Here is a 53257-nt window from a genome sequence, read left to right on the forward strand (position 1 = left end):
GAAATCATGTACTTATTGTTGCCGATTTCTCTGTATCCTTATTTTCCATTTTCTCTGCACTTGTATTTACCGATTACAGCTTTTAAATCGTCCGATGTCATTCGGGGATGAAATTGGTCTTTGTCCAGGTGCATCAAATCCACTTTGTGACCGGATTTTTGAAGTCCCTTGCTGACCGATTCTAAAATGGCGTTGCAATAACTTCCTTCATAAGGATGGTTGAATACAATGATGGTTCTCATTTTTGACTGTTTAATTACAATGCAAAATTGAGCAGCAAAGCAGGTGTGGGACGATAACAATTGTTAATAAATCCGTTTTATCGTCTGTTTCGGATTCGGCTCAGGGAAACGGAAGTAATGCCCAGATACGAGGCAATGTAATGTTGCGGTACGCGCTGCACGATGTGCGGATATTGCGCCAACAGCTCTTCGTAACGTTGTTGCGGTGAATTTTTGAGGTAGGAAAAAAACAGTTGCTGAGCCTGGAAAAGGCGTTTAAACAAATGCTCTTCAAACTGCTTTTTGATGTCGGGCGATTGCTCTACAATCATTTGAAATTCCTTTTGCGTGATGGTTTGCAAAACGCAAGGTTCAATGGTTTCGATGCTGTACAGGCTCGGCTGGTTGGTTCGGAAACTTTCGATGGAAGAAACGCTGTCGCCCTCAAAGAAAAATTGCGTCGTGATTTCTTTGCCGTCGTTGTTCACCCAGGTACGCAGGCAACCTTTTTCAATGAAGTACATTGTTTTGGAAATTTTCCCTTCCTGCAACAGGATGGTTCTCGCCGGAGCTTCCACCTGTTTAAAAAAAGGGGAGAAGATGTTCCAAGGGATTCTATTTTTTGTTTTTTGCTTCACTGTGCGGTATCGTTTTTGGATTTGCGGATAGCTATTTGGCTGTTTGCAGAGTAACAGAAAAAGAAGGGTGAACTTTCAATTCCATACAACAGTATCATAAGCCATTTCCCATTTCCTAAATTAAAAAAAGAAAATTATTACGACTTGTGCGGTGATAAAATTACAGACAACTCAACTGTATGAAGTACAATCCATCAAATCCCGAGTTCTTAAGTGGAATAATATTTAATCGCCTTGTCCATGATTACTTACAGCTTTTGGAAATTTGTCGGCAACTAAATTCAGTTTGATATTGTGTTCTAAATATGCTTTCAGCCCATCTAAAACTGTAGTAAAACCACCAGTATTGTCTTTAATGGCTTGAATTAAATCGTCTCCTGTTTCTTTAAAGCCGTAATTTTTGATTACAACATACGTTGTATCGTCTGTCAATGCTGTAAACTCGTAATCAACTGTCGTTGCCGGGTCACCCCATTCTGTTGAAATAAGTTTGTTCGGAATAATTTCCTTTGTCAAAACGTTGATGCTAACACCATACATTTCCCACTCCCATTTCACAATTTTTCCTACTTCTAACTGTCCGCTTGATTTTGTAAACCAAAAGTTGGTTGTAATAGCCGGGTCAATAAATGCCTGAAACACTTGTGAAACAGGTTTTCTGATCAGCATTTGTGTTTCTACTGTCGGTGTTTTTACTTGTTCCATTTTATTTATTTTTTTTGTGTTACCTTTTCCAAAAAGCCTTTGAGCGAAACATTGATAAAGTCACTCCAACCTGCTTCAAAATTGTGAATGGCGAAATCAGGAATGGCAGGGAAAGTTTCAAATCCTGTATGAGTTAGTTTTAAACGTGTTTTTTCCTCCACCTCCTCAAACAACTCAAATGTAACATAAGTGATCCCCTCGTAGCCCTCGTATCTCCAACTGTAAGTAAGTTTTTGTTGGGGTATTACTTCAGTAACTTCGCACAAATGTTTGTATTGAGTTCCGTCCTTGGTAGTGCCAATAAATTCAAACTTAAATCCTACCTCAGCTTTAAATTCATCAAGGTCAAAATACCATTGTTTCATTTGGTCTTTGTTCGTAAGAGCTTCCCAAACTTTTTCAATCGGAGCTTCGTAAGTATATTCGACTACCACTATTTTCTTGTCCATTATTTTAATTTTTCATTGTTCTTGAGAAATTTGTCCAAAGCATCCAATTTTGTGTTCCAAAATTGTTTATACTGTGATATCCATTCGTTTACTTCATTCAGTTTTTCCAATTTTGCTTCGCAAATCCGTTCACGCCCTTGTTGCTTCATACTCAACAAACCACATTCCGCCAATATTTTTAAATGTAGTGATATGGCTTGCCGGCTTACATCAAACTGTTCCGCAATGGTATTGACATTAACAGGTTCTTTAGCAATCATACCAATAATCGCTCTTCGTGTCGGATCTGCAATAGCTTGAAAAACATCTCTTCGTGCCCCCATAATACGCAAGTATTTGTTTGCAAATATAAGAGCAAGTGTTTGCTTGCACAAGTTTTTAACAAACAAATTTCTGAGTGTTATAATTGGGTAGTGATTTCTTCACCATCGTTGTTCACCCAGGGTACGCAGGCGGCCTTTTCTAAGAAGAACATCGTTTTGGAAATTTTTCCTTCCTGCAACAGGATGGTTCTTGCCGGAGCTTCCACCTGCTTAAAAAAAGGCGAGAAGATTGTCCAGGGGTCTTTACTTTTTAATTCCAAATCCCATTCATTTCGGTCAGTATGATTGGTTTTCCATCTGTAACAACGATTGTATGTTCGTGTTGCGCCATAAAACCGCCTTTGTTTCCCACCATGGTCCAACCATCATTTAACTCTGTTGCATAGGTTGAAGTTGTGGTGATAAACGTTTCAATGGCAACCACTGAATTTTTTCTAAACCGCCTTTGGTCAAATCGGTTTTTGTAGTTCATTATTTCATCGGGTTGTTCATGTAAACTCCTTCCGATGCCGTGTCCACCCAAATTTTTAACAACCTTGAAGCCTCTTTTTTTGGCTTCGGTTTCCATGATGTGTCCGACTTCTGAAATTTTTACGCCACCCTTAATATTACGGATGGCTTTTTGCAGGATTTCTTTGGATGCATCCACCAATTTTTGATGTTGGTTGACGTCTTCTCCAAGTACGAATGAGCCTCCGTTGTCCGACCAAAAGCCGTCGAGTTCGGCGGAAACGTCAATGTTCACCAAATCGCCCTCTTTCAGTATTCTTTTCTCGGACGGAATGCCGTGGCAAAACTCATTGTCCACACTGATACAAGTCCAACCTGGAAAACCATAAGTCAGATACGGTGCGGATTTTGCTCCGAAGCCTGAAAATATTTTTGCCCCGAAGTCGTCTAATTCTTTGGTTGTCATTCCCGGTTTTGCATAGTTGCGCATTTCCTTCAAGGTGTAAGCAACCGCTTTGCTTACTTTTTGCATCCCGATTAATTCTTCGTGTTTGGTTATGGACATCTTTCTTTCAATTATTTTCTTAGTAATGAGCAAAATTACTAAAAATACTATGTAGTATGTTGTTGGTTGGTGGAAATTATTTCAAACTATCTAAATAGATTTTAAGTTGCTTTAAATAAGAAACGTACACTTTTTTACTATTCTCTAATTTTCCCAAATTCCGAATGCCCCAATAGCCCGACATGACGAAGATGGTTACCTGTTTCGCATTTACGTCCTTGCGGATGGTGCCGTTTTTCTTGCCTCTTTCAATGGTGGTGGTTATTGCCTTTGTCCATTCCTGGGTTAATTCATTCAAAGCCTTATTAAATTCCGAATTCCACGGGGTCATTTCTTGCGTAAAATTGGATGCCGGGCAACCGTATTCCACCTTCAAAAATTCATTTTTCATCAATAGATTATCCATTAGGTTGTAAATGGCTTCCAGTGGATTTTCTTCGGTTTGAAGCGGCTCAATAAAACTATTTGTAAGTGTGGGTTTTAGAATTTCGTTTATGATGGCGAGCCCCATTTCGTCTTTGGTTTTGAAATGGTAGTAAAAGGCTCCTTTCGTTACTTTTGTCGTGGCGATAATATCGTCAATGCTTGTCGTTTGGTACCCCTTAACGTAGATCAGCTCAAACGCTTTCTGTAAAATCATCAACCGTGTTGCTTCCGCCTTTTTCATCTGTTATCTTCTATTTATTTATGGTCAGATGGAATTGTTCAAATTTCATAAAAATACCATTTAGTACTTTACAAAGAAACGAAAAAACTTCGGATAGTTGTCCGTAATCAGAAAGCAGCTTGCGACAAGAAATGTACAAGCGCTCGATTTAGGGTTAGCAAGTGTTATCGTTAGAAAATTAGGTTTACTCTTCAAAAGGGAGTAATGGTTACGACTATGGACAAATTTATGATTGTTCGATAGATGAATAGTAAATCAATTCGCTCTGAGATGACGGCTGTTACGTTTCTTCTTTTTCTTCATACGGTTGGCAAATTCCTGTTCCTCGTAGTCTTCGCCCTGTGCTTCCGGCAGTAGCCCACCCAATCCGTCTATCAACAAATCATCGGTCTGCTGTTCTTTATTAAGGAAGTTAAAAAGTGAATGGGCTTCCTCTTTCTCTACGGTGTTGTCTGTGGTCGATGACTGATTTTGTGCGGTTGCATTTTCAGCTTCTTGGCGTTGCCCGACCGCCTGCCCGTTCCACCAATCGTTAAAGACATTAGCCGATAGGTTTTTGCCCAAAGCTGAACCGTTCCAAACGGTACGGCTTTCGTGGTCGATAAAGGTCATACCGTAGATACGCCCCTCATCGTTGCGCCGTACCACGGCATTGGTGCCTTGCTCCAACAGTTGCTTTTTAAAATCGGCTTCATTAGTGGCGGTGTGCATCGCTACTTCAATGGTGCTTTTGAGTAAGGCTCTTACAGGGTCGGCTTTCATTTTCCCCTTAGCCTTTGCAAATTGGTTTTGCAGTTCGTCCAGTCCTGCCTGTTTACTGAAAAGGGATGCCTTAAAAGGATTGCTCGCTTTTTCTCCCTGTTCGTTCAGCGCAAAATAGACAAGACCGTTTTTAGGCTGTCCGTGCAGTTCCCCTTTGACTTCCTCTGCCGTAATATTGAAAAGCGAAAGCAAGGCATTGTACGCACCGAGGCTTGCGTACCCGTAATACTTCGGCAGGTGTCGCACCACCGATGCGATTTGGCTCTTAACGTCTCCGGCTCTGTAATCCACCGGACGGAATACCTGCTCATTTCCGGTGCGCTGTTTTTCCGTTGCAGGTATAAGATTGTACGTTTGTTCCAAATCCCGACAGATTGCCATTGACCGGGGATGGTCGTAACTGTCCGGTAGCTTCTTGCCGTCCAAACCCACACAGACCGTTACGATGTGGATATGGGTGCGTTCAATATCGGTATGCTTAAAAACGATATAAGGTTGGTTGACATACCCCATGCGCTCCATATACTCCTGCGCCATTTTTACGAACTGCCCATCGCTGACCCTATCCGCAGGATCAGGGTTCAGCGATATGTGGCGCACAGGCTTTTCCGTTTTGATATTTGCGGACAGATACGGCTCAAAACACTGGTGCAGGTAAGCGGTCGAATAGGTATTATCCAACGTTTCGGGTATTCTGTTCAACAACAAGAGACGCTATGAAAACGGCGATATTGAGGAAAAAAGGCTTATAGTGAGTTCGATGTTCCCCGAATTTTTGGAATTTGACGGAACACAACATCGAACTCCGAGGCTAAATTCTGCGATTGCTCTTATCTATCAGAATAACAACAAGTTACAAGGCAAAAAAAATGGGACAAGTCTTTCTTTTTTAGACTTGTCCCAAGAGGTGATCCCGCTGGGATTCGAACCCAGGACCCATACATTAAAAGTGTATTGCTCTACCAGCTGAGCTACGGAATCAAACTTTTTAAGAACGTTTCCTTTTTTGGAAAGTGGTGCAAAGATAGGATTATCGCTTGTATCGTCCAAAATAAATTTCAGATAATTTTTGGGTGCTAATAATCCCTTTTAATTCAATGGTTAATGTTTTCTCAGAAAGCAGGATAGCGGCTGAACGAATGAGTCGGGTCGTTTAATAGTTTCTTCAAACGACGTACCTTCGGTAAGTTTGCCTAACCGGCGAACAGTTCAAAGCACAAAGGGTGGAATAGCTTTTGATTAGGGTTCCTTAAAAACTATCCCTTTTCTGAGCCTGCACAATACGGTCGGCTCCCTGCATATCCTGACGCAGCTGTACATTTGAAAATCCCTTTTTCTGTAGTAAATCACATACATCGGCGCCATATTGACGATTGATTTCAAAATATAGATTTCCTCCTGCCCGAAGGTGTTTCCAAGCGAACGCTGCAATATGTTCATAAAACAATAAGGGAGCGCTTCCTTCTACAAAAAGTGCCAAATGTGGCTCGTGGATCAATACATTTGGATGCATATCACCCCGTTCTTGTTCCGTAATGTAAGGAGGATTGCTTACCACCACGTCAAATAGCTGGTCAGTTTGGAAAATAATATCCCAATCCAGCATATCAGCCTGGATCCATTCAATGGATAAAGAATGACGATTCGCATTTTGCTTAGCGATATGAAGCGCATCATTCGAAATATCCAATGCGTGGACGGATGCATGAGGGAATGCGCTTTTGAGGGAAATGGCAATACAGCCACTTCCTGTGCCGATATCGATGATACGCAGATTGCCGTTATGTGCTTGTAGTTGTTGTTCGATGATGAGCTGTACCAACTCTTCGGTTTCCGGCCGTGGAATCAATACTGACCGATCAACTTTCAGTTTCATTCCACTGAACCAGGCATATCCCAAAATGTACTGTATGGGTTCCGCCTCTTTCAAACGGGATAGTGCTTTGAGCAATCTGTCGGCGATATAGTGATCAATGAGTTCTTGCTTCCGCATGAGGTACGTAGGCCTTGACCATCCAAATTGATCTTCCAGCAGCAAGAAATAAAGTTCCCTGGCTTCACCCGCACCGTACAATTCTTTCAGTTCGTCTACAAATTGCTGTTCTATACTTGATAGATGCTGCATTGGACAAAAGTACAGGATACTTTCGGATCTCCCAAGTGGCGGCAACAATAGCTATGACGTATACATTCCCTACCCTAAGTTTACTTAAAACTGTAAATAAACTCTTTAAAACATCGTATTTTACTTTTAGTTTATTCGGTTAATTAGCAAATAAACTCCGAATGAACTCCGAATAAAACCCAATTAAATACAAAGTTTATTATATGTTTTTTGTAAAGTAAAGGTACGACAGAATCAAGTGGATAACCAAGCACAGTTAAGTTGGACTAACCGCGGTAGTATCGGAAACAAGACATTTTATTTATGTTTGCAACATGCAAGAGCACGAAGCTTATATGCGCCGCTGCCTGGAATTGGCACAATTGGGGATGGGGTCGGTAAGTCCAAACCCCATGGTGGGAGCAGTGCTGGTTCACGGAGGACGCATTGTTGCGGAAGATTTCCATCGAAAGTTTGGTGGTCCGCACGCCGAGGCGCTGGTTATGGTGGATGTGCAGCGACGGTATGGTGAACGCGCTGCCGACTTATTCCGCTCGGCGACGATGTATGTCAGTTTAGAGCCCTGCGCTCACTATGGGAAGACACCTCCCTGTGCGAAATTGTTGGCCGATCATCAGGTAGCCCGAGTGGTTATTGCGTGCCGTGATCCGTTTGATAAGGTAAATGGGCTGGGGGTCAGTATACTGAAAGAGGCTGGCGTTGAAGTTATTGAGGGCGTTTTGGAAAGGGAGGCTAGTTGGATCAACCGCAGGTTCATGACCCGGGTTCGACATCAGCGGCCCTATATTATTCTTAAATGGGCGCAAACGGCAGATGGTTACATGGCTCCATCGGATAGGACACAACGATGGATTACCGGAGAGGTGGCTCAGCAGTTGGTACACCGGTGGCGAAGCGAAGAAGATGCGGTGCTTGTGGGAACCAAAACGGCATTGATGGATCATCCGCAACTCACGGTACGGAAATGGCAGGGAAAGAACCCCAAACGGATCCTCGTTGACAAGTACCTTGCTGTGTCCCCTCATACCGCGCTGTTTGATGGAAGTGCAGAAACCATTGTTTTTAATGCGTCACGGTCTGACTGGACAGAAAATGTGAAGTATATAGAACTAGAAGACATGGATTGGTACCTGCCGCAAAAGATTGCGTATCAATTGTACTTGATGGATATCCAATCGCTCATTGTAGAAGGGGGGAGGAATACGCTTGACCTGTTCATAGACGCCGGATTGTGGGATGAAGCTCGTGTATTTACATCACGCGATATGTGGGGGGCTGGAATCTCCTCGCCAGCATTACACGCTGCACCCGGAGAAAGCCATCCTATCGGCCCAGATCGTTTGGATATTTACTACAGAAATCGTTATCAGACCGTATAATGGATTTTTACTTGGCAGCAATCATTCAGGCGATGTGTTTCGGGCCCTTGGTAATCGGCCTTTTTCTTTCCATGAAGATATTTAACATCCCTGACATTACGACAGATGGGAGTTACACATTGGGTGCGGTGATTATGGCCGTAGGATTGTCAAACGGTTATCCTGTAATGGTAACATTCTTCTTGGCGATGGCTGGGGGTGCACTGGCAGGGAGTTGCACCGCCTTAATCCATACCCGTCTCCGTATTCACGCGCTGTTGGCTGGTATTTTGATGATGACCGCACTGTATTCAGTCAATTTGGTGTTGCTGGGCCGATCGAATGTGCCGTTGCTCGGCTATGTGGATCTATTTAAAACGTTTAGCGTATTTGCAGGTGCGGATTATAACACGTTGGCTATATTACTTATAATTTTGATGGTTTTACTGGCAACCATGAGTTACCTGTTGCGGAGTGACTTCGGTATTGCGATGCGGGCGACGGGTGACAGTGAGTTAATGATACGAGCGCAGGGAGTTAACACTTCGCGAATGAAAGGCTATGGGTTGGCCATCGCCAATGCTCTGGTTGCGGCAAGTGGTGCATTGATGGCACAATTTCAGGGATTTGCAGACATCAATATGGGGATAGGTATTGTCATCAGCGGATTGGGTGCGGTGATTATCGGAGATACTGTAATTAACTTCTTGAAAATCAGCGCAGTTTCTATCATGTTGATTTGTGTACTCTTTGGGGTGATTGTTTTCCAATTGATTCTGGCAACGGCGCTCGGGGTAGGGGTGGATGCCAACCTGTTGAAACTAACGACGTCGCTGTTGGTATTGTTTATTGTGGCATTGCCACGGGTAGGGAGTGCCCTGCAGTTGAGTAAACGTTCGTAATAAAGGATATCAATGCTGGATCTTCAACATATCACCAAAGTATATAATGCCGGCAAGGCAACTGAGGTGGCTGCAGTGTGGGATGTGACGCTCCACCTGGAGCCTGCGAGTTATACGGTTCTTGTTGGGGCGAATGGCTCAGGGAAAAGTACGCTGCTCAGTCTGATTGCGGGCAATACATATGTGGATAAAGGCAGCATTCGGCTGCATAACAAGGAAATACAACGACTGCCGGATTACCGGCGAAGCCGTTGGGTAGCCCGTGTTTTCCAAAATCCGTTGCTTGGTACGGCGGCATCGTTAACCGTACTGGACAATTTCAGAATGGCATCGTTGCGCGGATCGCCCAAATGGATGAAATTGGGGATGGATCGGGCATTTGTGCAGGCTGTACGGGATAAAATAGCCACATTGGGAATGGGACTGGAAGATAAGCTGGCCCAGCCCATGGGGACATTGAGTGGTGGGCAACGACAAGCTCTCACCCTGCTGATGACAGTGATGACGGATGTGGATGTGCTGTTGCTTGACGAACCGTCTGCCGCGTTGGATCCCCGGTCGGCACGTCAGGTAATGGAGATTGCTGACAGAATTATCTCAGAAAATAAGTTAACTGCTTTGCTGGTAACCCACAACATTAGCGAGGCATTGCGTTATGGGACACGTCTTATTCAGATGGAAAACGGAAGGATTGTGCGTGATTATGACCAAAAAGCCAAATCTAAACTAGATCAAACGGAAGTAATTTCATGGTTTGATTATTACTAACGTTGACGTATTAAACGCCAGTTACAGGGTGTCTAGGTCTTGACGGTTACAGAGGGAATGCCTACCTTTGTTAGATACCTATGAGCCGGATATATGACTTTGCCAGAAGATCTATTTCATTTTATTTGGAAGTATCGCCTATTCCAGACTACACAATTAGTTACTGTATCAAAAAAAGCGTTGACGATATTGGATACAGGATGCCATAATCGCGATGCCGGGCCGGATTTTATTGCTGCCCGGCTACGAATCGGAGAAACGGAATGGGCCGGAAACATTGAGATTCACGTACGTGCATCTGAATGGGACATACACAAACATGACCGTGACAGGGCGTATAACAACGTAATATTGCATGTTGTATATGAATACGACAAAATAATTTGTCGGGAAGACGGTACCTTCCCTGAAACCCTTGTCTTGAAACCGTTAATTCCCAGTTACATTTTGTCAAAATATCGTGAATTGATGAGTGGCATGTATTGGATTCCCTGTGAAAAATTAATTCATCGTGTTCCGGATATTCATCGATCGCAGTGGTTATCACGTCTACTGATTGAGCGCCTGGAGCAAAAGGTGTCTGCGATTTATGCGTTGTTGACTCAGCAACGGGGAAGCTGGGAGGATACCTGCTATCTTTGGGCTGCCCGAAGTTTCGGATTCAAAGTTAATACACAGGCATTCGAACAGTTAGCCCGCATTTTGCCACAGACCATTTTGGCGAAGCATAAACAGGATCCGCAGGCTATTGAATCGCTGTTTTTCGGGCAAGCCGGCTTACTGGAAGAAACTGAATTTTCCGATGTATACCCCCGCAAACTACAGCAGGAATATCGTTATCTCCGCCAGCTTTATTCGCTGATTCCGATGGATGCGTCGATCTGGAAATTTCTGCGTACCCGTCCAAGCAATTTCCCTTCCATCCGTATTGCACAATTCGCAGCACTTTGTTTACGGTCAGCCCATTTATTTTCTGAATTGATTGATGCTCATGATATTTCCAAAATTAAATCGCTATTTACGGAGTTGCCGGTTAACCCCTATTGGAAGCGGCACTATCGCTTTGACGGCCTGTCTTCGGAGCATGGTTGTCAACTGGGATCGGAATCTGTCAATAACCTACTTATCAATATGGTATCTGGTATTTTATTTGCTTATGGTAAATATATTGGTAAAGAAACGTATCTTTACCGGGCTATAATGCTTTTAGAAAGCCTCGGAGTGGAAAAAAATGCAGTTTTGACGCGATTTTCCGCAATAGGCATTAAGGCATCGCAAGCGGCAGAATCGCAGGCCTTATTGCAGATGAAATCATTTTACTGCGACAAAAAGCGATGTTTGGAATGTGGAATGGGGCTGCAATTGATCAAATACAAGGAGTGATGATAAAGCGGATTCTTTTGTTTTTTGAACAGCGTTCTTTTGGAGTGTGTACATACATCGGCGAGCGTCTAGGTATATCTATTTCAAAACTCCGACTTTTCTTTATATACACATCGTTTCTGGCTGTCGGTTTCCCAATTATCTTCTATTTCTTGGCAGGCATTGTGTTGGATTTCCGGAATTATATCAAACGTATGCGGCATCGTCTTTGGGATTTTTGATAGTTACACTTTCAAAATCTCCGCAATTTCAATATATCCTTTTTCTGCGGCCAGATCAGATGCGGTTTTACCCATGTCGTTTTTGATTTCTACCCGTGCGCCATTTTCCAATAGTAAAATAATAAGATCTATATTTCCATGTTGCGCAGCAAGGTGCAACGGGCTTATTCGCGAAGTCTGTAATACATTTACCTCGGCACCTGCTTCAATCAACATTTTAGCTATACCGTCAAAGTTTGATCCGATGGCGGCGTGAAGCGGATAAACATTGTATCCATTTTGAGATTGAATATTGGGATCAGCGTGTTTCGACAACAGGTATCGGACCACGTCTTCATTACCAAAATGGGTAGCCATTCCCAGCGGAGTAAATCCATGATCTGAAACAACATCCAATAAGTCGGCCTGGTCCTCGATCATGGCCTGAACCTGTTCCAACTGGCCGGCGGCTGCCGCTTCGTGGATCGTTAATTCATCAAGATGCCTTAACAATACCTTGACAATTTGTGGCTTATTATAATAACATGCTAATAATAAGGGGGATATATCGTGACTGGTTTTTTGTTTACTTAAGCTTGGGTTGCCGTTTAACAAATCATCAATGGCGCGGCTGTTACCTGTTTCTATATATTCTTCCAGTTGACTAAGGCTCATTTTTTCAATCTGTCTAAATCAATAACTAAAATTACGCAGGACGAATTAACTAAAAAAATATCAAACCCGTATGAGTATAACCTACAAAAAGGAGTATGCTGCGAAAAAGGGGCCTTTTTCTTGTAGTATTACATCTACAAAAACTTTTTTTGAGCGAATAAATGTTTTGTATCCTCAATCTTAGGTGTACTTTTGTAATGCCCTCCCAAAGGGCATGTTTTTCATAGGTAGATGTAGGGTCGAATATTCAGTTATTCGGCCCTTTTTTTATTGCCTGTTTTCTGGAATGACAAACCAATTGTTAAAAAATGTAAAATCATTTTTGGAATTTTGTTGAATAACTAAATTTGCGTCCGTACTGTTTATCATTTCTAAATTAATTCGATTTTTTTATGTTAGCACGTGCCCAAACTTTGCCTAAAATTTCGTTTTTGTTATGTTGTTTATGTGGAGTTGTTCCAATAAAATTTGGATATAATAACTCTGTAGCACAAGGTGTTACACTGTATACTCCCTACACGAAAATTTCGGTTCCCCCCGGGGAATCCATTGATTACTCCGTTGATGTGATCAATAATGGTGGCGGTGTGAGAACCGCGGAAATTGCTGTTGTGGGACTGCCGGAGGGTTGGTCCTATGAGCTCAAATCGGGCGGTTGGACGGTTGGACAGATCGCTGTATTGCCCAAGGAGAAAAAAAACTTTTCTTTTAAGGTCCAGGTACCGTACCGGGTAGAAAAAGGCACCTATCATTTTCAATTGGTAGCTAAGGGAATGAGCCAGTTGCCGTTGACGGTCGAAATATCCGAACAGGGTACGTTTAAATCGGAATTCAATACCGACCAGGCGAACATGGAAGGGGCAGCCAATTCAACGTTTACCTTTAATTCGACGCTACGGAATCCTTCCAGTGAGGAACAGGTTTACGGACTCCGGGCACAGGTACCACAAGGGTGGAATGCGTTATTCCGGGCAAACGGAAAACAGGTGTCGTCCGTGAATGTAGGGCCCAATCAAACACAGAATATTACCATTGAATTGGACCCACCCGACCACCTGGGGGCTGGCAGTTATAAAATACCGGTGGTGGCCTCCACGAGTGGAATGTCATCCAATTTGGAGTTGGAGGTCGTCATTACGGGTTCGTACAACCTGGAGCTGACTACACCCACGGGAAAGCTGAGTACATCCATCACGGCTGGCAGCGATGAAAAAGTGGAACTGATGGTGAAAAATACCGGGTCTGCACCGCTGAAAAATGTGGAAATGAAATCTTCTGCACCTGTGGATTGGACCGTGTCATTTGAGCCCAGTAAAATAGATGTAATCGCCCCGGGTCAGCATGCGCAGGTATTCGCCACCATCAAAGCAAGCAGAAAATCCGTGGCCGGAGATTATGTGGCGAATCTGGAAGCGAAAGCACCAGAAAAATCGGCCACCGCTTCTTTCAGGTTGTCGGTCCGCACTCCTTTGCTGTGGGGGTGGCTGGGTATCCTGATCATTATCGGGGCCTTGGGCGGTGTATACTATCTGTTCCGCAAATATGGAAGGAGGTAATCCGTGGATGAATTCATCATTGAACTGGAGGGCCTCACCAAGAAATACGGTGATTTTGTGGCGGTGGATCACCTTGATCTTTCAATTCACAAGGGAGAAATATTTGGATTGCTGGGGCCAAACGGTGCCGGCAAATCGACTACCATCCTGATGATGCTTGGGCTTACCGAGCCTACTTCAGGCAATGTGAGCGTGTGCGGAATCAGCTCCACGGTTCATCCCATTGAAGTCAAGCGAAGGGTAGGATATTTGCCCGATGATGTCGGATTTTACGATCAGTTGAGCGGTCGGGAAAACCTGCTGTACACGGCAAGGCTCAATCGTCTTTCTTGGAAAGAGGCTGAAAGGCGTGTGGATGATTTGTTGGCACGTGTGGGACTTCAGGAAGCATCCGGAAAGAAAGCCGGTAAATATTCAAGGGGCATGCGCCAACGCTTGGGACTGGCTGATGTACTGGTAAAAAATCCCGAAGTCATTATCCTGGATGAACCGACACTGGGAATCGATCCGATCGGTGTAAAGGAGTTTCTCGAGTTAATTGTGGCCCTCAGCCGCGAAGAGCAGATTACGGTGCTACTTTCATCACATCACCTGCATCAGGTACAACAGGTGTGTGATCGGGTAGGAATATTTGTCGCCGGAAAGCTGCTTGCCCAGGGAAATATCTCCGAGCTGTCCAGAACCCTGTTTTCTGACAAGGAACCCTATGTGATTGAAGTAGGTCTCGACTTTTCTACTGCCGAAGGGATGAATGCAATGGAAGCCGTCAAATCCCACTTGCTCGGTTTAGAGGGCATTGCCTCCGTTCGCGTTGACAAGGGGCGGCTTTCCATTGGTAGTACGTCGGATATGACGGCTGAAGTAGCACGTATCCTTGTAAATGCAGGTTTCGGACTGAAATACCTGAATACAAAGGAGTATGGCTTAGATGATATCTATACAAAGTATTTTGAGGGAGGTGAAGTCTATGGAAAAACTGCATAATGCTGTGCGCCGCCTCCGGGAAATTCCGTGGATAGCGAAGGTAAGCGGAACGATACACCGCTTTACCCAGCACATGGAAGAGCGACGTGCATTGGCAATCAGTCATCCGTTTTGGGTGATTGTACAGAAGGAAGTAACGGATCATGTGCGTAGTTGGCGTTTTAATATATTGTTGTTTCTTATATTGTTGACGTGCTTTGGTTCGTTGTATACCTCAATAACCAACTTAGTGGAAGAAACCCGGAAGGCAAATGATGCCGACGATCCGTTTTTCTTTCTGAAACTGTTTACATTATCCGATGGCTCACTACCACCGTTTCACGTCTTTATCGGATTTCTGGGTCCCTTGCTTGGCATAGGCCTTGGGTTTGATGCCATCAATTCCGAGCAGAATTCGGGCACGTTAAGCCGCATTATGGCCCAGCCGATCCATCGTGATTATTTGATTAATGCTAAGTTTACGGCAGCACTTTTGGTCATCGGCGTGATGTTTTTTGCATTAGGTTTTTGGGTGATGGGATTTGGGATGTTCATCATCGGCATACCACCCACAGTGGAAGAATTTTTCCGCATTATATGCTTTTTGTTATTAAGCGTACTCTATGTGGCGTTTTGGTTGAATCTGTCAGTGTTTTTATCCATCCGTTTCAGACAAGCTGCTACATCGGCACTTACCGCCATTGCTGTCTGGCTATTCTTTACGGTCTTTTACCAGATCATTGTAAACCTGGTTGCCCGGGCGATGCTGCCATCCGAAGCGGCATCACCGCAACAACTCATCGGGTACCAGCAGTTTATTCTTAACTTGATGCGTGTGGTGCCCAGCCAGCTGTATACCGATGCGACAACGACGTTACTGGTACCTTCCGTCAGGAGTCTGGGACCGCTTACGATGGAGCAAGCCTATGGAGCGATACCCAGCCCATTACCGCTGGGACAAAGTTTATTGATCGTATGGCCACAGCTGACCGGCTTGGTAGCGGCTACCGTGGTCTGCTTTGCATTGTCTTACGTTTCTTTCATGCGTAAGGAAATCCGCTCAAGGTAGTAAGCTTGAAATACACCATAATATCACCGAAAGCCCGCGGATTATGCCGCGGGCTATTTGCATTTAAAATGCGAGTTGCCTAAGTTTGGCGAATATTCTTCGTTATGATACCAAAGAAAATCGTGGTAGCCATTACAGGTGCAAGCGGCTCGATCTATGCCAAAGTATTACTTGATAAGTTATTGGCTTGCCAGCACCAATTAGCGTCTGTGGGTGTAGTGATGTCTGATAATGCCAAGGATGTGTGGAAATTTGAGCTGGGAAATGACGATTACACAAAATACCCCTTTGCATTTTACGAAAGGAATGATTTTTACGCTCCGTTTGCTTCAGGATCTGCCAAATTCGACACCATGATTGTGTGTCCCTGTTCAATGGGAACACTGGCAAGAATCGCGGGGGGGACTTCATCCGACTTGACCACCCGCGCTGCGGACGTGATGTTGAAAGAACGCCGAAGACTTATTTTAGTGCCGAGAGAAACCCCAATGAGTCTTATCCATCTGCGCAATATGCAGGTAGTTACCGAAGCGGGCGGTATCATCTGCCCCGCGAGTCCATCGTTTTATAGCTTGCCGAAAAATTTCGAGGAATTGGCCGCTACCGTAATTGATCGGGTAATGGAATTGACAGGGCTCGAATCGGGCGGATATGAATGGGGAAGTACACAATTTCAAAAATAAATAGTTGCATTGCTGCTGATTTTGTACTTTTGTTCTTTAATGAATGCATACGCTACCGTATTTCCATTAAAAATCAACTTTCCGGTCTTATTAGAACCTTTTTCGTCGTATTACATCCATGGATAACTTACTCATCAAATCCGCTCGTATTTTCTTCCCCAATACTCCCTTTCACGGTAAAGAGTTAGATGTTTTGGTAAAGAAAGGGGTAATTACCAAGATCGCAGGGCAAATTAAAGAAGATGTTACGAATCTGGACGTCTTTGATGCAAAAGGGCAGTACTTGGTGCCGGGATTTTTTGATATGAACGTCAATTTCGGCGAACCGGGTCTGGAAACAAAGGAAGATATTGTATCAGGTTGTGCAGCAGCATTGGCAGGAGGGGTAACGGGGGTGGCAGTCCATCCCAATACGCATCCGCCGGTACACAGCCGGTCTGAAGTAGCCTTGATTGTAAACCGTTCCAGACCGTTGCCTGTCGACGTACATCCGATCGGCACGATCAGCAAAAAGCGGCAGGGGGAAGAGCTGGCGGAGCTGTACGACATGAAACTAACAGGTGCAATCGCTTTCTGTGATGGAGATAAGCCGGTGCAACAGGCAGGATTGATGAGTCGGGCATTGCTATACAGTAAAGGGTTTGACGGGCTGATTATTTCATGTCCTGAAGATGCGTCGGTCGCTGCGGGAGGAAAGATGAACGAGGGAGTAACCAGCACTTACCTCGGAATGAAAGGAAATCCCAATCTTGCCGAGGCGCTGATGGTGGCGCGCGATCTATACCTTGCTGAATACAACGATGCGCCGATACACTTTACTACGATCAGCACCGCAGAAAGTGTTGAACTTATCCGCAAAGCCAAGGCAAAAGGTATAAAAGTGACCTGTGATGTAGCTGCCCATCATTTAGTGATGACGGATGACTTGATTGCCGGTTTTGACAGCAATTATAAAGTCAGTCCTCCGTTGCGGACCCAAACAGATATACGTGCGTTACGGAAAGGATTGAAAGATGGAACCATTGATGCCATTGTGTCACAACATACCCCGCATGAGATTGAATATAAAAATGTTGAATATCAAATTGCTGCAGAAGGTATCATCGGTTTACAGACGTTATTGCCTTTGGCACTGCAAGCGGGCCTGACGGTGGATCAGCTGGTCGACAAATTGGCTATGGGCCCGCGGCGTGTGCTGGGCATTCCTCTGCCGGAATTCCAGGAGCAAGCCTTGGCCAATTTCATTTTGCTGGATACGGAATTGAAATGGCAGTTTGACTCGCAGACAAATCGATCCAAATCAAGTAACAGTCCGCTGATGGGAAAAGAGTTGAAAGGGAAAGTAACATTGGCTGTCAATAAACGTCAAATTATAAACACACAGTAAGCCTATGGATACCTATGTAGTTCAGGCGCTCGAAAACAGCGTACAGGCATATGGCTCAATAGAGCAAAAGGATGGAAACGGTATGCTCCGTCAACTTACCGAAATATTTGCGGGGGATGGAGCTTTTTTGGACAAGGTTTCGTTGGTGGACCGGGTGTTTGATGATTTTCCGCAGTTTGAGGAATTACGGGAAATTACGTTCGACCTATTATTGTTGAATTTCTTCGCTGCCGATGTTAAAAAACTGGAGGAAGACTACTTGGAATCGGATGAGTGGGAGGAGATCGAAGATCGGACCATTGACCGGGGAACGGAGCTGTTGAATGTATTGCTTTACTTGCGGGAATGTGCGGATGAACAGATTGAACCCCAATTGGATGATTATCTCCGGGAATTTCTGCTGGTAGACGACGATGAATTTCAGGATGAACACCGTATTTATGAACCGGTAATCGCTCATCAGATTTTGGTGGATAGCTCCTATGCCGAAATTGCTAAAGTTGCCTCAAAGATTTCTGAAGATCACGAGCTGGCAGAGTTGTTTTATCCAATCATGGGATTCTTTTACGAACAGCATCCCGCGGCAGAAGATCTGAACCTTTATGTTCGTCACAGTGCAAATCCTGCCTTTGATGCGGCGGTATACCAACTGTTAGTTGCCTATAATCATTAATTAGAACACATAGCCATGACAACAACAAATCTGAACACCGTAAATGCCAGAAAAATTGCGATTAATAATGCACTGATCTGGGCACTTATCAACATCATCATTTTTCTGTTGGTGTATTACGCTTCCCCTTCGCTGATGGGTAATTTTGCATATGGATTCATTCAGTTAGCCATCGGCATCGGTCTGGCCATTTATTTTATACTTGATTTAAGAAAAAAGATAGGAGGGTATTGGTCATTCCGGGAAGCATTGGGCAATATTTTTCTGATGTTCATCGTACAGTTCGTTGTGGTAACGTTATTTACGACAGCTTTTGGCAAATGGATAGAACCCAATTATGCAGATACCATGCGCGAGATTTCGCTTAATGCCACCACACGCGTAGCGGAGACATTTAGTTCCGATCAGGAGCAAATTGATAAAATTATCGAAGAAGCGGAAAAAAATATCGAAAAACAGGTCAATCCCGGTTTTATGGACGTTGTAAAGGGATTGGCCCTGGGTGCCATTTTTTATTTTATTGGCGCACTTATTTTTGCCGCGATTTTCAAACGGAATCCTCCGGTATTTGCACCTGTGGCCGAAGAGTAACGCTCAATGGATATCTCGGTTGTCATTCCTTTGTATAACGAGGCCGAATCGTTGCCGGAGCTTACTGCGTGGATCAGGCAGGTGATGGATAATCACGGCTTCAGCTACGAGATTATTTTGGTAGACGACGGTAGCACGGATGAATCGTGGATGGTAATTGAGGGATTGAAAGCGATGAATCCTAAAATTGTTGCAATTAAATTCCGCCGGAATTACGGGAAGTCTGCTGCGCTTAATGTAGGGTTTGCCGCAGCTCAGGGTAACGTGGTCATTACCATGGACGCGGACCTGCAGGATAGTCCGGATGAAATTCCGGAATTATACAAGCGGATTGTTCGGGATGATTTTGATCTGGTGTCGGGATGGAAACGGCAACGCCACGATCCACCCAGCAAAACGATTCCGACCAAACTTTTTAATTCGGTAACCCGGGGCATGTCGGGTATCCATAACCTCCACGACTTCAACTGTGGGTTAAAAGCATACAAAAAGGAAGTAGTAAAAAGCATCGAAGTATACGGAGAGATGCACCGCTATATTCCCGTTATTGCCAAGTGGGCCGGTTTTAAGCGAATTGACGAACAGGTTGTGCAGCATTATCCACGCAAATATGGGAAGACCAAATTTGGCCCGGGTCGGTTTATTAAAGGCTTTTTGGATTTGTTATCGATCTTTTTTGTTGGTAAATTCGGGAAGCGTCCCATGCATTTTTTTGGCACCATGGGCGTGTTGAGCTTTTTCGCAGGGTTTGTCATCGCAGTATGGCTCATCGTCGAAAAACTCGTCAGTATAGCCAATCAGAGTCCGTATCGCAATGTTACCGAGCAGCCACTTTTTTTCTTTGCGTTGATTGCGATTGTTATCGGTACGCAGCTGTTTCTGACAGGTTTTGTTGCTGAACTGATTTCCCGGAGTAGTTCCGAGCGTAATAACTATCAGATTGAGAAGATCATTTGATGGGCATGCAACCGATTTTTTTTTCGCTGATTATTCCCTTGTACAACCGGCCTCAGGAGATCGATGAGTTACTGGAAAGTCTTACTCATCAACGTTACCGGCCGTTCGAAGTACTGGTTATTGAAGATGGTTCCGTGCACGATGCAAAGGCGATTGTTGAGGGGTACCGGGACCGGTTGGATGTTCATTATTACGTTAAACCCAATGAGGGGCAGGGGTTTACGCGGAATTTTGGGTTTGAGCGGGCAAAAGGTGACTACTTCGTCATTTTTGATTCGGATTGTTTGATTCCACCCGATTATCTGACCCACGTGGCTGCCTTTCTGGAACAGGTACCACTCGATGCATACGGTGGTCCGGATGCTGCCCACGAAACATTTACACCGGTGCAGCAGGCCATCAGCTATTCGATGACCTCACCCTTTACGACGGGGGGGATACGGGGAAATAAACGGCATATCGGTACCTTTCATCCGCGTAGTTTCAATATGGGCGTATCGCGGAATGTATGGGAACAGGTCGGCGGATTTAAACTTACCCGGCTGGGAGAAGATATTGAATATAGTATCCGGATACAGGCTTCTGGATTTAAAATCGGCCTGATTCCGGATGCCGTGGTTTATCACAAACGGCGTACGGATTTTTGGCAGTTTTATAAGCAGCTGCATTTTTTTGGAAGAGCACGTATCAATATTTATAAACATTTTCCGCAGGAACTGAAGCTTGTCCATTTTTTTCCGGCAGCATTTGTTTGTTTCTTATTGGCTTTGGTGTTATTGAATATCGGGTGGGCATTGGGCGTGTCCACGGGTAATTGCATTTCCATTTTGGCAAAAGGGTTTGATGGGTTGCTTGTCGTATACACTTTTCTTATTTTTTTTCATTCGCTGCTGAAAACCAGTCGTATCCGTGTGGCTTTGCTTAGCGTGGTTGCTGCATATGTCCAATTGATTGCTTACGGACTGGGGTTTATGCAGGATCTGTGGAAGTGCGTGCTTTTGAGAGCGGATTAGCTAGCAGCAAAGGTTACTGGCTGCGTTGTGGATAAAACAGTTTTGCGATTTCGTTGTATGAATTGTATTTTGGCACGTCAAAAATTGAACTTCGTTGCTAGCGAATACACAACATAGTCTGGAAAAACTGGAATCTCTGCTACGAGACCTCGGATACCGGGTGCGGTATGAAAAAGGCAATTTCAAAACCGGTGCATGTGTGTTGCAAAACAACAAAGTGGTGGTTGTCAATCGATTTTCGAACCTGGAAGTGAAGATTGGGGCACTGTTAGGTATATTGCGCGATATGCCGTTGGATGGAGCCGGATTGGATGAGAAGCAGCGGCAGTTTTTTCGAAGTATCAAACAAACTAAACTAGCGATTTGACCATAAAATTTTTAGGAACCGGAACATCACAGGGTATTCCTGTAATTGCGTGCGACTGCGAGGTATGTAGGTCGCCCGATATCCGGGATAAGCGCCTGCGCTCATCGGTATTGTTGCAACTGGGCGATAAAAATATCGTCATCGATACCGGACCGGATTTCCGGTATCAGATGTTGCGGGAACAGGTTGACCACCTGGATGCCATTCTCTTTACCCATTCACATAAAGATCACATAGCTGGGCTGGATGATGTGCGGGCATTTAACAGGCAACAGGGGAAAGCCATCGATATTTATGCGACAGATGAGGTACATGAGGCGCTGAAGCGTGAATTTTACTATGCATTTTCGGCAAAGAAATACCCGGGTGTTCCTCAGTTAGCGCTCCACGAAATAGATTCAACCCCGTTTTCCTTGTTTAGCACGGAAATCATTCCAATTGAAGTCATGCACTATATGATGCCTGTACTGGGTTTCCGGGTAGGTGATTTTACGTATATAACAGACGCCAAGACCGTAAGCGAAACAGAAATCAGAAAAATTGCCGGCACAAAGATATTGGTCGTTAATGCATTGCAGCGTGACCCCCATATTTCTCACTTTACCTTAGACGAAGCCATCACGTTTGCCCAACGTATCGGGGCTGAGCATACCTACTTTACGCACATCAGCCACCGGCTCGGGCGCCACGAGGAGGTACAGCGGGAACTGCCCAACGGAATTTCATTGGCGTATGATGGACTGGTGCTGAATATGGCGCACTAAACTTCACGCTGCCAAAAACCTTTTTACAAAAATGGTGTTGTTTATATTGATTGTTAATCAATGAATAATCAATTAATTAAAAACAATTAACCTCTGTAATCATGGGAAATTTGCTTTATGTTATCGCTGTTATTTTGGTTATCGCGTGGGCGATCAGTTATTTTGGTGGATATTACACCGGTGGAATCATCCATATTTTACTGGTGATTGCCATTATCGCCATTCTATTGCGTGTCATCCGGAGTGCAGCCTGAGTAAGTACCCGATAGGATTGCTGCGATACGTAAATCTTCCGGGAAGGTAATTTTGATATTACGGGTATCCCCATCAACCAATGTGATAGGATACCCTTTTTTTTCAACCACCGATGCATCGTCTGTAAATGCATTGTCTTCATCTAGCTTATACGATTCGGAAAGGATAACGCCGTTAAAAGTCTGGGGCGTTTGCATCAGGTAGACTTGTTGTCTCGGATATGCATTGTTTTTTAAGCCATTGCTGCTTTTCAACCGGACTGAGTTGGTGCTTTGGATAGCCAAGGCTGCGGCTCCGTAGCGTGCCGCCTGATCGAAGGTAGCGTCTATCAAAGTGGGTGCAATTAATGGCCTTGCTGCATCGTGAACAGCGATAAGGCTTTGTGAAAGATCGGTACACCTTAATTGCACGGCGGCCAAACCGTTTTTGACGCTTTCAAACCGACTTTTACCACCGCTAGCAACAACATGTGGAATGTCAAAGTTGTATTTTTCACAGAGCTCGGACCAATAGCCATGCTGGGCAGATGGGATGACAACAACGATTTGTGGCGAATATTTACTGTTATGAAACGCACGGATGGCGTGCATCGCTACCGGTATACCATTTAATGGCAAAAACTGCTTGGGTGTATCTGAACCCATCCGGGTACCCGTTCCGCCTCCAACGACGATTGCATAATGCTCCTGCATGTTATCCACCTTTGCCACCGATCACCGATCCCTAAATAATCAGCATAGCATCTCCATAGCTATAAAACCGGTATTTTTCTTTCACAGCAATTTCGTAAGCATTCATCACATTTTCGTATCCACCAAATGCAGCGATCATAACCAATAAGGTAGATTCAGGTGTATGAAAATTGGTAATCATGCTGTTAGCAATACTGAAGTCATAGGGCGGATAGATGAATTTACTGGTCCATTCGTTTGCTGGCTTCAGGTGCTTATCGGCGGAGACGGATGACTCGATTGCCCGCATTGAGGTGGTGCCTACAGCACATACCCGCCGCTTGGCGTCAATTGCCTTATTCACGGTCCTGGCTGCCTCTTCCGGGATGATGAATTGTTCCGAATCCATCTTGTGTTTAGTGAGGTCTTCTACCTCGACCTGCCGGAAAGTACCCAAGCCGACGTGGAGGGTGATTTCTGCAAACTCCACACCCTTTAGCTCCAACCGTTTCATGAGTTCGCGGCTAAAGTGCAAGCCGGCGGTAGGGGCGGCGACGGCGCCTTCGTGCTTTGCAAATATAGTTTGGTACCGGAATTTGTCTTCTGGCGTAGCCTTGCGTTTGATGTATTTCGGCAGCGGGGTTTCACCCAGGATTTCAATGTTCCGGCGAAATTCCTCATCGGTTCCATCAAACAGGAAACGGATGGTGCGGCCACGTGATGTGGTGTTGTCCACTACCTCGGCTACCAATAAATCGTCATCGCCAAAGTATAACTTGTTACCTACGCGGATTTTACGTGCGGGATCTACCAGCACATCCCACAGGCGTAGTTCCTTATTCAGCTCGCGGAGCAGAAACACCTCAATGGTGGCACCTGTTTTTTCCTTATTGCCGTACATACGGGCCGGAAATACCTTTGTGTTGTTAAGGATCATTACATCCTTATCATCAAAATAATTCAGGATGTCTTTGAATATTTTATGTTCGATTTTACCGGTTTTGCGGTCGAGCACCATCAATCGGGATTCATCGCGGCTTTCGGTTGGCTCATAGGCAATCAGGGATTCGGGCAAATTGAACTTAAACTGTGATAGCTTCATTGTTGATGTGAAATTTTAAGATAGGGCACCACGTATGCCCAACGTATAAATTAGCGTGCAAAGTTATGAAATTATTTATTATTATAATGTTGTTTCTGTCGCTTTATTGTATATACAAAAACTTTACGTTAGTTTGTAACTAATAACGGAACTATCCGTCTAAACATTATATGTTATTATTCCTGAGATTGATCGGCGAGAGTTTCGGTTTTGCGTTTTCAGCACTCCGTGAAAACCGTACCCGGACATTATTGTCGCTGTTGGGGGTGACCATTGGTATCCTGATTATTATCGGGGTGTTTTCTGCGGTTGACACGTTGAGAGCAAACCTGGAAAGCAGCGTCGAAAAACTCGGTAGTAAAACAATCTACGTAATGAAATGGCCTTGGGACGGCGGGCCTGATTTCCCCTGGTGGAAGTACGTGAACCGTCCAGAGCCGACTCTCCGCGACTATGAATCGCTGAAGTCCAGAATGACCACGGCGGAAGCCATTTCTTTTTCCATAGACATCGGAAACCGGACGGCCCAATACCTTAATAACAACGTTTCTGGAGTTACCGTTACGGCTACGTCACATGAGCTCTATAATATCCGGGATCTTGAGATTGTAGAAGGAAGGTATTTCACGGAATCAGAATCCAACAGGGGAAGCAATGTCGCCGTCATCGGAGCCACAATAGCCGAGGGATTATTTCCAAATACGGATCCGATCGGTAAATCCTTGAAAGTATTAGGTAGAAAGATCACCGTTATCGGTGTATTCAAGGAAGAAGGTGAGGGAATGATTTTCGATGTTTCGATGGATAATGTCATTATGATTCCGTTGAATCTGGGACGTAACCTCATTAATATCAGGCGCTATGGGCCTGTTATCATGGTAAGTGCCGCTCCCAATGTTTCGCTGGAAGAAACCGAAAGCGAACTGCGGGGTGTAATGCGGTCCATCCATCGGCTAGGACCGCAGCAGGAAGATGATTTTTCGTTAAACAAGACCACCATCATTACCGCGCAGTTGGATGCGATGTTTAAGGTCATCAATATTGCAGGTGGCATTATCGGTGCCTTTTCCATACTGGTCGGCGGTTTCGGGATTGCGAATATTATGTTTGTGTCGGTCAAAGAACGCACACACATCATCGGTATCCAGAAATCACTGGGTGCTAAGAACTATTTTATATTATCCCAGTTTCTTATTGAGGCCATTGCCCTTTGTCTCATCGGAGGCCTGATGGGGCTTTCCTTTGTCTTTCTACTCACGTTGCTGGTCAAATTGATATTTGACCTGGCAATTGTGGTCAATGTGTCCATGGTCATCCTTACAGTATTTCTTTCCACCCTCATAGGGCTTATAGCCGGTATTATTCCTGCGGCTATGGCAGCGCGCATGGATCCGGTGGAGGCCATACGAAGCAAATAAACTAGAAAGCAGATTTTAATTCGGGGCTATTTCAGCTTACCCAGCGCTTCTTTTATCCTTCGCAAAGCTTCTGTAAGGCTTTCATCCGAAGCAGCATACGACAACCGTATGTAGTTGTTATTACCAAAAGAATCGCCTCCGACTGTAGCTACATGGGCCTCGTTCAGCAAGTACAATGCAAGGTCTGCGGAATCTCTGATAACGTTGCCCTGCGTGTCTTGTTTCCCGAAGAAAGAGCTGATATCCGGGAAGAAGTAAAAAGCACCTTTGGGAAGGTTGGTTTTTACACCCGGGATGTCTTTCAGTAAATTATACACCAGTTCACGGCGGCGTTCGAACGCATTCTTCATTTCCAAGACGGTGTCCAACCCTTGTTCAAGTGCGGCAATGCCCGCGCGTTGTGCGATGGAACATGTGCCAGACGTGGTCTGTCCCTGTAATTTGTCGTTGGCGGCAGCGATTTCTTTGCTGGCAGCGAGGTAGCCGAGCCGCCAACCCGTCATAGCGAATGCTTTCGAGAACCCATTGATGAGAATTACCCGGTCTTTGATGCTGTCAAATTGCGCGATGGATTCGTGCTTGCCGATGAAATTTATATGCTCATAGATTTCGTCGGAAATGATGTAAATATTCGGATGCTTTTCAAATACCCGTACCAATCCTTCCAGCTCTTCTTTGGTATATACGCTGCCCGTGGGATTGCAGGGCGAAGAAAACATAAATAGTTTGCTTTTGGGCGTAATAACAGCTTCCAATTCTTCCGGCGTGATTTTGAAGTCGCTGTCGATCGTAGCGTTAATGAATACCGACTTACCTTCCGCGAGTGTCACCATCTCGGAATAGGAAACCCAATAGGGGGTTGGAATGATCACCTCATCGCCTGGGTTAATCAGCGTTAAGATGGCATTGGAAAGCGATTGTTTCGCTCCCGTCGAAACGACAATTTGAGAGACATCGTAATCCAAGCCATTTTCATTTTTTAGCTTATTGACAATAGCCTTCCGCAGTTCCGGATAACCCGGTACCGGAGAATACCGCGTATAATTATCGTCAAGTGCCTGCTTGGCAGCTTGCTTTACGTGATCCGGTGTATTAAAATCAGGCTCGCCTACACTGAGGCTGATTACGTTAATGCCTTTAGCCGCCAGTTCGCGACCTAATTTGGTCATTTTCAAGGTTGCTGATTCGGAGAGATTGTTTATCCGTTTCGAAAGAATAGAAGATGTACTCATGGTGCGCAAACTTAGGTAAATTTGTAACATTCTCCAATTTTTTACGTAGAATCTGACAGATGAAAATAGAAGCAATCTTGGGTTTGAATCACACAACTATAATCCTAATTTTGATGCGGTTTGCATCTTGCATCCACTTACCGGATAAATTGCATAACGAACAGGGTTTACGATAACACCCCAGTAAATTGAACAAACAGAAAAATATCATCCGGTTGGCACTGGCTACAGGTGTTTTATTAATGCTTGTAAAATTCGCAGCCTATCTGCTGACCAACTCGAATGCTATATTGACCGATGCGATGGAAAGCATTGTCAATGTGGTAGCTTCCGGGTTTGCTTTCTACAGCATCCACCTTGCTGCCCGTCCGAGGGACCAAAACCATCCCTATGGGCATGGAAAAGTGGAGTTTTTTTCCGTGTTTTTGGAAGGAGGGCTGATTTTCATTGCGGGGGTTCTGATTCTTGGTAAAGCAGTATATAACCTGTTTTTCCCGGAAACGCTAGGCAACCTATTAGAGGGTATTGGACTGGTTGCTTTTACCGGTGTTGTCAATTTTGTGTTGGGTACCTATATGGTGAGGCGAAGCGGGGAGTTGAATTCCCTGACGCTGCACGCCGACGGAAAACACCTGCAAACGGACGCATACAGCACAGTGGGGTTGCTGGTTGGGCTTATCCTTATGTATTACACAGGGTGGACTTGGATTGATGCGGTATTATCCCTGGGGTTAGGTGCCTTCATCCTGTTCAGCGGTTACAAACTGCTCCGCAAGTCCATCGGAGGCTTGATGGATGAGTCGGACGTCGAACTGGTCGGAAAAGTAGCCGGTATTTTGCAGAAGTACCGGAGGGATGATTGGATTGATGTGCACAACCTACGGGTGCAACGTTACGGTCATGAACTACATATTGATTGCCATGTTACGTTACCCAATTACTATAATTTAAATAAAGTACATGATGAGGTGTCTGCTATTGATGGTTTGATTAATAGTCATTTACATGCAAATACTGAATTATTTATTCATGCAGATCCCTGTATACCGACCTGTTGCCACTATTGCCGGGTCAAGAACTGCCCGATTCGCAGTGAACCCCAACAGAAGGATATACGCTGGAATAAGGCAAACATCAGTGAAAACAAGAAACACTTTTAATTATAATCATTCTCTCTCTAGTTTCTCCTTGTAAGATTTCAATTTTTCTTTTTGATTTTCGGGTAGCTTTGGAAATTCAGGTTCCATTTGTTTCAATGTCTCTACGATAATTTTGCCAACTGCATATCGGGCAAACCATTTTTTATCTGCGGGAATGACATACCAGGGGGAAGCCGGAGTTGCGGTGGAAGCAATTGCAGTTTCGTATGCGCTCATATACGCGTCCCAATAGGCCCGTTCGTCGATATCAGACGCTGAGAACTTCCAGTTTTTATAGTTATCTTCGATCCGGTCAAGAAAGCGCTTCTTCTGTTCTTCTTTGGATACATGGAGAAAAAACTTAATGATTTTGGTGCCATTTCGATGCAAATGCGCTTCAAATTGGCGGATGCTTTCGTAACGATCTTCCCAAAATTCAGCATTAAAGTCTTTCACATTGCGGTAGCCCGGTATTCGTTCGGATAAGTTGTATTCAGGATGAACCCTGCATATCAGGACATATTCATAGTGTGACCGGTTATGAATACCTATGCGGCCTCTTTCAGGCAGTGCTTTATAGTGCCGCCAAAGGAAGTCGTGTTCGTAATCATTGCTGGTAGGTTGCTTGAAACTGAATACCTGGCATCCCTGCGGATTGACGCCGCTCATGACGTGTTCGATTGCTCCGTCTTTGCCGGCTGCATCCATGGCCTGAAGGATAACCAGCAAGCTTTGCGAATCTTCGGCATACAGCCGTTCCTGGTATTCCTTTAACTCCGTCTGGAAATCGACCAAATCTGCCAGCGCTTCTTTTTTTTCCATGGATCCCGGGTCGTCCGTTTTGTAATTTTTCAGTTTAAATGCTTTTCCGGACGTCACACCAAATTTTTCAATGACATTTGCCATATAATACGATTGAAGATAAAGTGGTTGCAAAATAGGATTTTATATAAATAAAGCAACAAAATTGTCGCACAATCTGTTGTGCAACCGTATGTTATATCAAAACATTTCGTCATATTTACCCGATGTTTAAGGAAATACGCAACCGCTATATACGTTATTTTGTGATTATTGTTTACCTCTTGGTAATGCTGGTATGTGCGGTGGAAGTGAATTTCTTAGGATTATTCGGCTATTCTCCGACGTCTAGGGATATCGGCAAGCCGATCCAACCTATTGCATCGGAAGTATATACAGCAGATAGTGTGCTTATTGGCCGGTATTTTAAAGAAGACCGGTCGCCAGTGCCATACGATAGCATTTCAACGGATGTTGTCAACGCGTTGGTCGCTACGGAAGATATCCGTTTTTTTAAGCATCATGGGGTAGATTTCTGGGCGCTCTTCTCCAGTATTGTGTCTACTGCACAGGGTGATAAAAGAGGAGGGAGCACGATTACCCAGCAGTTGGCAAAAAACCTATACCGGACCCGCTATAGCCAATCAGTTGGCCTATTGGGCAAGATACCGGGCATTAACATTTTAGTGGTCAAGTTTAAAGAATGGATGACCGCGTATAAGCTTGAAAGCCGATACGGTAAGAAGGAGATTATCACCATGTATCTCAATACCGTATCATTCAGCAACAATGCCTATGGCATCAAAACCGTAGCACGGCGTTATTTCAATAAAGAACCCGGAGATCTGACCGCAGCTGAAGCGGCTGTGCTCATTGGTATGTTGAAGGGGACGACGCTTTATAACCCAATTCGTAATCCTGACCGATCACTGGAACGGCGTAATGTTGTTTTAGCGCAAATGTACAAGGCCGGATTTCTTTCCGAAGCGGAATATACGCATGCGAAGGCTGCCGAATTGGGATTGCACCTGGGTGAAGTTGATGAATTGGGAGCCGGAGATTCTTACCTTCGGACGGCGGTTGAGCGTTGGTTGGTCTCTTGGTGCGAGGAAAACGGGTATGATATTTATGTCGATGGATTGAAAATTTATACCACTATAGACTCACGTATGCAGCGGCATGCCGAAGAAGCTGTGGCCGAGCAGATGAAACCCTTACAACAGCGGCTGGATAATGCGTGGCAGGGAGAGCTGCCCTGGCGGGATACAGAAGGCAATGTGATTGAAGATTTTTTAGAGAAATTGGCGGAGCGGACCCCGTATTACCAGCAACTGGCAGAAAAATACGAAGCTAATCTTGACAGCATCCGCTATTACCTGAATCTTCCGAAAACGATGGAAGTGTTTACTTGGGATGGGCCGAAGGAAGTCCGCTATTCGACATTGGATTCGTTGGCACATTACGCTAGGATGCTCAATGCGGGATTGATGACCATGGATCCATATAATGGCGAAATCAAAGCTTGGGTAGGTGGGATCAATTACCGCTACTACAAGTATGACCATGTCTTTCAAGCCAAGCGTCAAGCGGGTTCTACGTTCAAACCGTTTGCCTATTTGGCCGCATTAGAAGCGGGCAAGTCGCCCTGTGATAAATATGTCGATAAATACGTGCGCATTGCCTATACCGAAAACGGAGAAGATAAAACCTGGGAGCCTAAAAATGCAGATTGGGTGTTCAGCGGCCGCGAAATGTCCCTGCGTTGGGCTATGGGCCGATCGGTCAATTCGATCACTGCGCAGATTACCGAAGAAGTGGGGTGGGATAAAGTGGTTGACGCCGCCCACCGCTGTGGTATTAGCAGTCCCTTAGCCTCGGTTCCTTCGGTAAGTCTCGGATCCAACGATGTCAGTGTGTTTGAGATGGTAAATGCATATGCTACATTTATGAACAAAGGGCGGCGGGTTGAACCCGTGCTTGTATCGAAAATAGTTGATTACAACGGAAAAACAGTAGCTACATTTAAAACAACCGCAAAGCAGGCCATCAGTGAAGAAGTTGCCTGGTTAATGGGTTACATGCTGAGGGGAAGTATGGAAGAACCGGAAGGTACGTCACAGGGACTGTGGGAGTGGGACCTATGGAAAGGTAATAATCAAATTGGTGGTAAAACCGGAACTTCTTCAGATTATGTAGATGGATGGTACATGGGGGTAACGAAAGATTTGGTGACCGGCGTTTGGATCGGCTGCGACGAACGAAGCATTCATTTTAGAAACTCACAGACGGGGGAGGGATCTCGTACTGCGTTACCGGTATTTGGTAGGTTTATGGAAAAGGTTTATCACGATCATGCACTCGGTTATGAATACGGTCCTTTTGCCGAACCAACGGTAGAGATCACCCGGAAATATAATTGTCCCAGCCCCCGTATACCGCGGCCAGACAGCTTATTGATGGATAGCATTTCGCCGCTCCGGCTACCCGATACGCCGTTGGAGGTCCCTACGGACATCGAGGAAATCGGAAAACAACTGGAAAATGCCCCATCCCTGCCAAGTGAAAATGAAAATGACGAAAAATAATATGTTGCCAATAATTAAACTTTTTCACCGATATTCGTTCTAATTTTACATTGTTTTATACACCCGTTTTCCATGACTTACCTTAATCGATTTGTCCGGCTCGTTGCGCTGAATATCTTTGTTCTTACGATCATCGGCTTGACTGCAGTGAATGTTCAGGCTCAATATTTTGGTCAGAATAAAATGCGGTATAAGTCGCTTAAATTCAAGGTTTACGAAACCCCTCACTTTGACCTTCACTACTACTTGCAAAACGATACGGTGGTTAGGTGGTTGGCGAAAGAAGCGGAGGTTTGGTATGAATTACATCAACAGGTATTCAGGGATACGTTTTTGAGAAAGAATCCGGTTATTTTATACAGCAATCACCCGGAGTTTCAGCAAACCACTGCCATACAGGGAGAAATCAGTGTTGGAACCGGCGGGGTAACCGAAGCCTTCAAAAACCGGGTGGTGTTCCCGGTTATGCAGATCAATCATCAAACCCGGCACGTACTCGGACACGAATTGGTGCATGCTTTCCAATACCGGGTATTGATAGAGGGAGGAGATTCCACGCGTTTGGAAAATATCGGAAATATTCCTTTGTGGATGGTGGAGGGTATGGCAGAATACTTTTCCATTGGAAAAAAAGATGCCTTTACAGCCATGTGGATGCGTGATGCGTATCTGAACCATAACATCCCCTCGCTGCGTGCGATGACTGAAAATCCGAATCAGTATTTCCCATACCGGTATGGGCAGGCCTTTTGGGCTTATTTGGGATCTACCTATGGGGATACCGTGATTATGCCTTTATTCAAGGCCACAGCCATGTATGGGTATGAACTGGGTATCAGGCGTGTATTTGGTTACGATGCACAGACGCTATCCAACCTATGGAGGAACAGCATGGAAAATGCATACCGCAATCTGCCCGTTGATACTGCGGTGACGCCCGTAGGCCGATCGGTAGTCAATAGCAGCAATTCGGGGCGGATGAATGTTTCTCCTGCAATTTCGCCGGATGGAAAGCACATGGCGTTTTTATCGGAAAAAAACCTGTTCAGTATCGACCTGTTCCTGGCCGATGCACATACTGGCGGGAACATTAGGAAGCTAAGCAGTAAGCTGACGAATGAAGACATCGATGAGTATAGTTTTATCGAATCGTCAGGAGCGTTTTCGCCGGACAGCCGTAAATTTGCTTTCAGCGTGTTTAGCCGGGGCAAAAGTAAGTTGATGGTTGTGGATGTGGAAACCGGTAGGGAGTTGGTACTGGAGGCCATGGGTGACATTGCGGAGTTCGCCAACATCGCCTGGTCGCCGGATGGCGAAACCGTCGCTTTTTCAGGATTGAAAAATGGCTACAGTGATATTTATCTATATAATATTACGACAAAGAAGCTTACGCAATTAACAGACGATGGATATTCAGATTACCAGCCCAGTTTTTCGCGGGACGGGAAGCGGATCGTATTCAGTACCGACCGGGTATCCCTTCAATCGGATTCGAGAAGTGTAGACATTCCGATGAATATGGCGATAATCGATTTGGAAACGAAGGCCATCACCAACATCCATGTATTTCAGGGAGCCAACAACCTGAATCCACAGTTTTCGGCAGACGACAGTCAGATTTATTTCTTGTCGAACTGCGATGGTTTCCGAAATATGTACCGGTATACATTGGAAGGGGGGAAAGTGGAACGGTTAACCCAGTATTTTACAGGGATCAGTGGGATAACCGAATATTCGCCTGCACTAAGCCTGTCGGCAAACGGTGACGTTCTGTATTCCTACTTCCGCAACAATGCATATTCACTTTATTACGCGAAGGAAGATGAATTTAAAGCGGTTGAAGTGGATCCTTATACAGTCAATTTTGACGCAGCGATGCTTCCGCCGCCACAAAATCTAGGGGTGGACGTAGTTAATGCGAATCTGAATAATTTCAACTTGTTTCAGCGTATCGGTGACAGCCGGATTTCCAACATCCCGTATAAACCAAACTTTAAGCTGGATTACCTGGCAAATAGCGGTATGGGCTTGGCAGTTGGCAGCCGTTATGGCGCGGGGATTGCCAGTGGTATTCAGGGGATGTTTTCAGATATTTTGGGACATAACCAGATTTTTGCTGCGCTGTCCATCAACGGTGAAATTTATGATTTCGGTGGGCAGGTAGCTTATATTAACCAAAAGAGCCGGATAAATTGGGGCGGTGCGGTTTCCCATATTCCTTATATGTCGGGATACTCCTTCTATAGCAACCGTGATGTAGGAAATGGACCTGAAACAATAATTGATACCTACATTATTCGAACTTTCCAGCAACAGGCAGAGGCATTTGGTGCATATCCATTTTCCAGAAATCATCGATTTGAGGTAGGGGGGGCAATTGCCCGGTACAGCTATCGTGTGGACAGGTGGTGGCAAAGTTATTATTATGGCTATGGGGGAAGGGATAAAGTGCCGAACGAGGAAGCAAGTGAAATTTTTGGGGGCAATTTCAACGCATTTGTTATTCAGCAGGTGAACACGTCTTTTGTTGGAGATAATGCAGTATTCGGTATTGCTGCACCTTTGCAGGGGTATCGCTATAGGGTAGGAGCTGAACAGTATTTCGGCGACTATAACTTTACAGCTTATACATTTGATTTACGTAAGTACAACCGGTATCAGCCCATTACGATCGCTGCACGGGCTTATACGTATATGCGTGCGGGCCGGCATGAGAACGCGCTCTATCCCTTGTTTTTAGGGTATCCGCATCTGATACGCGGTTATGAAAGTTCATCATTTAGAAGTTCGCAAGATGAACGATTTAATTTCAACAGCTTAATGGGGACACGCATTGCAGTGTTTAATTTTGAAGTGAGGCTGCCATTTACAGGTCCCGAAAAATTGGCTGTTGTGCGGTCAGGCATGCTGTTTTCAGACTTGAACCTGTTCTTTGATGCGGGCTTGGCTTGGGATAGTAACTCAAAAGTTGCCTTCAGAAGTACACCGAGGTACGTCGAAACGGTACAGGGTCCCGGGGGGCAGTCCGTAGATGTCTATGAACGCATACCTGCATTAAGTGCCGGCCTGTCGTTGCGTGTTAACTTATTCGGAGCGATGATATTGGAGCCCTATTATGCCTTTCCTTTTCAGCGGACAGATGTCCGTTTTGGAACATTTGGACTTAATTTTGCTCCAGGTTGGTAGTGTGGGGTATCCTACTATACGTCTGCGTAATGCGTATTCTGATAGCTGTTGTGTACTATTAGGCAGCTACTTATATTAATAGGAAGCTAATTGCGATAATTTCATACGGAATGGTGTAATTGTGGGTAGCATAGATAAGCTGCCATTGGACATACGGCTGCCCAAATCAATCCAATTGGGGTTGTATCTACGGATAAGGCGTTCCTTTTGCATCCGCGTAAACTTACTCAACTCTTGGAATCTTTTGAGTGCCATCTCCTCGGTGGGGAGTGATTCGTGATATACTAACCGGGAAACTTTTGAACCGGCATCGAAACAAAAACCGGAAAGACATTCATAGCTATTCACGGCCTTATTAAGGTCGTCAGACAGTCCCACGTGTAGGCAGTTACGGTTGCAATCGGTAAGGATGTATATGTATGTATTCATCATGTGAGAAAATATTAACGATTATTTTTTGTACTTGTAAGATTAATTGCTAACTTTATTGGCACAATAATACTAATTTATTTAGTTAATACAAATTTATTTTAAATTTTATGTCTACGATTGCTAATAATCTTAAATACCTCCGCAAAAAAAAGAAACTTACCCAGCAACAGTTTGCGGATGAAATGGGTATTAAACGCGCGTCTGTCGGGGCTTATGAGGAGAGTCGTGCGGAACCTAAGTACGAATTGCTAAAGAAAATTGCCGATTTTTACGAATTGACGATGGACGAACTGGCAAACGAGACAATCAATGACAAGTGGAAACCTACCCCGCGTGGCAATGCAGCCAATGTGCGGGTGTTAAGCATTACGGTGGACGGCGATGACCGGGAAAACATTCAATTGGTACCGGTAAAGGCAAGCGCTGGTTATCTTAATGGATATGCAGACCCTGAATATATTGCAGAACTACCTAAATTCAGTCTGCCGATGTTCCGGCAAGGTACTTATCGAGCTTTTGAAATCAAAGGAGATTCCATGCTGCCGTTGCAACCGGGAAGTGTGGTGATTGCAGAATATGTTGAGAATTGGAGCGACATAAAGCCGGGGCAAACGTATGTGGTTATTTCCCGTAATGATGGCGTCGTATACAAACGGATCGCCTTTAAATACAAGGAGGAAAAGGGGCTGAAGCTGGTGTCAGATAATAAAACATATGAGCCCTATTGGGTTCCCGCTGCCGATATTTTGGAAATATGGAAAGCCAAAGCATATATCAGTACTCAGTTGCCGGAACCCAATCCCGAGCCCACGATGGAAACATTGACGGCCATGATGGCACAAATGCAGAAAACCATCAGCAATGTGGTGGATAAACGGGAATAAGAGGTTCCCGTGGATCACGCGAATGCATAGGCATAATGCAGGGGTTGGCTTGGAGATCGCTTCGGGTCTGCTTGGGTGATGAGACTGTAACGCAAATGGACTTGGTTTGGACTCCAATTGGCACGGCCAAACCAAGTCTGGTCTCAGTACATAGCAAGCGCGGTTCCATTCAGCATTGAGCACCGAAGCGGGACACAAGCAGGGGGCAAGCCCGTGCCAAGAGATACTGGCTTACGATTAGGTTCTGTAGATTTTTATTTTTCAAAGATTTTTACTTATCTTTGCATCATCTTGGAAGAGAGGGGACAGCTATCGTCCCCTTTTTTCATGGTTTTAATTGTAAAGGAATGACAACGTCCATAGAAGATCGGGTTAAGGTGCTGGTAGAGGCAAAAATTGCCGACCGGGAAGACCTGTTTTTGGTTGGGGTAAAAATGCATCCCGGCGGCCGGTTGGAAGTACTTGTGGATGGGGATGAAGGCATAGGCATACAGGAGTGTGCGGAAATCAGCCGTTATGTAGGATTTCAATTGGAAGAGGAAGATGCCATCGACCATGCCTATCGGTTGGAAGTTTCGTCGCCGGGTATCGATACACCGCTTGCTTCAATACGTCAATACAAAAAAAATACAGGCAGGAATGTGCAAGTTGTATTGAACGATGGAACAATAAAGGAAGGGACGTTGTTGGAAGTTACGGATGAGCACATTACCATAAGGGAAAAAATAAAGGAAAAGGGGAAGAAGGCTGTCGAACACCAAAGCACAATCCCATTTGGAAGTATTAAGACAACTAAGGTGTTAATTTCATTTAAATAAAATGAGCAATAATATTAATTTGATTGACTCTTTTCAGGAATTCAAAGAGTTCAAAAACATCGATCGGCCTACCGTTATCAGTGTGCTGGAAGAAGTTTTCCGCAGCATGATACGCAGAAAATACGGAACCGATGAAAATTGCGACGTCATCGTCAACCCAGATAATGGTGACTTGGAGATTTGGCGTACACGGGTTGTGGTAGAAGACGGCTTTTCGGAAGATGACGACCTGGAAATTGAGTTGGCTGATGCCCGTAAATACGATCCCGATCTGGAAGTAGGGGACGATTACATCGAAGAAATTACGCTGGAAAGCTTTGGTCGCCGGGCTATTTTAGCCGCGCGCCAAACCTTGGTCTCAAAGATCCTGGAATTGGAGAAAGATGAAGTATTCAAAAAGTATAAAGATCGGGAAGGGGAGCTGATTACCGGTGAGGTTTACCAGATTTGGAAAAAGGAGACGCTGGTATTGGACGATGACGGGAATGAGTTAATTCTACCTAAAACGGAACAGATCCCGGCGGATTATTTCAAAAAAGGAGATAGCATCCGGGCGGTAGTTCATAAAGTGGAAATGGTGAATGCCAACCCGCGGATTATTATATCACGCACAGCTCCTGAGTTTTTACAGCGTTTATTTGAATTGGAAGTTCCCGAAATATTTGACGGGTTGATTACCATCCGGAAAATCGTGCGGGAACCGGGTGAACGGGCAAAAGTAGCGGTGGAGTCATATGACGACCGCATTGATCCAGTAGGAGCGTGTGTGGGTATGAAGGGATCGCGTATCCACGGCATTGTCCGTGAGCTGAGAAATGAGAATATCGATGTGATCAATTATACAAATAATACCCAACTGTATATACAACGGGCGTTGAGCCCTGCCCGCATCGGTTCAATCAAATTGGACGAAGAACACAAAACGGCTGCGGTATACCTCAAATCTGATCAGGTTTCGCTGGCAATTGGCCGCGGAGGACATAACATTAAACTTGCAGGTAAGCTGACCGGTTATGAAATTGATGTGTACCGCGAAGCCGAGGAGGTGGAAGAAGACGTGGATATTGAAGAATTTGCAGATGAAATCGACGGCTGGATCATCGATGAATTGAAGCGCGTTGGTTTGGACACCGCTAAATCTGTATTGGCGCTCTCTGTAGACGATTTGGTGAGGCGTACGGATCTGGAGGAAAATACGATCCATGAGATCATTCAAGTCCTGCAAGCTGAATTTGAATAATAGGATGCTTTTTTAATTAATTGCCAATAAACGCATAAAAAAGTATACTTTTGTAATCGACACAATAAGGAGATAAATAAATTAGATGTCAGAAGGAAAGAGCATAACATTGCTGAAAGCAGCAAAAGAGTTGAACATTGGTATTGGTACGGCTGTTGATTTTCTGGTTAAAAACGGTTACGATGTTGAACCCAAACCCGGAACCAAGTTGGACAGCGATACTTACGATGTTCTTCTACGGGAATTTCAGGGGGATAAAATCGTGAAGGAAGAGGCCAACCAGATTATCATTGGCAAAATCCGCCGTGAGGAATCCCCTGCTGAGCCTGTTATGCCCAAACCGCAACGAGATAACGACACTGAGGAGATTTTGATTAAGAATACAGGTGCATTTACGCCGGATCTCCGTCAAGCGGCTGAACCGGAGAAACCCCGGGAAAAAGAGCCTGAAAAAACCGACGAGAAGCCACACGTATCCGGGATGAAAATTGTCGGTAAGATCGATTTAGATAACCTGCGGGGAGGAAGACCCCAAAAGGATACTCCAAAGGAAATTAAAGAAGAAGAAACGCCGCAGGAACCTGTTCAAAAAGCAGACGAGCCCGAGGTGAAAAAAGAGCCCGTAGCAGACCAACAATCACCGAAGGCACCCGAGGCTCCTCACGAAGAGAAAGAAGTGGAAGCCAGCAAACCTGTCGTAGAAGAAAAGCAAAGGGAGCCCGAAGTGTCGAAAGCGGCACCCCAAATAACCACTCCGCAGCCTGCAAAGGAGCAGACCCCCGAGCCACAGAACGAGGTAATCCGGGCACGTGCTCAGCGTTTGGCAGGACCGAACGTAGTGGGACGTATTGATTTGGCAGCTCATCAACCCAAAGAAAAGCCGGTTGCTTCTTCTTCGAGTTCATCGGGTGTTGCAGCGCATGACCACAAGCGTAAGCGTAAGCGCAAGGATAAAGCGAACATGCCCCAACGCCCGGGAACTAATGTGCCTGCACAAGGGGGTGGTAAGGGGCGCCCGGATTTCAAGGGCAAACCCAGGCATGCAACGGAAACGAGGGAAGAGCCATCTGAAAAGGAAATCCAAGATCAAATAAAAGCTACACTTGCGCGCCTTAGCGGAGCGGGTAAATCGGGTAAGTTTGCCCAACGTGCGAAACTACGCCGTCAAAAAAGGGACGACATTGCGCACTCAGCGGAAGAAGCTGCGTTGGAACAAGAGGCATTGTCCAAGATACTCAAGGTAACCGAGTTTGTGACGGCAAATGACCTGGCTAATATGATGGGGGTGCCTGTAACTCAGATCATTGCAACCTGTATGAGTTTAGGTCTGTTTGTATCCATCAATCAACGGTTGGATGCAGAAACCATTGCCATTGTAGCGGATGAATTTGGTTATGAAATCGAATTTGTTAAACCGGAAGATGAAGAAAATACAGAACTTGAAGAGCCCGATAATCTAGCTAACCTAATTCCCCGGGCACCGATCGTGACCGTTATGGGACACGTGGATCATGGTAAGACCTCGTTGCTTGACTATGTTCGGAAAGCCAATGTAATAGCCGGCGAAGCAGGTGGAATTACGCAACACATCGGAGCTTACGAAGTAACACTTGATGACGGGCGGAAGATTACCTTCTTGGATACACCTGGGCACGAAGCGTTTACTGCCATGCGAGCCCGCGGTGCACAGGTAACGGATATTGCCATTATCGTGATCGCAGCAGACGATGCTGTGATGCCGCAGACCCGGGAGGCAATTAACCATGCGCAAGCAGCCGGTGTTCCGATTGTGTTTGCATTTACGAAGATTGATAAGCCGGGTGCCAACGCCGATAGAATCCGCGAGCAGCTTTCAGCCATGAATATTTTGGTAGAAGATTGGGGAGGCAAGTACCAATGCCAGGAAATATCCGGTAAAACGGGTCAGAACGTAGACCTGCTGCTTGAAAAAGTACTGCTCGAGGCAGAATTGCTCGAATTGAAGGCAGATCCGAAGAAGCGTGCCGTAGGATCTGTTATCGAGGCCAGCCTTGATAAAGGGCGGGGTATCGTTACTACCGTATTGATTCTGTCGGGATCACTTCGGGTGGGAGCACCTATATTGGCAGGTTCTCACAGCGGGAAAGTGAAAGCTTTATATAACGAACGTGGACAGAAAGTAACGGAAGCAGGCCCATCAACTCCTGTGCAGATACTGGGTATGTCAGGCGCACCCACGGCAGGGGATAAGTTTTACGAGATGGAAAGCGAAGCAGAAGCACGGCAGGTTGCCAATAAGCGGCTGCAGCTGCAACGTGAGCAGGGATTGCGTACACAGAAGCATATTACACTAGATGAAATAGGTAGACGGTTGGCGATCGGAAACTTTAAGGAACTGAATGTAATTGTTAAGGGAGACGTGGACGGTTCCATCGAAGCGTTGTCTGACTCCCTACTCAAACTTTCGACCGAGGAAATCCAGGTGAATGTTATCCATAAGTCCGTGGGACAGATTTCGGAGTCCGATGTACTGTTGGCTTCTGCTTCCGATGCAATTATCATCGGCTTCCAGGTAAGACCTTCTACCGGTGCCCGCAAACTGGCCGAACACGAACAGATTGACATCCGCTTGTATTCGATTATCTACGATGCCATTGAAGAGGTGAAAGCGGCCATGGAAGGAATGTTAGAGCCGAAATATGAGGAAAAAATTGTGGCTAACGTGGAAATCCGTGAAACCTTCAAAATCAGTAAGGTGGGAACCATCGCTGGGTGTATGGTGTTGGATGGAAAAATTAACCGGAATCATAACATTCGGATTATCCGTGATGGAGTAGTGGTACACACCGGACAGCTGGCTTCACTGAAACGATTCAAAGATGATGTGAAAGAAGTATCCACAGGTTATGAATGCGGATTAAATATTCAGAATTTCAACGATATAAAAGTTGGAGATATCATAGAGGCTTACGAACAGGTTGAAGTAAAACGTAAGCTCTAAGGTAGCCTCCAATTTGCGGAGGAAATAGCATTGATTAGCGTTGCTCGTGCCAAACCCGGCGTCAAGAGCAACGCTTTTTTGTTGGAAGACGTGTGGATTTCCCAACGCAGATCAAAAAAAGTTTTCCACATGAAATTACCCTTCATAGTGTAATATTTACACGATATGTGTGTTTTTTAGGGATAGCGCAACTCCATCTTATGATGAATTGCCTATTGGAAACCGTCAAAAAACAGCCAAACATTTTGCATTTAAACAAAAAGGCACTAAATTCAGCCACCAATTTTTGATTGATTATAGCTGAAATGTCTGTTAAATCCTTATTTTTCGCTAGTCTGTTTTTGACAAGCAATGTAGTAGCTCAGGAAGATTTTAAACCGTATACGCAACAAGTTGAAGGCACTTCGCTTAGTTTTACCATGGAGGCAATTCCCGGAGGGGAATTCTCAATGGGCAGCCAGCAAGGAAATCCGGACGAGCAGCCGGTGCATCAGGTAAAGGTTTCCCCTTTTTGGATGGGAACGTATGAGGTTACATGGAACTTGTTTGAACCCTTTGTATATAAAGATTTCGAGCGGGTGCAGAGCGGAGGAAATGTTCCTTCGGAAGTTGATGCAGTTACCCGTCCCACCAAACCGTATTTGGATATGACATTTGGTATGGGAAAAGATGGGCATCCCGCATTGGCAATGACTCAATACAATGCGATCCAATTCTGTAAGTGGTTGTATGTACGTACCGGCGTGTTTTACCGGCTACCTACGGAAGCCGAATGGGAATATGCCTGCCGCGCAGGAACTAATACCGCGTATTATTTTGGTGATGACGCCTCACATTTGGATGAATATGCCTGGTATAAGGACAACAGCGGGGGTAAAACCCATGAGGTAGGACAAAAAAAACCGAATGCGTGGGGACTTTATGATATGCACGGAAATGTGGCTGAATGGACATACGATCAATACATTGAAGATTTTTACCGGCAATTTGATGGGAAAGTTGCAGACAATCCGGTTGCCATCCCTGAAAAACTGTACCCGCATACCATCCGGGGAGGCTCATTCGAAGATGGGGCTAAAGACCTACGGTCTGCATCGCGTCTGCCTTCCGACCCCTTTTGGAAGCAGTTAGATCCGCAAATTCCCAAGAGCAATTGGTGGTTTCCAGAGGCTCCTTTTATAGGCATCCGCCTGGTACGTCCGCTGAATCCACCGTCAGAAGCCGAAATCATGGCTTACTACGACAAGGCACCGATAGAAGATTATTGATTTTTAACCATAGATAAACGAAAACAGAGATGGATACAAAAACCGTAGGCGGGCAACGCCGGGAATTTCTAAAAACCTCGGCTGTATTGGCTGGTGGTGCAATGCTTAGTGGAATACCGTTCGTAGGGGCACATGCAAGTGTAGACGATACGATTAAAGTCGTACTTATAGGATGCGGGGGGCGCGGCACCGGTGCAGCGTTTGACGCCATTGCCTCTGGAGCTAATATCAAGATAGTTGCACTTGCAGACGCGTTCAGGGACCGGCTGGATGAAGCATACACGAAGCTATCGGAGCGCCACTCGGACAAACTGGACGTGCCGGAAGATCACAAATTCGTGGGTTTTGATGCGTATCAAAAGGCAATTCCATTGGCAGATGTGGTTATCCTGGCTACTTCTCCCGGATTCCGGCCCATTCATTTTGAAGAAGCGGTGCGGCAGGGAAAACATATTTTCATGGAAAAACCCGTCGCTACCGATATACCCGGTATACGGAGGGTGTTAAAAGCGGCAGAAGAAGCAAAACGTAAAAAACTTAATGTGGTAGTTGGGTTGCAACGCCGCTATCAGGCTAATTACCGCGAGGCGATAAAGCGCATACAGGATGGTGCCCTCGGCGATATTGTATCGGGGCAGGTTTACTGGAACAGCGGTGGGGTATGGGTACGTCCACGTACACCTCAGCAAACTGAAATGGAATACCAGATGCGTAATTGGTATTATTTCAACTGGCTTTGCGGAGATCATATCGTTGAGCAGCACGTGCATAATATTGATGTAGCCAATTGGGTCAAAGGAAGCTATCCGGTATCTATCCAAGGTACCGGTAGCAGGGCATGGCGGACGGGCAAAGACCATGGAGAAATTTACGATAATCATGCCGTTGAACTTACATATGCCGATGGTTCGGTTATATACAGCCAGTGCCGGCATTTTGAGGGGACATCCAACCGTGTGGATGAAACGTTCCAGGGCACCAAAGGGCGGATATACTTGTCGGCAGCAAACGATGCCATCCTGTGGGATGCAAAGGGCAATGAGCTGTATAACCATCCTAAACGAGGTAATGCAAATCCGTACCAACATGAACACGTTGAACTGTTTGATGCCATTACAAAGGGAGAATACAAATTTGACAACGCAGAATACGGTGCCTATAGCACACTTACGGGAATTATTGGCAGATTGGCTACTTATTCCGGTCAGGTTATCAAATGGGAGGATGCACTGAAATCCAATGTAGATTTAATGCCTGAACGTTTTGCTTGGGATGCGTTGCCAAAGGTGCTACCGGATGAAAATGGATTATATCCCTATGCAATACCTGGGCAAACAGTGGTATTGTAGTGAAAAGAAGGTGGCGAGGGCTGTTGGCAGGGGGTGCCTGTTATCTTTTTTTAGCGGGCACAACCACGGGGGAACTGTCAAAGTATACGATCCGGGGATATGCACAAGGCACAGATTACACGATCACGTATTATGCAGCTGATAGTTGCATCCGTAAAAATACGATAGATAGTGTGTTGCGTGTTATTGACACCTCAATGTCGCTGTATAAGCCCTATTCGCTTATCAATAAAATAAATGCCGGTGGAAAGGGACGTTTTGAATTAGATAGCCATTTTTATAACGTACTCAAAAAGTCTTTTGCCATATACCGGGATAGCCGTGGGATTTTTGACATTACGGTGGCACCATTGGTACAGCTTTGGGGGTTTGGGGTTAAGCCTGTCGATCATTTTCCCGATAGCAATGAAGTACGCCATGTAATGGATTGTGTCGGAATGGACAAGATACGGCTCAAACGATACCAATTGCGCAAGCAAAGTCCATGTGTACAAATTGATTTAAATGGAATCGCCCAGGGATACAGCGTGGATGTGTTAGCTGAGCTTTTGGAAAACGGGGGGGTAGCACACTATGTGGTAGAACTTGGTGGCGAATTGCGGGTGAAGGGTCCAAAACCAGACGGGTTGCCGATGCGGATTGGGATTGAACGTCCTTCTGACGATGGGAGCAATGGTGTGGGAATCAGCGATGTCATGGAGATACGTGAAGGGGCGATCACAACCGCCGGAAATTACCGGAAGTTTTTGCAGGACGGCAAACGCAAGTTTTCGCATCATATCGATCCCAAGACAGGCTATCCATTTAATACGGGAATTATCAGTGCGACAATCTATGCAAAAGATGCCATTACGGCTGATGGCTACGACAACGTGATTATGGCGATGGAAGCAGGGGAAGCGATTCGTTTCGTAGATAAACGCAGAGACATGGAGGTTTTTGTGATTTACAAAGACAGGTCGGGAATGGTGCGGGACACCATGAGTGCCGGATTTAAAAGATTATTAGCTAATTAACAAATGAGGTCTGGTATGTTCAACACCTGATGAAAAAAGGGGTGATGGACATACAGATTTCATTAGACCATTAAGTACAATTTTATTCTTATGAAGAGAGCTCAATTTATCCGAAATTCACTATTGGCAACGGGAGCGGTTGTTGGTGGTACCTCATTGTACGCACAGGGAGATCGTACAGTCAATGGGCAAAACAATAAACCCTTCAACCTGAATTATGGCCCTCATCAAGGTCAATTTGAGAACCATGCAGGGAAAAGCATACTCGACCAAATTCAGTTTGCTTACGACCATGGTTTCCGTGGAATTGAAGACAATGGCTTTTCAGGGCGCTCGGTAGCCGAACAGGAGAAAATAGGCAAACTGTTGGCCAAGCTGGGAATGTCCATGGGTGTGTTTGTCCTTGACAAAGGGGGCAACGGTGCCAACACCTTAACGGCTGGGAAGCAAGAATATGTGGATATTTTTCTGAAAGGATGCCGCCAAGCTGTCGAGTTAGCAAAACGGTGCGGGGGTAAATTCACCACGGTTGTACCGGGAGATTTTGCACGTAACCTGCCGTTGGATATCCAAACGGCAAATGTGATTGAAGCGTTAAGGCGCGGTTCCGAAATATTGGAACCACATGGGATCATAATGGTGTTAGAGCCCCTGAGTGATACCCCTGACCTTTTCCTGCGTACTTCCACGCAGACATACCTGATCTGTAAAGGCGTAAATAGCCCTTCCTGCAAAATTTTGTACGATGTTTACCACATGCAGCGCAACGAAGGCGACTTAATCGCTAATATTGACCGTTGCTGGGATGAGATTGCCTATTTTCAAACCGGAGATAATCCAGGAAGACGTGAGCCTACGACCGGTGAAATCAATTATAAAAATTTGTTTAAGCACATTTATGATAAAGGATACCGGGGTGTGGTAGGGATGGAGCATGGTAAATCTGTAGACGGCAAAGAGGGCGAAGTAAAACTGATCGCTGCATACCGAGAAGTGGATAATTTTCTGCAATAGCGGATGAAGACGACCATAAGAATCAAACTTTCTTTTATGATGTTCCTCGAATTTTTTATTTGGGGAGCATGGTTTGTAACGTTGGGTACGTTTCTGAGTCAGAACCTTCATGCATCAGAGCTGGAAAAAGCCAATATATTTTCTACCCAATCGTTGGGAGCGATTGTAGCCCCATTTATTATCGGGCTGATTGCGGACCGCTATTTTAATGCAGAGCGGATCTTGGGTATACTGCATCTGATCGGCGCATTTTTGATGTATCAGATGTACACTGCGCCCAGCGTGGGTATGTTTTATCCCTATGTATTGGTATATATGATTTTATACATGCCTACACTGGCATTGGTCAATTCCGTTTCCTTTCGGCAGATTTCCGATCCGGAAAAGCAATTCTCTTCCATACGGGTTTTTGGTACCATCGGTTGGATTGTTGCGGGGCTATCTATTAGCTATGTCTTCAAGTGGGATGCAGGAGAGGGAATGTTGAAAAATACTTTTTTGATGGCCGGTGTTGCTTCGCTTGTATTGGGCTTATTTAGTTTCGGCCTCCCCAAGACCCCTCCGGCTAAGCGGTCTGCAGAAGAGAAAAGCAATCTATCACAGATATTGGGATTGGATGCAATAAAGCTGCTGGGCAATCGAAACTTTTTGATGTTTTTTTTGTCGTCCGTCCTGATCTGCATCCCACTGGCTTTCTATTACCAATATGCCAATCAATTTCTAACTGAAACGGGACTGGCGAATCCCACCGGCAAGATGACGATCGGTCAGTTTTCAGAAGCTTTTTTCCTGCTTTTGCTTCCTGTATTTTTTAGTCGATTTGGATTTAAAAATACCATTATGCTGGGGATGTTGGCCTGGGCGGTACGCTATCTGCTGTTTGCGTACGGAAATGCAGGAGAACTCTCGTACATGTTGATTCTTGGAATCGCGTTGCACGGTATATGCTATGATTTTTTCTTTGTGTCCGGTCAGATCTATACGGATGCAAAAGCTGGCGAGCGGTATAAGAGTTCCGCGCAGGGCTTAATAACACTTGCAACGTACGGTGTGGGGCAATTAATCGGATTCTGGGTAGCTGGATTTGTCAGTGAATATTACCAGACAGCTCCTACAAATGCCCCCTTTTGGCAAAATGTCTGGCTGGTTCCCGCCGTCATTGCCGCGGTGGTACTGTTCCTATTTGCGAAATTCTTCAAGAATGAGCCAACCAAACCAAAGCCCTCGGTATAATGGACAATAATAAAATTTGAATAATAACGTCATATATTATACCTTTAGGTAGCAAAAGCATTGACTAATAAAACTAAAACAAAACTATAACAAACTATGGCAGATAATGTATATGATGCGATTGTTATCGGATCAGGAATCAGCGGGGGATGGGCAGCGAAAGAACTGACGCAGAAAGGGCTGAAAACCATTATGTTGGAGCGTGGTCGGAATGTGGAGCACGTAAAAGATTATCATGCAGCAACCAAACATCCGTGGGAATTTCCGCACCGGGGCGGGCGCACGCAACAGATGATTGAAGACTATCCTGTTTTGAGCAGGGACTATCCGTTGAATGAAAAAAATCTTGACTTCTGGGTCAATGAAAAGGAAAGCCCGTATGTCGAAATAAAGCGCTTTGACTGGTACCGGGGATACCATGTAGGGGGGCGCTCATTGATGTGGGGACGACAGAGCTACCGACTCGGCGATTTGGATTTCGAGGCAAACCTGAAGGACGGGCATGGTGTAGATTGGCCCATCCGCTATAAGGACATTGCTCCTTGGTATAGCTATGCGGAGAAATGGGCGGGTATCAGTGGTAACCGGGATGGATTGGATGTGCTGCCTGATGGAGATTTTCTTCCACCCATGCAGATGAATGTGGTTGAAAAGGATTTGGCCGCCCGAATCAAAGAACATTACAAAGGGAAACGGCATTTCATTATGGGACGTGTGGCCAATCTTACCGTGCCCCATGAAGGGCGTGTGAACTGCCAATACCAGAACCAATGCTGGCTCGGTTGCAATTTTGGTGCCTATTTCAGTACTCAGTCATCTACGCTACCCGCCGCAGTAGCCACGGGCAACCTTACACTTCGCCCGTTTTCTATTGTAACACGTATCCTCTACGATAAAGACACGAAGAAAGCCAAAGGTGTAGAAGTGCTTGATGCGGAAACGAATCAAACCTATGAGTACTTTGCAAAGATTGTATTTGTCTGTGCATCTGCATTCAATTCTACGTGGATTTTAATGAACTCAGCCACCGATGTATGGGAAGGTGGATTGGGCAGCAGCAGTGGTGAGTTAGGACACAACGCCATGGACCATCATTTCCGTTGCGGAGCAGGGGGACGGGTGGAAGGATATGAAGACAAATATTATTACGGGCGCCGTGCCAACGGACTGTACATTCCCAGGTTCCGTAATGTCGGTGATGATAAACGTGATTATGTCCGTGGGTTCGGTTACCAGGGATCAGCAAGCAGGGGACGTTGGAGCGGAGAAATTGCTGAAATGAGTATCGGAGGTGAATGGAAAGACGCGATGTGTGAGCCGGGTAGTTGGTCCGTAGGCTTTACAGCTTTTGGAGAAACCCTTCCATACCATGAGAATCGCATTTCCCTTGATAAAGAAGTAAAAGACAAATGGGGGCTGCCAGTATTGGCCATGGACATGGAAATCAAGGAAAATGAGCATAAGATGCGTAAGGATATGATGGACGATTGTGCGGAAATGCTGGAAGCGGCCGGTGTAAAGGATGTATCTACCTACGATAATGGATACGGTTTTGGCCAAGGTATTCATGAAATGGGAACAGCCCGGATGGGAAGAGATCCCAAAACCTCGGTATTGAATGGAAACAATCAGGTGTGGGATGCATTGAATGTATTTGTAACAGACGGTGCCTGTATGACATCGGCATCATGCGTAAATCCGTCGCTTACATATATGGCTTTAACCGCTCGTGCCGTAAATTTCGCGACGGAAGAATTGAAAAAGGGGAACCTATGATGCGCGTGATATGCGCATATTAATTGGACTTTAAAAACAAAGAAGCATGAATAGAAGAGAAGCTTTGGCAAGGGTAGCATGGATTATGGGAGGAGCTGTTGTCGGTGCCAATTTATTTCTGGAAGGATGCACACGTACTGCATCCAAAAATGTAGAAGGCTTATTTGATCCTGAAACCGTGGATTTTCTCGGTGATGTAGCGGATACCATATTGCCACCAACGAGTAGCCCGGGAGCGAAAGAGGCAGGTGTAGGCGCATTTATCCCGGTTATGGTAAGAGATTGCTACACGAAGGAAGAACAGGATGTCTTTATTGACGGCTTAGGTAAGATAGAAGATGCGGCTAACGCGAAATTCGGCAAGAAGTTTCAGGAATTGAGCGCGACGGAACGTACTGAGTTGCTGAATGCAATTGATAGGGAAGCGAAGGATTATCAGAAAAATAAGGACAGCAAAGATCCCAATCACTATTTTAACCTATTTAAGCAGTTAACATTACTTGGTTTCTTTACATCAGAATTGGGCGCAACCAAGGCGCTGCGCTATGTACAAGTTCCCGGAAGATTCGATGGCGATTATCCCTATAAAAAGGGAGACAAGGCATGGGCTACCTAAACGAAAAAATCAATTATTGAGATCATGTAACTGCAATTTTTCATACCCGTGGTTGTGATTCCACGGGTATTTTAGTAGTATTGTTTATCGAAATAAACAATCAATATGATAAGTGCAGAATTAATACCCAAGGAAGACATTCCAAAGTATAAATTAACACGGGCATCGGAAGACCATTCAATGGAGCTGCAGGATAAATTACGAGGTGCCTTGCGGTTAGGGAACGAGTTTAAATCTAAGGCTGTCATTACTTTTCAAACATTGGATGGACCCAAGCGAGTGGAAACAACCGTTTGGACACTTACTGAGGATTCCTTACAGCTTAAAAATGGTGTGGTGTTACCCTTAGGCAGTTTGTTAGATATCTCTTATTAAAATAGCCGTTTGTGGATATGTCTACATATCTCTAATAGGCATTCTTTTGTTTGCAATAAATCGGAAATATCTACCGCGTCTTAAAAAGGCGCGGTTTTTTATTTGTCGTATTTTTGTCGTTCATATACATTTTTTTGTTGTTTGCATGCAATTGCTTTTTTGTCCCTGTTTGACCACGTAATTTTGAGCCAAATCAGATTGACAACGGGCTTAGCAGCATGAAACATAATATCTTTTTGACGTACAGTCACGAAATTGTCGGTGTCGCCATGAAATGGTTAGTACAGCAACATTTTCCCCTATCAGCTATCGGCGAAGCCCAGAATTTTCAGGCAGCGCTCAATGACTTACCCAAAAAAAAATATGATTTAGTCGTTTTAGATGCAGAGATCGGTGACAGCACCCATGTATTGGGTACAGTAAAGCATATTAAATCCATAAGTCCACAAACCCGTATACTTATTTTCTCCGAGCTCGACGAAGCGGTATATGGGCCCAAATACCTCGCATTTGGTACCAACGGTTTTTTACCCAAAAAAGCGGATATAGCGAATGTTGTTTTGGCATTCAAGACGGTACTCCGTGGTGGACTCTTCTTGGGAAGGCAACAGGATGAGGTGAGATCTGTAGAAAATGATATGACTTCAAACAACCCATTCCGTTTGTTGTCTAACCGGGAAGCTCAAATTGTCGAATCGCTCGTCAGAGGAGAATCCCTGACCGAAATCAGTAGAGCGATGAATTTGAGAGAAACTACTATTAGTACCTATAAAAAACGGGTTTTTGAAAAAATCGGTGTCAAAACACTTTGTGACCTTATAGCAATTTGGAAAATCTACCGATAACCTATCTATTGTAGTTTTTCTTCTACAGAATCTTCTGTTTACATACATTTTCCTGTCGTTCATTTACACTTGGTTGCCGATCGTCAGTTAAATTTTTCTCTTTGTGCGTCAAATGAAAGCAAAGTCGCAATCAGGAGACATATCGGCATCTATCGATTATTCTTAGCAGATTGATTTTGGGGTTGGGAACACAATCATTGATGTCGTCACAAGTGGAATGACAATTTGGGTAATTATAAATTGATATGAGAAACATTATACGTATGAGTGAGGGAATGCTTTTCGGCATACTCATCCTTTTGGGAATACTCTTTGGATCGCTTAACAGTTTTTCCCAGGCACCTAGTCTCGGAGATCCGCTCTTTGTAGAGGATTTCGGCAAAGCAATAACCGGACCGGGAGGCAATGGTACCTTATATACTTATCCAACCAATAATGGAGAGGCTAGCAATATTTTCAGAAATGAGGATATCGATTACATTCAATCATTATTGTTCTATACACCAAATCATGTACCTACTGAATACGGTACATGGGGAGATCCTAATTGGGGCCCAAGATATATTGACAATAATTATAAAATTGGCTCCTACTCAATTGTAACTAATTCCGCAGGATATAAGAACTCTTATTTTTATACGGGTTACGACCACACAACAAATGATGGTACCGGATATATGCTGCTAGTAGACGCTCATTCCTCCACCACATTATATTTTGATCGCATCGTTGAGAATTTATGTGCAGGTACTAAATTCCAGTTTTCTGTTTGGATCAAGGATGTCAATAGAGAAATGAATCAACCCAAACCCAAAATCACCTTGGATATTTATGATAATGACGCATATGAAGCGAACGGAGGTGCCGTTTCTCCCATTGCTACACATACCACGGACGATTCGGATATTCCCCAAAAGAACGTTTGGTATGAGTTGAAAATGGATTTTGATATGCCGGCTAATGTCAGCACGGTCCGATTACAAATTAGAAATGCTGTTGAGGAATTTCGAGGGAATGACTTGGCTATTGATGACATCGCTTTTAGACCCATGGGGCCACCCATTACGCTCTTGAGTAATTATTCTGATGTTGTCTGTGTTGGATACGATGTAACATACGACGTTAAGGTAAGTCAGGGCGCTTACAATTTCTACTACTATCAATTGCAACGTCGTAAGGTTAATGCCGATGGAAATGATACGGAGGGAAATGACTTTGAAAAAGTGGGAAATGCGGTGGGGCCGATTGCTGAAAATCAGTATACGTTTAACTTTCCAGCTTCGTTAGCTGACGACAATTATGAGTATCGCGTGATCGCGGCTGGAGATCCTTTAACGTTAGAGAATAAAAACTGCCGAACAGTATCCAATGCGATTTTGTTGCGTGTGCATAATCATCTACCGATAATTGAAGCTGTGCCACCCACGGTATGTGAAGGGGAAGCATCTATACTTCAGGCTACTATTACAAACGGAACGGAAGTAGAAGATTATCAATTTATTTGGCAATATGCTAATACTTCGTCAAATGGCGAATGGGTGACAATTGAAAATGAGTCGGGTTCCATATTGAATACAGGAGCATTGAAGGAAACAACCCGTTATCGGGTGGAAGCCATACAAGATGATTGTGTCGGGCAAGGATTTTCAGATCCGGTTGAGGTAAAAGTAACCGTCACGCCTCCTCCATCTACTTCAGAGCAATCTCAAATATTCTGTGAGGAAGCTGTTCCAACGATTGCTGATTTAATGGTTGAAGGAACAGATATAAGGTGGTACGATGCTTCCGGTAAATTATTGGATGACACTGAGACATTGATAGATGGGGAAATATATTACGCTACGCAAACAATTGATGGTTGCGAGAGTGCGGAACGCCTTGCCATAACCGTAGGAATTAATCACGTGGATGCAGGAATAATTTCTGGAAGTCAAACGATTTGTCCGGGTACAGTTCCTGTAGTCTTCGCCTCGACAGAAGATGCTCAGGGTGCAGGTGATATCTCCTATCGTTGGGAAAGCAGTGTCGATGAAATTACCTGGAATATTATTGTTGGTGCTACTGAAGCCTTTTATCCTCCTGAAGGTTTGAATCAAAATACGTTTTTCAGACGTGTAGCTGTTTCATCACTTGGAGAATCTGAATGTGAAGCATACACAGAAACAATTGCAGTGACGATTGCTGATAACTGTGATATAACGAGTGAAAAGACAGTCAGTGATGCGAATAACGACGGACTAGCGCAGGCCGGAGAGCAATTAACATATAGTATCCGGATCAATAATAACTATGATAGGGAGATAACTGCGACCGTCACGGATGAAGTTCCCGAACATACTGTTTTTAGTAGCAGTGCTAGTGGTGATTATGATGGTGTTGGTACCATTACTTGGACGGATGTAACAGTTCCGGCACATTCATCGGTTACGGTTGATTTTGTGGTTATCGTTGTAAACAATCTTACCGGTATTAACCAAATTGAAAATATAGCTAGTGTTACGGCTCCGGAGTTGGAAGAACCGTTGACTCCGAGAGTAGATATTACTACGGATCCGGTGAAATCGTTCAGCAGCGAGAAGACGGCTGATAAGTCCGAGGTAAAGGCGGGCGAGGAGCTGACCTACACGATCACGGTTACCAATACGGGTGACGTGGACTATGACGGCATCACCGTCAGTGACGCGATCCCCGCGAACACCACCTACAAGGAAGGCAGCGCGAGTCCATCGGCCACGCTTGCCGATAACAAACTGACCTGGACGGTCGACGTACCGTTCGGTGAAAGCCGCGGGGTGAGCTTCACGGTAG

At 44.9% G+C, this 53257-nt stretch carries 51 protein-coding genes and 1 tRNA gene; 35 read left to right on the forward strand and 17 right to left on the reverse strand.

The genetic code is table 11. From position 1 onward, the window contains the following. Window positions 1-38 precede the first annotated feature (38 nt). The 11 genes from IEX60_RS22590 to prmC form a co-directional block, all read right to left on the reverse strand. Complete coding sequence (locus tag IEX60_RS22590; protein WP_188753672.1) at window positions 39-242, reverse strand: NAD(P)H-dependent oxidoreductase; 204 nt, start codon at window positions 240-242, stop codon at window positions 39-41. A 77-nt stretch (window positions 243-319) separates the two neighbouring features. After that, window positions 320-859: a Crp/Fnr family transcriptional regulator gene (locus IEX60_RS22595; protein WP_229717729.1), complete on the reverse strand. Its 540-nt coding sequence runs from the start codon at window positions 857-859 to the stop codon at window positions 320-322. A 225-nt stretch (window positions 860-1084) separates the two neighbouring features. After that, window positions 1085-1564: an SRPBCC family protein gene (locus IEX60_RS22600; protein WP_229717731.1), complete on the reverse strand. Its 480-nt coding sequence runs from the start codon at window positions 1562-1564 to the stop codon at window positions 1085-1087. A 5-nt stretch (window positions 1565-1569) separates the two neighbouring features. Next, window positions 1570-2013, reverse strand: coding sequence for an SRPBCC family protein (locus IEX60_RS22605; RefSeq protein WP_188753673.1), 444 nt, complete (start codon window positions 2011-2013; stop codon window positions 1570-1572). Next, window positions 2013-2336 (reverse strand): ArsR/SmtB family transcription factor, encoded by a 324-nt coding sequence (locus IEX60_RS22610; RefSeq protein ID WP_188753674.1) that lies wholly within the window; start codon window positions 2334-2336, stop codon window positions 2013-2015. Before IEX60_RS22610 ends, IEX60_RS22605 begins: the two co-directional genes overlap by 1 nt. A 77-nt stretch (window positions 2337-2413) precedes the next feature. Continuing rightward, window positions 2414-2596: a cyclic nucleotide-binding domain-containing protein gene (locus IEX60_RS22615; protein ID WP_188753675.1), complete on the reverse strand. Its 183-nt coding sequence runs from the start codon at window positions 2594-2596 to the stop codon at window positions 2414-2416. Then, the gene (gene map, locus IEX60_RS22620) at window positions 2587-3351 is read right to left on the reverse strand and encodes a type I methionyl aminopeptidase (RefSeq protein WP_188753676.1); all 765 of its coding nucleotides are present in this window, start codon (window positions 3349-3351) and stop codon (window positions 2587-2589) included. The genes IEX60_RS22615 and map overlap by 10 nt, the downstream gene beginning before the upstream one ends. Before the next feature lie 76 nt (window positions 3352-3427). After that, window positions 3428-4018: a TetR/AcrR family transcriptional regulator gene (locus IEX60_RS22625; RefSeq protein WP_112373094.1), complete on the reverse strand. Its 591-nt coding sequence runs from the start codon at window positions 4016-4018 to the stop codon at window positions 3428-3430. A 255-nt stretch (window positions 4019-4273) separates the two neighbouring features. Next, window positions 4274-5482 carry a conjugal transfer protein MobB gene (mobB, locus tag IEX60_RS22630; protein WP_229717733.1) on the reverse strand — a complete coding sequence of 403 codons (1209 nt, stop codon included), beginning with the start codon at window positions 5480-5482 and terminating at the stop codon, window positions 4274-4276. Between the two features lie 206 nt (window positions 5483-5688). Next, window positions 5689-5761 (reverse strand) — tRNA-Lys (locus tag IEX60_RS22635). A gap of 268 nt (window positions 5762-6029) precedes the next feature. Beyond that, the gene (gene prmC, locus IEX60_RS22640) at window positions 6030-6905 is read right to left on the reverse strand and encodes a peptide chain release factor N(5)-glutamine methyltransferase (protein ID WP_188753677.1); all 876 of its coding nucleotides are present in this window, start codon (window positions 6903-6905) and stop codon (window positions 6030-6032) included. 314 nt (window positions 6906-7219) lie between these two features. Here prmC and ribD point away from each other — a divergent pair, with 314 nt between their 5' ends. From ribD to IEX60_RS24940, 5 genes are all read left to right on the forward strand, one after another. After that, entirely contained in the window at window positions 7220-8284 is a 1065-nt protein-coding gene (gene ribD, locus IEX60_RS22645; protein ID WP_188753678.1) for a bifunctional diaminohydroxyphosphoribosylaminopyrimidine deaminase/5-amino-6-(5-phosphoribosylamino)uracil reductase RibD, read from the forward strand. A gap of 11 nt (window positions 8285-8295) precedes the next feature. Next, the gene (locus IEX60_RS22650) at window positions 8296-9165 is read left to right on the forward strand and encodes an ABC transporter permease (protein ID WP_229717735.1); all 870 of its coding nucleotides are present in this window, start codon (window positions 8296-8298) and stop codon (window positions 9163-9165) included. Between the two features lie 12 nt (window positions 9166-9177). After that, the gene (locus IEX60_RS22655; RefSeq protein ID WP_188753680.1) at window positions 9178-9933 is read left to right on the forward strand and encodes an ABC transporter ATP-binding protein; all 756 of its coding nucleotides are present in this window, start codon (window positions 9178-9180) and stop codon (window positions 9931-9933) included. A 93-nt stretch (window positions 9934-10026) separates the two neighbouring features. Beyond that, window positions 10027-11316 carry a DUF2851 family protein gene (locus IEX60_RS22660; RefSeq protein WP_188753681.1) on the forward strand — a complete coding sequence of 430 codons (1290 nt, stop codon included), beginning with the start codon at window positions 10027-10029 and terminating at the stop codon, window positions 11314-11316. Beyond that, on the forward strand, window positions 11316-11537 hold the full coding sequence (locus IEX60_RS24940; protein WP_229717736.1) for a PspC domain-containing protein: 222 nt from the start codon (window positions 11316-11318) through the stop codon (window positions 11535-11537). Before IEX60_RS22660 ends, IEX60_RS24940 begins: the two co-directional genes overlap by 1 nt. Window positions 11538-11540: 3 nt before the next feature. Here IEX60_RS24940 and IEX60_RS22665 read toward each other — a convergent pair whose 3' ends face one another. Beyond that, window positions 11541-12191: an ankyrin repeat domain-containing protein gene (locus tag IEX60_RS22665; RefSeq protein ID WP_188753682.1), complete on the reverse strand. Its 651-nt coding sequence runs from the start codon at window positions 12189-12191 to the stop codon at window positions 11541-11543. Window positions 12192-12778: 587 nt separating this feature from the next. Between IEX60_RS22665 and IEX60_RS22670 the strand changes: the two genes are divergently transcribed. The 12 genes from IEX60_RS22670 to IEX60_RS22725 all read left to right on the forward strand — a co-directional run bounded on the left by IEX60_RS22670 (window position 12779) and on the right by IEX60_RS22725 (window position 22468). Further along, the gene (locus tag IEX60_RS22670; protein WP_229717740.1) at window positions 12779-13747 is read left to right on the forward strand and encodes a COG1470 family protein; all 969 of its coding nucleotides are present in this window, start codon (window positions 12779-12781) and stop codon (window positions 13745-13747) included. A 3-nt stretch (window positions 13748-13750) separates the two neighbouring features. After that, a complete protein-coding gene (locus tag IEX60_RS22675; RefSeq protein WP_188753684.1) occupies window positions 13751-14731 on the forward strand; it encodes an ABC transporter ATP-binding protein in 981 nt (326 codons plus the stop codon). Next, entirely contained in the window at window positions 14715-15779 is a 1065-nt protein-coding gene (locus IEX60_RS22680; protein ID WP_229717742.1) for an ABC transporter permease, read from the forward strand. Before IEX60_RS22675 ends, IEX60_RS22680 begins: the two co-directional genes overlap by 17 nt. A 104-nt stretch (window positions 15780-15883) precedes the next feature. Continuing rightward, complete coding sequence (locus IEX60_RS22685) at window positions 15884-16462, forward strand: UbiX family flavin prenyltransferase (RefSeq protein ID WP_188753685.1); 579 nt, start codon at window positions 15884-15886, stop codon at window positions 16460-16462. A gap of 118 nt (window positions 16463-16580) precedes the next feature. After that, complete coding sequence (locus tag IEX60_RS22690) at window positions 16581-17849, forward strand: dihydroorotase (RefSeq protein ID WP_188753686.1); 1269 nt, start codon at window positions 16581-16583, stop codon at window positions 17847-17849. 4 nt (window positions 17850-17853) lie between these two features. After that, window positions 17854-18522: a hypothetical protein gene (locus tag IEX60_RS22695; protein WP_188753687.1), complete on the forward strand. Its 669-nt coding sequence runs from the start codon at window positions 17854-17856 to the stop codon at window positions 18520-18522. 15 nt (window positions 18523-18537) lie between these two features. Then, window positions 18538-19113 (forward strand): DUF4199 domain-containing protein, encoded by a 576-nt coding sequence (locus tag IEX60_RS22700; protein WP_188753688.1) that lies wholly within the window; start codon window positions 18538-18540, stop codon window positions 19111-19113. A gap of 6 nt (window positions 19114-19119) precedes the next feature. Next, complete coding sequence (locus IEX60_RS22705) at window positions 19120-20070, forward strand: glycosyltransferase family 2 protein (RefSeq protein ID WP_188753689.1); 951 nt, start codon at window positions 19120-19122, stop codon at window positions 20068-20070. Between the two features lie 14 nt (window positions 20071-20084). Continuing rightward, entirely contained in the window at window positions 20085-21083 is a 999-nt protein-coding gene (locus IEX60_RS22710) for a glycosyltransferase (RefSeq protein ID WP_188753717.1), read from the forward strand. Window positions 21084-21177: 94 nt separating this feature from the next. After that, a complete protein-coding gene (locus IEX60_RS22715; RefSeq protein ID WP_188753690.1) occupies window positions 21178-21450 on the forward strand; it encodes a hypothetical protein in 273 nt (90 codons plus the stop codon). Next, window positions 21447-22214: an MBL fold metallo-hydrolase gene (locus IEX60_RS22720; RefSeq protein WP_188753691.1), complete on the forward strand. Its 768-nt coding sequence runs from the start codon at window positions 21447-21449 to the stop codon at window positions 22212-22214. The genes IEX60_RS22715 and IEX60_RS22720 overlap by 4 nt, the downstream gene beginning before the upstream one ends. Before the next feature lie 101 nt (window positions 22215-22315). Further along, on the forward strand, window positions 22316-22468 hold the full coding sequence (locus IEX60_RS22725; RefSeq protein WP_188753692.1) for a lmo0937 family membrane protein: 153 nt from the start codon (window positions 22316-22318) through the stop codon (window positions 22466-22468). Here IEX60_RS22725 and IEX60_RS22730 read toward each other — a convergent pair. Both IEX60_RS22730 and queA read right to left on the reverse strand, forming a co-directional pair. Next, on the reverse strand, window positions 22439-23161 hold the full coding sequence (locus tag IEX60_RS22730) for a 2-C-methyl-D-erythritol 4-phosphate cytidylyltransferase (RefSeq protein WP_188753693.1): 723 nt from the start codon (window positions 23159-23161) through the stop codon (window positions 22439-22441). The two genes, IEX60_RS22725 and IEX60_RS22730, sit on opposite strands and share 30 nt — an antisense overlap. Before the next feature lie 31 nt (window positions 23162-23192). Beyond that, the gene (gene queA, locus IEX60_RS22735) at window positions 23193-24242 is read right to left on the reverse strand and encodes a tRNA preQ1(34) S-adenosylmethionine ribosyltransferase-isomerase QueA (protein ID WP_188753694.1); all 1050 of its coding nucleotides are present in this window, start codon (window positions 24240-24242) and stop codon (window positions 23193-23195) included. A 170-nt stretch (window positions 24243-24412) separates the two neighbouring features. Here queA and IEX60_RS22740 point away from each other — a divergent pair, with 170 nt between their 5' ends. Beyond that, on the forward strand, window positions 24413-25660 hold the full coding sequence (locus IEX60_RS22740) for an ABC transporter permease (RefSeq protein WP_188753695.1): 1248 nt from the start codon (window positions 24413-24415) through the stop codon (window positions 25658-25660). Window positions 25661-25686: 26 nt separating this feature from the next. On the opposite strand, the gene IEX60_RS22745 is transcribed toward IEX60_RS22740, so the two are convergent. Next, complete coding sequence (locus IEX60_RS22745) at window positions 25687-26892, reverse strand: pyridoxal phosphate-dependent aminotransferase (protein WP_188753696.1); 1206 nt, start codon at window positions 26890-26892, stop codon at window positions 25687-25689. Between the two features lie 188 nt (window positions 26893-27080). Here IEX60_RS22745 and IEX60_RS22750 point away from each other — a divergent pair, with 188 nt between their 5' ends. Next, window positions 27081-28052, forward strand: coding sequence for a cation diffusion facilitator family transporter (locus IEX60_RS22750; protein WP_188753697.1), 972 nt, complete (start codon window positions 27081-27083; stop codon window positions 28050-28052). 6 nt (window positions 28053-28058) lie between these two features. On the opposite strand, the gene IEX60_RS22755 is transcribed toward IEX60_RS22750, so the two are convergent. After that, window positions 28059-28937 (reverse strand): polyphosphate kinase 2 family protein, encoded by an 879-nt coding sequence (locus tag IEX60_RS22755; RefSeq protein ID WP_188753698.1) that lies wholly within the window; start codon window positions 28935-28937, stop codon window positions 28059-28061. Window positions 28938-29059: 122 nt separating this feature from the next. Here IEX60_RS22755 and IEX60_RS22760 point away from each other — a divergent pair, with 122 nt between their 5' ends. After that, the gene (locus tag IEX60_RS22760; protein WP_188753699.1) at window positions 29060-31417 is read left to right on the forward strand and encodes a penicillin-binding protein 1A; all 2358 of its coding nucleotides are present in this window, start codon (window positions 29060-29062) and stop codon (window positions 31415-31417) included. 72 nt (window positions 31418-31489) lie between these two features. Continuing rightward, complete coding sequence (locus tag IEX60_RS22765) at window positions 31490-34603, forward strand: peptidase MA family metallohydrolase (protein ID WP_188753700.1); 3114 nt, start codon at window positions 31490-31492, stop codon at window positions 34601-34603. A gap of 75 nt (window positions 34604-34678) precedes the next feature. On the opposite strand, the gene IEX60_RS22770 is transcribed toward IEX60_RS22765, so the two are convergent. After that, the gene (locus IEX60_RS22770; RefSeq protein WP_188753701.1) at window positions 34679-35035 is read right to left on the reverse strand and encodes a GIY-YIG nuclease family protein; all 357 of its coding nucleotides are present in this window, start codon (window positions 35033-35035) and stop codon (window positions 34679-34681) included. Between the two features lie 107 nt (window positions 35036-35142). Between IEX60_RS22770 and IEX60_RS22775 the strand changes: the two genes are divergently transcribed. The 14 genes from IEX60_RS22775 to IEX60_RS22840 all read left to right on the forward strand — a co-directional run. Further along, window positions 35143-35919, forward strand: coding sequence for a LexA family transcriptional regulator (locus tag IEX60_RS22775; protein ID WP_188753702.1), 777 nt, complete (start codon window positions 35143-35145; stop codon window positions 35917-35919). Between the two features lie 347 nt (window positions 35920-36266). Then, window positions 36267-36737 (forward strand): ribosome assembly cofactor RimP, encoded by a 471-nt coding sequence (rimP, locus tag IEX60_RS22780; protein ID WP_188753703.1) that lies wholly within the window; start codon window positions 36267-36269, stop codon window positions 36735-36737. Between the two features lies 1 nt (window position 36738). Next, a complete protein-coding gene (gene nusA / locus IEX60_RS22785; RefSeq protein WP_188753704.1) occupies window positions 36739-37977 on the forward strand; it encodes a transcription termination factor NusA in 1239 nt (412 codons plus the stop codon). 85 nt (window positions 37978-38062) lie between these two features. Continuing rightward, window positions 38063-40957, forward strand: coding sequence for a translation initiation factor IF-2 (gene infB, locus IEX60_RS22790; protein WP_188753705.1), 2895 nt, complete (start codon window positions 38063-38065; stop codon window positions 40955-40957). 305 nt (window positions 40958-41262) lie between these two features. Continuing rightward, complete coding sequence (locus IEX60_RS22795; RefSeq protein ID WP_188753706.1) at window positions 41263-42225, forward strand: formylglycine-generating enzyme family protein; 963 nt, start codon at window positions 41263-41265, stop codon at window positions 42223-42225. 29 nt (window positions 42226-42254) lie between these two features. After that, window positions 42255-43574: a Gfo/Idh/MocA family protein gene (locus IEX60_RS22800; RefSeq protein WP_188753707.1), complete on the forward strand. Its 1320-nt coding sequence runs from the start codon at window positions 42255-42257 to the stop codon at window positions 43572-43574. Next, window positions 43574-44590 (forward strand): FAD:protein FMN transferase, encoded by a 1017-nt coding sequence (locus IEX60_RS22805; protein ID WP_229717743.1) that lies wholly within the window; start codon window positions 43574-43576, stop codon window positions 44588-44590. The genes IEX60_RS22800 and IEX60_RS22805 overlap by 1 nt, the downstream gene beginning before the upstream one ends. A 90-nt stretch (window positions 44591-44680) precedes the next feature. Continuing rightward, a complete protein-coding gene (locus tag IEX60_RS22810) occupies window positions 44681-45604 on the forward strand; it encodes a hydroxypyruvate isomerase family protein (RefSeq protein ID WP_188753708.1) in 924 nt (307 codons plus the stop codon). Window positions 45605-45607: 3 nt separating this feature from the next. Continuing rightward, the gene (locus IEX60_RS22815; protein WP_188753709.1) at window positions 45608-46837 is read left to right on the forward strand and encodes an MFS transporter; all 1230 of its coding nucleotides are present in this window, start codon (window positions 45608-45610) and stop codon (window positions 46835-46837) included. Between the two features lie 96 nt (window positions 46838-46933). Continuing rightward, window positions 46934-48613: a GMC oxidoreductase gene (locus IEX60_RS22820; RefSeq protein ID WP_188753710.1), complete on the forward strand. Its 1680-nt coding sequence runs from the start codon at window positions 46934-46936 to the stop codon at window positions 48611-48613. 46 nt (window positions 48614-48659) lie between these two features. Next, window positions 48660-49229, forward strand: coding sequence for a gluconate 2-dehydrogenase subunit 3 family protein (locus IEX60_RS22825; protein ID WP_188753711.1), 570 nt, complete (start codon window positions 48660-48662; stop codon window positions 49227-49229). Window positions 49230-49334: 105 nt separating this feature from the next. Continuing rightward, a complete protein-coding gene (locus IEX60_RS22830) occupies window positions 49335-49604 on the forward strand; it encodes a hypothetical protein (RefSeq protein ID WP_188753712.1) in 270 nt (89 codons plus the stop codon). A 218-nt stretch (window positions 49605-49822) separates the two neighbouring features. Next, window positions 49823-50449, forward strand: a complete 627-nt coding sequence (locus tag IEX60_RS22835) for a response regulator transcription factor (protein WP_188753713.1) — start codon at window positions 49823-49825, stop codon at window positions 50447-50449. 263 nt (window positions 50450-50712) lie between these two features. Continuing rightward, on the forward strand, window positions 50713-53257 hold a 2545-nt coding region (locus IEX60_RS22840; RefSeq protein ID WP_188753714.1), incomplete at its 3' end, for a DUF11 domain-containing protein.

Source organism: Parapedobacter defluvii, assembly GCF_014642075.1.
GTDB lineage: Bacteria > Bacteroidota > Bacteroidia > Sphingobacteriales > Sphingobacteriaceae > Parapedobacter > Parapedobacter defluvii.

Excerpts from the sequence above, each read along its gene's own strand:
- IEX60_RS22725 (WP_188753692.1), top strand. The coding sequence starts at position 22,316 with ATGGGAAATTTGCTTTATGTTATCGCTGTTATTTTGGTTATCGCGTGG.
- IEX60_RS22655 (WP_188753680.1), top strand. The coding sequence starts at position 9,178 with ATGCTGGATCTTCAACATATCACCAAAGTATATAATGCCGGCAAGGCA.
- IEX60_RS22770 (WP_188753701.1), bottom strand. The coding sequence starts at position 35,035 with ATGATGAATACATACATATACATCCTTACCGATTGCAACCGTAACTGC.
- IEX60_RS22820 (WP_188753710.1), top strand. The coding sequence starts at position 46,934 with ATGGCAGATAATGTATATGATGCGATTGTTATCGGATCAGGAATCAGC.
- IEX60_RS22730 (WP_188753693.1), bottom strand. The coding sequence starts at position 23,161 with ATGCAGGAGCATTATGCAATCGTCGTTGGAGGCGGAACGGGTACCCGG.
- IEX60_RS22590 (WP_188753672.1), bottom strand. The coding sequence starts at position 242 with ATGAGAACCATCATTGTATTCAACCATCCTTATGAAGGAAGTTATTGC.
- IEX60_RS22795 (WP_188753706.1), top strand. The coding sequence starts at position 41,263 with ATGTCTGTTAAATCCTTATTTTTCGCTAGTCTGTTTTTGACAAGCAAT.
- IEX60_RS22815 (WP_188753709.1), top strand. The coding sequence starts at position 45,608 with ATGAAGACGACCATAAGAATCAAACTTTCTTTTATGATGTTCCTCGAA.
- IEX60_RS22680 (WP_229717742.1), top strand. The coding sequence starts at position 14,715 with ATGGAAAAACTGCATAATGCTGTGCGCCGCCTCCGGGAAATTCCGTGG.
- IEX60_RS22755 (WP_188753698.1), bottom strand. The coding sequence starts at position 28,937 with ATGGCAAATGTCATTGAAAAATTTGGTGTGACGTCCGGAAAAGCATTT.
- IEX60_RS22690 (WP_188753686.1), top strand. The coding sequence starts at position 16,581 with ATGGATAACTTACTCATCAAATCCGCTCGTATTTTCTTCCCCAATACT.
- IEX60_RS22740 (WP_188753695.1), top strand. The coding sequence starts at position 24,413 with ATGTTATTATTCCTGAGATTGATCGGCGAGAGTTTCGGTTTTGCGTTT.
- IEX60_RS22625 (WP_112373094.1), bottom strand. The coding sequence starts at position 4,018 with ATGAAAAAGGCGGAAGCAACACGGTTGATGATTTTACAGAAAGCGTTT.
- IEX60_RS22765 (WP_188753700.1), top strand. The coding sequence starts at position 31,490 with ATGACTTACCTTAATCGATTTGTCCGGCTCGTTGCGCTGAATATCTTT.
- IEX60_RS22825 (WP_188753711.1), top strand. The coding sequence starts at position 48,660 with ATGAATAGAAGAGAAGCTTTGGCAAGGGTAGCATGGATTATGGGAGGA.
- IEX60_RS22745 (WP_188753696.1), bottom strand. The coding sequence starts at position 26,892 with ATGAGTACATCTTCTATTCTTTCGAAACGGATAAACAATCTCTCCGAA.
- map (WP_188753676.1), bottom strand. The coding sequence starts at position 3,351 with ATGTCCATAACCAAACACGAAGAATTAATCGGGATGCAAAAAGTAAGC.
- IEX60_RS22610 (WP_188753674.1), bottom strand. The coding sequence starts at position 2,336 with ATGGGGGCACGAAGAGATGTTTTTCAAGCTATTGCAGATCCGACACGA.
- IEX60_RS22800 (WP_188753707.1), top strand. The coding sequence starts at position 42,255 with ATGGATACAAAAACCGTAGGCGGGCAACGCCGGGAATTTCTAAAAACC.
- IEX60_RS22685 (WP_188753685.1), top strand. The coding sequence starts at position 15,884 with ATGATACCAAAGAAAATCGTGGTAGCCATTACAGGTGCAAGCGGCTCG.
- IEX60_RS22600 (WP_229717731.1), bottom strand. The coding sequence starts at position 1,564 with ATGGAACAAGTAAAAACACCGACAGTAGAAACACAAATGCTGATCAGA.
- infB (WP_188753705.1), top strand. The coding sequence starts at position 38,063 with ATGTCAGAAGGAAAGAGCATAACATTGCTGAAAGCAGCAAAAGAGTTG.
- IEX60_RS22830 (WP_188753712.1), top strand. The coding sequence starts at position 49,335 with ATGATAAGTGCAGAATTAATACCCAAGGAAGACATTCCAAAGTATAAA.
- IEX60_RS22760 (WP_188753699.1), top strand. The coding sequence starts at position 29,060 with ATGTTTAAGGAAATACGCAACCGCTATATACGTTATTTTGTGATTATT.
- IEX60_RS22835 (WP_188753713.1), top strand. The coding sequence starts at position 49,823 with ATGAAACATAATATCTTTTTGACGTACAGTCACGAAATTGTCGGTGTC.
- IEX60_RS22660 (WP_188753681.1), top strand. The coding sequence starts at position 10,027 with ATGACTTTGCCAGAAGATCTATTTCATTTTATTTGGAAGTATCGCCTA.
- ribD (WP_188753678.1), top strand. The coding sequence starts at position 7,220 with ATGCAAGAGCACGAAGCTTATATGCGCCGCTGCCTGGAATTGGCACAA.
- IEX60_RS22665 (WP_188753682.1), bottom strand. The coding sequence starts at position 12,191 with ATGAGCCTTAGTCAACTGGAAGAATATATAGAAACAGGTAACAGCCGC.
- IEX60_RS24940 (WP_229717736.1), top strand. The coding sequence starts at position 11,316 with ATGATAAAGCGGATTCTTTTGTTTTTTGAACAGCGTTCTTTTGGAGTG.
- queA (WP_188753694.1), bottom strand. The coding sequence starts at position 24,242 with ATGAAGCTATCACAGTTTAAGTTCAATTTGCCCGAATCCCTGATTGCC.
- IEX60_RS22695 (WP_188753687.1), top strand. The coding sequence starts at position 17,854 with ATGGATACCTATGTAGTTCAGGCGCTCGAAAACAGCGTACAGGCATAT.
- IEX60_RS22775 (WP_188753702.1), top strand. The coding sequence starts at position 35,143 with ATGTCTACGATTGCTAATAATCTTAAATACCTCCGCAAAAAAAAGAAA.
- IEX60_RS22705 (WP_188753689.1), top strand. The coding sequence starts at position 19,120 with ATGGATATCTCGGTTGTCATTCCTTTGTATAACGAGGCCGAATCGTTG.
- nusA (WP_188753704.1), top strand. The coding sequence starts at position 36,739 with ATGAGCAATAATATTAATTTGATTGACTCTTTTCAGGAATTCAAAGAG.
- IEX60_RS22810 (WP_188753708.1), top strand. The coding sequence starts at position 44,681 with ATGAAGAGAGCTCAATTTATCCGAAATTCACTATTGGCAACGGGAGCG.
- IEX60_RS22605 (WP_188753673.1), bottom strand. The coding sequence starts at position 2,013 with ATGGACAAGAAAATAGTGGTAGTCGAATATACTTACGAAGCTCCGATT.
- prmC (WP_188753677.1), bottom strand. The coding sequence starts at position 6,905 with ATGCAGCATCTATCAAGTATAGAACAGCAATTTGTAGACGAACTGAAA.
- rimP (WP_188753703.1), top strand. The coding sequence starts at position 36,267 with ATGACAACGTCCATAGAAGATCGGGTTAAGGTGCTGGTAGAGGCAAAA.
- IEX60_RS22700 (WP_188753688.1), top strand. The coding sequence starts at position 18,538 with ATGACAACAACAAATCTGAACACCGTAAATGCCAGAAAAATTGCGATT.